Genomic DNA, 56,197 nt, shown 5'->3' with positions numbered 1-56,197 from the left:
CACGGCGAGGCGTTCGTTGATCCCGGCGAGGGCCTGCTCGCTCAGCCCGAGCCCCCGGTCGTCGATCTCCAGCGCGAAGCCGTGCGCCACCACCTCGCCCTGGACGGTGACCTGGGTGGCCGGCGGGGAGTAGACCGCCGCGTTCTCGACCAGTTCGGCGACCAGGTGGGTGACGTCCGCGACCGCGCTGCCGAGCAGCCCGGTGCCGGGGAACGGCCGGACGATCACCCGGGCGTAGTCCTCGACCTCGCCGACCGCCGCGCGCACCACGTCCACCATCCGCACCGGCTTGCGCCAGGCCCGGCCCGGCGAGCCGCCGGCCAGGATGATCAGGCCCTCGGCGTGCCGGCGCATGCGAGTGGTGAGGTGGTCGACCTTGAAGAGGTCCTCCAGCTCCGCCGGGTCCTCGGTGCGCCGCTCCATGGTGTCGAGCAGGGTCAGCTGGCGGTGCAGCAGCACCTGGCTGCGCCGGGCCAGGTTGACGAAGACCGCGGAGACGCCGCGCCGCAGCTCGGCCTGTTCGACGGCGGCCTCGACGGCGGCCCGCTGCACGGCGTTGATCGCCCGTCCGACCTGGCCGATCTCGGCCGGGCCGAACTCCAGCTCGGGGGCCTCGGCGGCGACGTCCACCGCCTCGCCCTTGCGCAGCCGCAGCATCACCGAGGGCAGGCGGGTCCCGGCCAGCTCGTTGGCGGCGTTGCGCAGGCCGATCAGCTCGCGGACCAGGCCGCGGCCGATCCGGTAGGAGATCAGGACCGAGAGCACCACGGCGACCAGGCCGATCACACCGGCGATCCCGCCGCGCCAGAGCAGTCCGACCGCGTACGAGTGGTCGCGGTCGTCGATGGTGCCGGCCAGCCGGGTGTTGATCGCCGCGAGGTCGCCGAGCGCGTGGTCGGCGGTCCGCCGCCAGTCGCTGCCGTTGATCGCCTGGACGACGCGTTCGGGGCCGCCCGCGCCGACGAAGTCCGCCTCGGCCCGGGCGAGCGAGGCCCAGGCCTCGCCGCCGCGCAGGGCGATGTAGTCGGCCTGGTCGACCGGGTCCAGTTCGGCGATGTAGACGGTGAACAGGGCCTGCTGGTTGTGCAGGGCGTCGAGCGCCACCTGGTACTGCTCGGCGGTCGGGCGGCCGGGCGCGGTGCGCAGCCCCTCCATGGCCGCGTCCTCCTGGGAGAGGTACTCGCGGGCGCGCACCAGCTCGGTCAGGATGGTGCCCTGCCGCGGCAGCTGGCCGCTCTGGCGGGCGACGAAGGCGGACCGGAAGCCGAAGGTGGGCTTGACCAGGTCGGTGTACTGGGCGAGCGCGAACTCCCAGTTGAGCGCGGCGCGGCCGACCTGGGCGCGCAGCGGGGGGAGCTGGTCGGCGGCGGCGAGGATCTGCAGCAGGCGGCCGCGCTGGGCCTCGTCGAGCCGGCCGCCGCCGGTGTCCTTCTTCTGCCGCAGCACGGCGAGGTCCCGGTCGGTGACGGCCTGGGCCTGTTCGAGGGCGTCCCGGGCGGCGCGCGAGGCCGGGTCGGCCAGCCGCATGACGGCGGCCCGGCGCTCGTTCTGCAGGTCGTGCGCGTACTGGTCGACCGGGGTGCCGAACTCCTTGTACGTCCTGCTGAGGTCCAGCCGGCTCCAGACGTCCCCGGCGGTGGTGAGCGTCGCGTACGCCCAGAGGGCGGCGAGGGCGACGATGGGCACCAGGAGCAGCGCGATGATCTTCGCGCGGATCGAGCTGCTGCGCAGACGCATGGAGTCCTCGGTCGGGAAGTGCCAGGCGCGGACGGGGTGCGGGCGGCGGGGTCGGTGGGGGCGTGGTTCGGCGCGGACGGGGTGCGGGCTGGTACGGACCAGGTGCCGGTCCGGGGGTGGTTCCGCAGGCCGGGCCGGGAGACCCGGCCGCGGGTCTGCGAGACTCTACTACGCCCTGACCACTCGTTCGAGGGTCGAACCCGGCCTCTCTTCGCCCCGGACCGGATCGTGTCCGGATCGGCACCAAGATCACCGGTTTGGCGCCGCCACCGCGTCGCCGCGAGGCCGCCGCCGGGCCGTCCCCGCGCCGTCTCCACGGGGCTTCCGTGCCGCTTCCGCACCGCTTCCGTGCCGCTGACCGGCGGCGGACGGCCGTTCCACGGCACTTTGCGCACGACCCGGTGCCGATCTCGTCGCGTCACGGTCACAACCCTGGGCAGTCGGCACGCCATCCGATAGTTTCGCTCCACATGCAGGACTGATCGGGGGGATCGTGCGCGAGTTCACCACCCCCGCCCCGGCCGGACCGCCGGCCGCCGGCGGACTGGCCGACTCGCTCTACGACACCGCCGAACGCTCACCCGGCCTGGTCCAGTTGACCCGCCCCGACGGGGGCGCCCGGCACAACGGCCGGCACCGCGCCGACGGGAGCGGGCGTCCGGACCCCGCCGGGGGCAGGTGGCAGGACGCCGCCGGGAGCGGCTGGCAGGACGTCACCGCGGCCGGCTTCCGCGACGAGGTGCTCGCCCTCGCCAAGGGCCTGCTCACCCGCGGCGTGCGCTACGGCGACCGGGTCGCGCTGATGTGCCGCACCCGCTACGAGTGGACGCTGTTCGACTACGCGCTCTGGTCGATCGGCGCGATCTCCGTCCCCGTCTACCCCACCGCCGCACCCGAGCAGGTCCGCTGGATCCTCGCCGAGACCCAGGCGACGGCCTGCCTGGTCGAGGACGAGGACCACGCGATGACGGTCGGCGCGGTCTGCGACGCGTTACCCGACCTGACCGGCATCTGGCAGCTGGACCGGGGCTGCGTCGCCGCGATCGTCGAGGACGGGCACGGGGTCCCCGACTCCCTGGTCCACCGCCAGCGGCTCGGCGTCACCGCCGACACCGTCGCCACCGTCGTCTACACCTCCGGCACCACCGGACGCCCCAAGGGCTGTCCGATCACCCACGGCGCCCTGGCCACCGCCGCCGACGCGCTGCTCGACTGCTGGGGCGAGGCGCTGCGCGACACCGGCGGCCACCAGCCCTCCACTGTGCTGTTCCTGCCGCTGGCGCACGTCTACGGGCGGATGGTGCAGATCGCGGCGGTGCGCGCCGGCTTCCGGCTCGGCCACGTCTCCGAGGTGTCCACCGACGCCCTGCTGCCCGCGCTCGCCGCGCTGCGCCCGACCTTCCTGCTCGTCGTCCCGTACGTGCTCGACAAGGTGTTCCAGCAGGCCCGGCGCTCCGCCGAGGAGGCCGGGCGCGGCGAACTGTTCGACCAGGCCCGGCAGGTGGCCGTGGACTGGGCCACCGCCCGCGAGCTGCGGGTGTTCGGGCGCGGCCCCGGCCCCGGCACCGCACTGCGGCTGCGCCACCTCGCCTACGAGCGGACCGTCTACCACCGGCTGCGCGCCGCGTTCGGCGGCCGGCTGCGGGCGCTGATGTGCGGGGGCTCGACGCTGGAGCGCGGCCTCGGCCTCTTCTTCACCGGGATCGGCTTCCAGCTGTACACGGGGTACGGGCTCACCGAGACCTCGGCCGCGATCACCGGCAACCCGCCCGGGCGGGCGAAGGCCGGGACGGTCGGCCGGCCGGTGCCCGGCGCCACGGTGGCGATCGCCGACGACGGCGAGGTGTGGGTGCGCGGCCCTGGCGTCTTCGGCGGCTACCTCAACCACCCGCGCTGCACCGAGGAGTCGCTGTTCGACGGCTGGTTCGGCACCGGCGACCTCGGCAGTCTGGACGAGGACGGCTACCTGACCATCACCGGCCGCAAGAAGGACCTCATCGTCACCAGCAGCGGCAAGAACCTCGCCCCGGCCGCCCTGGAGCTGCGGGTCGAGACGCACCCGCTGGTCTCGCAGTGCCTGGTGGTGGGCGACGACCGTCCTTACGTGGCCGCGCTGATCACCCTCGACCCGGCGGCGCTGGCGCACTGGCTGAAACGGCGCGGACGCGGGCAGGCGGACCCGTGGGCGGTGCTCACCGACGAGGAGCTCCACGCCGAGATCCAGCGGGCCGTGGCGGCCGCCAACACCGCCGTCTCGCGGGCCGAGTCGATCCGCGCGTTCCGGCTGCTGCCCCGGGAGTTCGGGGTGGAGCAGGGGCTCATGACGCCCTCGCTGAAGCTGCGGCGGGCGGCGGTCGCGGAGTACTACGCGGCGGACATCGAGGATCTCTACGCCCCCTGACGGAGCGTCTCGTCCCGCTTTCGGCGCGGACGGTGGCGCCGACCGGGCCGCCACTCCTTGACGATCGGAGTGGTCCAGTCCATTGTTTTGGTCCGGTCGGAGTGCGGCCCGCCGACGGCTCCCGCCCCCTCCGGGAGCACCCCCACGAACACCCCCACCTCCCCTTCGCCGCGCGTCCGCCCCAACGGCCGCGTCCCCACGCAGGAGTCCCCACGTGTCCATCTCCTCGCGCATGCCCGCACGCCTGTCCGCGTTCGCCGCGACCGCCGCGCTGCTGGTGGCCGGTCTCGCCGGGCCCGCCTCGGCGGCGTCCGCGTCCTCGTCCTCGTCGGTGTCCGGCGCCGTTCCGACCGTCAACCTGGCCACCAACCCCGGGTTCGAGATCCCCGCCTCCTCGCTCGCCGACTGGGGCAGCGTGCCCGGCTGGCGCTGCTCCGGCGGGCCCGCCGAGGCCTCCGTCACCACCGCCGCCCCGCACGCGGGCACCTCCGCCCTGGCCGTCACCCCGGCGGGCGACGACTCCACCGGCGAGTGCACGCAGACCGTCTCGGTCCAGCCCGGCACCACCTACACCGCCTCCGCCTGGGTCCGCGGGAAGTTCGTCTTCCTCGGCGCCACCGAGGGCACCGACCGCCCGACCGCCCCCGACTGGACCGAGGACACCCACGGCGGCTGGCAGAAGCTCACCACCCGCTTCACCGCCGGCGCCGGCGCGACCACCGTCCGCCTCACCGTCCACGGCTGGTACCAGCAGGGCCCGTTCGCGGTCGACGACGTCCGGGTGGACGGCCCGGCCCCGGCCCCGGCGACCGCCGCCGCCTCGGTGCCGACCAGCGACAAGGTGGTCTTCTTCACCGTCGACGACGGCTGGCAGACCACCCCGGAGGCGGAGCGGTTCATCGCCGACCACCGGCTGCCGATCACCGCCTTCCCGCTGCCGATGGCCGCCGCCAACAACCCCGGCTACTTCCAGCGGGTCACCGCGGTGCCCGGCTCCTCCGTGCAGAACCACAGCGTCTCCCACCCGGACCTCACCAAGCTCTCGCCCGCCGAACAGCAGGTGGAGATCTGCGACGCCCGGGACTCGCTGACCCGCCAGTTCGGCACCGCGCCGACCGTGTTCCGCCCGCCGTACTTCGCCTGGAACGCCGACACCCTGCAGGCCGCCGCCAACTGCGGCATGCGCACCGTGCTCACCGCCGACGCGGACTTCAGCTGGGGCGCCTCCAACATCTGGCACGAGGGCACCCTGTCACCCGGGGACGTCGTGCTGATGCACTGGACCGACACCCTGGCCGGCGACCTCCAGCGCGCCCTGGCCGCCGCCGAGGTCGCCGGCCTCAAGCCCGCCGGCCTGGCGTCGTACCTGCGCTGACCCCGCGCCGCACCACCGCGCACTGCCACACACCGTCCTGCGCCGTCTGCACCGTCCTGCACCGCCTTGCGCCGCCGGTCCCCGCACGGGGCCGGCGGCGCGCCCGTTGCGCTCCGCCGGCCCTCGGGGCGGGCCGCTGCGACCGGCGCTCGTTGACAGGGCGCGGGCCGGGTGTTGGGATGGGGCGCGTGCAGCGCGGCGCCGGCCACAGAGAAGTGGGCCGGCCGGCAGCCGAGCCGGCACCTGACACCGAGGGACGACGCGTGATGAGTAGCTGCTCCGCTCCCCTTTCCTGACCCCTTCCCCGCGGCCACGGCCGAGGCGGTGGCCGCTCTTCCTTGTCCGGAGATCCGTACAGACGCATGCCCATGTCCAACTTGTCATTCAATCAGGCTGTCATTGAGGAGTTTCGCGCCAACGGCGGGAGGGTCGGCGGGCCCTTCGAGGGCGGGGACCTCCTGCTGTTGACCACCACCGGCACGCGGACCGGCCGGGAGCACACCGTCCCGCTCGGCTTCGTGCGGGCCGAGGGCCTGCTGCTGGTCGTCGCCTCGGCGGCCGGGGCGGCCGAGGACCCGCAGTGGTACCGCAACCTGGCCGCCCGCCCGGCGGTGCGGGTGGAACTCGGCGAGGAGGTGTTCGACGCGACCGCCGTCCCGGTCGGGGGCGAGCGGCGGGACCGGCTCTTCGCCGCCGTCGTCCGGGCCGCTCCCGGGTACGGGGACTACCAGCGGCACACCCGGCGGGTGCTGCCGGTGGTCGCCCTGGAACGCCGCTGAACGAGAACGGGCCCGCCGGTCCCTCCCCCTGTGAGGGACCGGCGGGCCCGGGCCTGGTCAGGGCCTGAGGTCTGAGGCCCGACCGGAGCCTGAGGCCTGGTCGGGGCCTGAGGCCTGATCAAGGCCTGGGCCGTGCTCGGTCCGAACGGATCCGCCCGGGCCGGGGCCGTGTCGGGCCCGGGCGGACCCGCTCAGACCTGGGCGGAGAAGACCGGCAGGTAGCCGCCCGACTGGCCGGCGGCCTTGGGGTGGTAGCTCTCGTCGACCGGCAGGGTGGTGCTGTTCAGCCAGGTGGTGCTGGAGCCGCAGATCTCGTGCTCGCGGAAGACCGAGCGGACGTCGCCGAAGGCGAAGCCCGCGTTGGCCGCGCGCTTGGCGACGACGTCGTCGAGCGTGTCGGCGGCGCCGTTGATGGCGGCCCGCTTGGTGTCGCCGATGCCGAGGATGCAGCTGCCCCCGACCTTGTACATGTGCGGGTAGCCGAGCACGACGACGCGGGCGTTCGGCGCCTTGGCGCGGATCGCCGCGTAGACCTGGTCGAGCTGGCCGGGCAGCGTGCCGGTGGCGTAGTTCTTCGCGGTGGCGACGGCGTTGAGGCAGGCGCTCTCGGTGTCCAGGACACACGTCTGCATCGTGCTCGCGAAGCCCGCGTCGTTGCCGCCGATGCTGATGCTGACCAGCGTGGTGGTCGAACTCAGTGCGGAGATCTGACTGTTGAGCACGTCGCCGGTTCTCGCTCCGGAACAGGCGACGAACTTGAAGGACGACGGCGCGTGCGCGTTCTTCCACAGGTACGCGTACGCGTTGGTGCTGCGCTTGCAGCTCCCGCTCTCGCTCGTGTAGCTGCCGGCACCGACGCCGGCGGAGTACGAGTCGCCCAGGGCGACGTAGTTGACACCGGCGGCGTGGGCCGAGCCGGCGGAGGCCAGCGTGGTCAGGGAAACGAGGGCCGCGGTGACGGCGACGGACATGACTCGGGCAGGGCGCGACATGTGGTCTCCTGGTAGTGACGTGTGTCACGCAATTTGATACCAGGCGGTAGCTAACGTGTGAAGTTGTCATGCCAAGTCAATTGACGAACAGTCTGACAACGGGAGGAGAACACGCCCTTTTCTCACCCCTGGCGACCGGGCGGGCGCCGGTAGTGACCGGACGGGGCATCACCCGAGTGGTCCATCCCCCGGAAGGGGCATCAGACGGGCGAGTGGAGCGGAGTGCTGACGGACGGTCCATCCGACTGGCCGGAGCCGCCCCGCCCCCGGGCGCAGACCCGGAAGCGGACGCGGTCACCCGCCCGGGGTCACCCCGGGGAAGACCTCGCAGCCGTCGTCGGGCAGTTCCTCGATCGTCTCGTTGGCCGCCGCGGGCACGCCGAGCCACCGGACGGCGGTCGTCACCGCCGCCCGGGCCTGGCGCAGACCGGGCGCACCCCAGCCGAGCAGCTCGACGGCGAGGCCCGGCGCCACCAGCAGCCGCCGGTAGTGCCGCCCCGAGGCCGGGTCCGGCGCGCTCGGACCGACCGCCCGCAGCGCGGCGGCCATCCGGACCCGGGCGCACTCGTTCCCGCCATTGGCCGAGCCGACCCGGTCGTAGAGGTAGCCGAGGTAGTACGCAGGGCCGATCAGCGCCTGCGCCTCCTCGCCCGCCTCCCGGGCCAGCGCGCGGCCGGGATCGCCGGCGTCCTCCGGCTCCAGCGAACCACCGGGCAGCGAGACGATGCCGTCCTTGGGGTTGACCAGCGTCAGCACCCGTCCGTCGGGGGCGAACAGCCACCCCCACGACTGCTTGACCGGGAGCCCGGGGGGCACCGGCTCGTCCGGCCGCCACGGCCATCCCGCGGTGGGACGCCGACGCACCCGGCCGAGCAGTTCGGCGATCTCCGCGCTGAACTCGATCCGGCTCATGCGTCCCCCCTCTCGGTGTCGGGCTCGCCGGGCCGACAGTGCGCGGGGACGTTCACGGGGACGTTCTCGGTGCGCGGTTCGGGGCCGAGCGGGCGGGCACGGCGGCGTGGGGCACCGGCCGTTCCCACTGTTGATCTTCCCCGAAATCTTCCCCGAACAGGCGGTCGATGAACAGTCCCCAGCGCCGCTTGGTGGACACCGGGGCCCGAACGCCCTGGTCGGCCCGGCCGCTCCCGTCAGCCCAAGGGCCCACCCCCGTCCTGCGGCGAGGGCGGCGCCGGGAGGGGGAAGCCCGGCAGCGGGACCGCGGCCGGCGGGAAGGGCAGGCCGCGGCCGACGTCGTCGGCCAGCTCGTCCAGCACCTCCCGGGCCGTCATCGGCCACAGGCGCCCGCCGCGCAGCGCCCAGCCCCGCACCGCCCGGCCACCGGGCGCCGACGGGGCCCCGTGCAGCAGCATCGCCCCGGCGCCGCCGGCGGCCAGGCCCGCCGCCAGCGTGACGCAGAACGCCTCGTCGTCCCGTCCGCCCGCCGCGGACCGGCCCCGCTCCACCAGGAGGTCGGTCGCCGAGGTCAGCTCCTCGCCGTCCTCGGGGCCGTGGCAGCGCACGGTCAGCAGGTGGAACCCGTCACCGGCGCCCACGGCCACCGCCGCGCGGACCTCGACCGCGTGCCGCATCGCCTCCACCAGCCGCCGGTCCCCCGGCGGCCCCTCCCCGGCCGCGGCCAGCAGTGCCGCCGTCGCGATGGAGATCCGCACCCTGGCCCGGTGGTCCCCGGCCAGCTCCGGCAGCAGCACCGCCAGCCGCTGCCCGGCGTAGACGAACGGCTCCCCGGCCAGCTCGGGATCGGCCGCGTAGGCGACCCGGGCCGCCGCGTCCCCCGGGTCGAAGCCGAGCGCCGCGCAGTACTCCTCGTAGTCCGCCGGGTCCAGCATCCGCAGGTGGACCTCGAAACCGTGCCCGCCCAGCGCCCGGAGCTGGACGGCCACCCGCCGCAGGTAGGCCCGGAAGGAGAGCCCGCCGAACAGCCCGTGCCCGGCGAGGTCGGCGAAGTCCGCGGCGCGGACCACCACGGCGAGCGCCACCGGCTGCGGCGGCGGAGCCCCGCGCGGCCGCCCCCGCCGACGGCCCGGCGCCGCGGGCCCGCCCGACCCGGCGCCCGGCGGCCGCCCGTCGGGCCCCCGCGTCGTCGGCCCGGCCGGCCCCGGCCGCCGCCCGGCACACCCCTCACGCCTTCCGCCCCGCACCACCATGAGCCCTTCCTCCCCGTCGTCGACACCCGTCGCACCGGCCCCACGAGCCCTCGGCTCCCGGCGGACACGAACATACACACGGTCACTGACAATCCACGCACTGCGACGTCCGGCAGTCGTGGACGCACGCACGGTCGCCGACCATCGGCACCCGGCGACGGCCGGGCGATCGGCGGGATCCAGGCGGGATCCGCACCCCCGACCGGACCCCGCCCACACCTCCGCCACCACGAGCCCCCTTCCTCCCGCCCGCCGGCACCCGTCACGCCGAACCCGCGAACCCCTCGGCTCCCGGCGGACACGAACACGGTCACTGACAATTCACGTACAGCAACGGTGGGACGAGCCGGGAGGACCGGGCGGGATCCCCGTTCCGGGCCGGATTGTCGGTGGCTCCCGTTATGGTCGGGGACCATGCGACTGCTGCATACCTCCGACTGGCACCTCGGCCGATCGTTCCACCGGGAGAGCCTGCACGACGCCCAGCGCGCCTTCCTGGACCACCTCGTGGCGGTGGTCCGGGACGAGGGCGTGGACGCCGTGCTGGTCGCCGGCGACGTGTACGACCGCGCGCTGCCCGGGCTGGAGGCGGTGGCGCTGTTCGACGACGTGCTGCACCGGCTGGCCGGCCTCGGCGTGCCGACGGTGTTCATCAGCGGCAACCACGACTCCGCCCGCCGCCTCGGCGTGGGCGCGGGGCTCATCGGCCGGGCCGGCGTCCACCTGCGGACCGATCCGGGCGAGTGCGCCGAGCCGGTGCTGCTGGCCGACGAGCACGGCCCGGTCGCCGTCTACGGCCTGCCGTACCTGGAGCCGACGCTGGTGCGGGAGCGGTTCGGGCTGGCCCGCGGCGGCCACGCGGCGGTGCTCGGCGCGGCGATGGAGCAGGTCCGCGCCGACCTCGCGGCCCGGCCGGCCGGCACCCGCGCGGTGGTGCTGGCGCACGCCTTCGTCACCGGCGGCGAGCCCAGCGACAGCGAGCGCGACATCGCGGTGGGCGGGGTCGCGGCCGTCCCCGCCTCGGTCTTCGACGGCGTGCACTACGCCGCCCTCGGCCACCTGCACGGCTGCCAGACGCTCGCCCCGCACCTGCGCTACAGCGGCTCCCCGCTCGCCTACTCCTTCTCCGAGCACGAGCACCGCAAGAGCATGTGGCTGGTCGACCTCGCGGCGGACGGCGAGGTCACCGCCGAGCGGGTGTACTGCCCGGTGCCCCGCCCGCTGGCCCGGCTGCGCGGCCGCCTCGACGAACTGCTCACCGACGAGCGGTACACCGCCGACGAGCAGTCCTGGGTGCAGGCCACCCTCACCGACCCGAGCCGCCCGGCCGAGCCGATGGAACGGCTTCGCCGCCGCTTCCCGCACACCCTCCAGCTGCTCTTCGAACCCGAGGAGACGACCGCCGCCACCTCCGCGTCCTACGCCGCCCGGGTCGGCGGGCGGACGGACCTGGAGATCGCCGAGGGCTTCCTGCGGCACGTCCGCCCCGGCGCCGAGCCCGACGCCCGGGAGCTGGACTGGCTGCGCGAGGGCTTCGAGCGCGTCCGGGAGACCAGCGACCGGAAGGCGGAGCTGCCCCGATGAGACTCCACCGGCTGACCGTGACCGCATTCGGCCCGTTCGCGGGCACCGAGACGGTCGACTTCGACGCGCTGGCCGCCGGCGGGCTGTTCCTGCTGCGCGGCGCCACCGGCGCGGGCAAGAGCAGCGTGCTGGACGCGGTCTGCTACGCCCTCTACGGCGAGGTGCCCGGCACCCGGAAGGCCAACCGGCTGCGCAGCGACCACGCCGAGCCGGACCGGCTGACCAGCGTCCGGCTGGAGCTGACGCTGGGCGGGCGGCGGCTGGAGGTCACCCGCGTCCCGGAGCAGCCGCGGCCGAAGAAGGTCGGCCGCGGCATGACGACCGAGCGCGCCCAGACGCTGCTGCGCGAGTGGTCGGCGGACGGCACGGGCACCGGCGACGGCGCGCCGGGCTGGCGGGCGGTCAGCAAGTCGCACCAGGAGGCCGGGGAGGAGATCCACCGGCTGATCGGCATGAGCCGGGACCAGTTCTGCCAGGTGGTGCTGCTGCCGCAGGGCGACTTCGCGCGGTTCCTGCGGGCGGACTCGGAGGAACGCGGCAAGCTGCTGCGCCGGCTGTTCGACACCGAGCGCTTCCAGTCCGTGGAGGCCTGGCTGGCCGAGCAGCGCCGGACCCACGAGGCCGCCGTCCAGGCGGGGCGCCGCCGGCTGCGGGACCTCGCGAGCCGGGCGGAGCAGGCGGCCGGCCCGGGCGCCGAGCCGGGCGCGGGCCCGGTGCCCGGCGAGGAGGAGTCCGCTGCGGCGGACACCGACCTCACCACGGGCGTGCTGGGCTGGGCGGCCGTGCTGCGCGGCGGCGCGGCCGAGCAGCTGACGGTGGCCGACGCCGCGCTGGCGGGCGCGGAGGAGGCGCACCGGGCGGCCCAGCGGGCCCGGGAGGCCGCCGAGCAGCTGGCCGACCGGCAGGAGCGGCACCGGCAGGCGGTGCGGGAGGCAGCCCGGCTGGCCGAGGACGAGCCCGCCCGGGCGGCGGACCGGCGGCGGCTGGCGGCGGCGCAGGCGGCGGTCGGCGTCGAGTCGGTGCTGCACCTGCGCGAGCGCGCGGCGGAGGCGCACCGGCGGGCCGGGGAGGAGGAGCGCCGGCACCGCGCGGTGCTGGCCGGGCTCGCCGAGGGCCCGGCGGGCGCGGATCCGGCGGGCGGCGGCCGGGCCCTGGCCAACGCGCAGGCACGGGAGCTGGCGGAGGCCGAGCAGCGGCTGCGCGCGGAGATCGTCCGGCTGGAGACGGCCCGGGAGGACGAGCGGCAGTGCGCCGAGCTGGACGGCGCGCGGGCGGCAGTGGCCGCCGACCTGCGGCGTGCGGAGGACCTCGCCGAGGAGGCGGGCGACTGGCTGGCCGATTTCGAGCCCCGGCTGGCCGCCCTCCAGGCGGAGGAGTCCGCCGCCCGGGACGCCGCGGGGCGGGTCGAGCGGCTGGACGCCCGGCGCGCCGAGCTGGCCGCGCGACTGGCCGCCGCCCGCGAGCGGGACGGCCTGGACGTGGAGATCGACCACGCCCGACCGCGCGCTCTCACGCTGCGCGCGGAGGCCCTCGACGCCCGGCAGCACGGCCTGGACCTCCGGGAGCGCCGGCTGGCCGGGATGGCCGCCGAGCTGGCCGCGCAGCTGAGCGCCGGGGAGCCGTGCCGGGTCTGCGGCTCGGCGGAGCACCCGGCTCCCGCGCGTCCGGCCGGGGAGCCGGTCCGGGCGGAGGACGAGGAGCGTGCCCGGCGGGCCCAGAGCGCCGCCGAGCAGGCCGCGGACACCGCGGAGCGTGACCTCTCCGGCCTCCGGGTGCGCCGGGCGGCGGCCGCCGGAGCGGCCGGGGAGGAGCCCGCCGCGGCCCTGGCCGAGGCGCTCGCCGGGCTGGAGCGCGAGCACCGGGAGGCGCTCCGGGCCGCGGAGGGGCTCGCTCCGGCGGGCCGGGCGATCGAGCGGCTCACCGCGGAGCAGACGGTCCGCCGGACGGCGCTGGCCGGGGCCCGGGAGCGGAGCGCCGAACTGGCCGCCCAGGCCAGGACCCTGCACGCCGAGCAGGAGAAGCTGAGCGCCCGGGTGGCGGCGGCCCGGGGTGACGCGCCGTCGGTGGCGGCGCGCGCGGCCGCCCTGAACCGGCTCGCCTCGGCCGTGGCGGCGCTGGCGGGCGCGGCGCGGACCGCCGACGAGGCGGCGCACCAGCTCAAGCTGGCCGACGACGAACTGGCCGGCGCCGCGGTGGCGGCCGGGTTCGCGGACGCCCAGGACGCCGCCGCCGTGCTGCTGCCCCGCCCGGAGCGCGAGCGGCTGGAGCAGCGGCTGGACCGGCACCGCGCGGAGCTGGCGGCGGCCGAGCGCCGGCTCGCCGAACCCGAGCTGGCCACGGCCGCCGCGCTGCCGCCCGCCGACCTGCCGGGCACCCGCGCCGCGCTCGGCGCCGCCACCGACCGGCTGCGGGCCGCGCACGCGGCGCGGGACGCGGCCCGGGCGCGGTGCGAGGCGCTCGCCGGGATCGGGCGGCAGCTGGCCGAGCTGGCCCGCTCGCTCGCGCCCGAGCTGGACCGGTCCGCGCGGATCGGCCGGCTGGCCGCGCTGGCGGCGGGCACCTCGGCCGACAACCGGCTCCGGATGCGCCTGGAGTCGTACGTCCTGGCGGCGCGGTTGGAGCAGGTGGCGGCGGCGGCCAGCGACCGCCTGGTCCGGATGTCCGGCGGCCGCTACACCCTCGTCCACAGCGACGACCGGGGCACCGGCAACAAGCGCTCGGGGCTGGCGCTGCGGGTGGTGGACGCCTGGACCGGTACCGAGCGCGACACCGCGACGCTCTCCGGCGGCGAGAGCTTCTTCGCCTCGCTGGCCCTGGCGCTCGGCCTGGCCGACGTGGTCACCGACGAGGCCGGGGGGATGCCGCTGGACACCCTGTTCATCGACGAGGGCTTCGGCAGCCTCGACGAACACACCCTGGAGGAGGTGATGGACGTCCTCGACGGTCTGCGCGAGCGGGACCGGGCGGTCGGCATCGTCAGCCACGTCGCCGATCTGCGCAGCCGGATCCCGGCCCAGTTGCTGGTCCGCAAGGGGCGGCACGGCTCGACGCTGGCCCTGGCGGGGCGGGAGGACGCCTGACGCGGGCCGTGCCCGGGCGCTCCGGCGTGCCCGGCCGGAGCGGGCCCGTCAGCCGGAGCAGGCGATCCGCTGGGCCTGCTGCCAGGTGCAGACGGGGCACAGGGTGCTGCCCGGGTGGTCGGCGGGCAGTTCGGTCGGCTCGCCGCACAGCACGCAGTCCGCGCGGGGGCCGGTGAGGGCCGGGTCGGGCAGCAGGCCCGCCACCGCCTCGCCGTCGCCCGGGGCGAGGGCGCAGACCTGGTCGGCCGCCGCACCCTCGTCGTCCTCCGGGGTGCCGGAGAGGACCCTGCCGTTCACGGCTGTTTCGCTCATGGGGCCCTCTCTACTCCTCGGCCGGGCCCGGCGCAAGGTGCGATCCGGGGTGGCCGCTACGGTGGCCGCATGCCCGACTCCCCCGACATGGACACCGACCCGGACGGCACCGGCACGGACGGCACCGACACCCCGAGGGACACCGGCACCCCCAGGGACGCCGGTGCCGTCGCCCCCGGCGCGCGGCGCGGCGCCCGGCCGTCGTCCGCCCTGGAGCGGCGGCTGCTCGCCGCCCGGGCCGCCGCGCCCGGTTACCGCGAGGTGGGCGCCACCCGGAACGCCCGGCTGCCGGAGGGCTATGCGCACCTGCGGCGGCGGGTCCACCTCGGGCACGGTCCGGAGGTCCTGGCACGCGCCGGGCGGTTCGTCCTCGGCTGGGGCTGCCAGCTGGGCACCGGCTTCGCCGTGTACCCGGCCGCGCCGGCCGTGCCGGGGGCGACGGTGCTGCTGCGGCTCGCCCTCCCCGGCACCCGGTGGCCCCGGCTGGTGATCCCGTGCCGGGTGGTGTGGACGGTGGAGGAGCCGGAGCGGATCGGCTTCGCCTACGGGACGCTGCCGGGGCACCCGGAGTGCGGCGAGGAGTCCTTCGTGGTGTCCATGGACGCGGCGGGCGAGGTGTGGTTCGAGGTGAGCGCCTTCGCCCGGCTCGCCGCCTGGTACGCCCGGCTCGGCCGTCCGGTGGCCGTGCTCTGCCAGTACCTGGCGATCGAGCGGTACCTCACCGCCGTCCAGCGGGCCGCGGCCGCCGAGGAGGCCCCCGGGGGCGGGCGGCGCCGGCCCTAGCCCGCACCGGTCCGCCCCCCGGGGCCGCGGCGGTCAGCCCAGGAAGGAGAGCCGGACCGTGCGGCGCGGGTTGTCGCCGTTGGTGTCGACGAGGACCACCGACTGCCAGACGCCCAGCGCGAGCCGTCCGTCGATCACCGGCAGGGTGGCGTGCGGGGCGACGAGGCCGGGGACGACGTGGTCACGGCCGTGCCCCGGGCTGCCGTGCCGGTGGCGCCAGCGGTCGTCGGCCGGCAGCAGCTCGCGCAGGGCGGCGAGCAGGTCGTCGTCGCTGCCGGAGCCGGTCTCCAGGACGGCGATCCCGGCCGTCGCGTGCGGGACGAAGACGTTGAGCAGGCCGTCCCGCCCGACGGCGTGCTCGTCGAGGAACCGGGCGCAGCGGTCGGTGATGTCGAGTGCGACCTCACGGCTGCCGGTGGTGAGCTCGATGGTCCCGGTCCGGAAGGACGGGGAGTGGGGGGTGGTGTGGATGTGGTCCGCCATGGCGCCATCCTCGCCCACGTCCGGGGGCGGTCCGACCAGCCTCGCCGACTCCCCGTGCCGGTGGGGCAAGTCGTCGTACCCTGAGAGGTTCAGACCAATTCCGGCGCTCGGGAACCGCTCGGCCCCGGGGCATGCCGAAGACCCGACGGTCGCGTGGATCCGTCGGGTCGATGCGGTCGGGTGCGGTGCGCCCCGGGGCCGTTCGGCCCCTCAGCCGCGCCCGCGCCCGCCGAACAGGCCGCGGCGCAGCCGGCGCAGCGGCGCCAGCAGCCTGACCCGGGCGTGGCGGCGCGGCGGCGCGGTCGGGGCCCCGACGCCGCGCGGCGTCAGCTCCCTTATCAACCCGAGCGCCTCGGCGGTGTCCACCGCCGGGAGTGCGGGCGCGCCGAGCACGGCCAGGTGTCGGTCGATCCGGCGGCCGGTCGTGCCGACACCGCACTGGATCGCCGGCACGCGGGGCCGGTTCCGCACTTGCATGTGTTCCATCTGATTTCCCACCCCTACGAGGCGCCAGGGCCGTGAGGCGAAGACTATCCGCGACAGACGGTCTTCGCGCAACCGTCCCGGTGTCCTGCCACCGTACCGTGCGGCGCCAACTGACACCGCACCAGGGGCCGCCCGGGCGATCACGACTAGGCATCAATGATGGTGCACGACCGGGCAATCGTCAGCGGGTTCGCCGGGGCACTTTCCCGGCGCCCGCCGGGAAGGCGCGCGCCGGGAGCACGGAGTCACCGCACGGTCACGCCCCGCGCCCGCCCGGGCCCGGCCGGCACCCCGGAGGCGCCCCTCGGGAGCTGCGGCGCCCGTTCGAGGTCGATACGACTATCCGTTTAGGAAGTGAACACAGACGAGGGATTGACGCGGACCCTGACGCCAAGCAGTATTCGTAGCGACCACGCGGGCGCGAGCCGCGCCCACCGCCGTGTTCGACTGATGAAGATTCCGGCTCCCCCGTGCCTACTGCCAGGTCGCCTCGACGCTGCGGCGGCCAGGCTCGGGCGGTGCCCGGACGGGCGGCAGGCCGTAGAGGGTCGGCCGGGCCGCCACCAGGCTGCCGGTGCCACCCCGCACGGGGTCCGGCACCGGCGGCTCCTGCGCCGCGGACCTGCGGATTCCACCCTTGCGCCGTCTCGGTAGACTCGGCCAGCGTGCCAGTCCTCCTCAGCATCGTGCTCCCGGTCCACGGCGTGGAACGCTTCCTGCCGCGCTGCCTCGACTCCCTCCTGGCGGACACCCCCGCCGGCGAGTCCCGCTTCGAGGTGATCGCGGTCGACGACCGCTCCCCCGACCGCTGCGGCGCGATCCTGGACGAGTACGCGTCCCGCGACCCGCGCCTGCGCGTCCTGCACCTCGCCGAGAACCAGGGCCTCGGCGGCGCCCGCACCGCCGCCCTCCCCGAGGCCCGGGGCACGTACGTCTGGTTCGTCGACAGCGACGACTGGGTGCCCGAGGGCACGGTGGCCGCCCTGCTCGACGAGCTCACCGCGGAGACGGAGCGCGCCGAGCGCGGCGAGACCCCCGCCGACGTCCTGCTCACCGACTTCACCCACGTCTACCCCGACGGCGCCACCGAGCCCAACCCGTGGCGGCACGTGCTGACCGACTCCCCGCTGATCGCGGGCTGCACGCTGGCCGAGCACCCCGCGCTGTTCAAGACCGTGATGTCGGTCTGGAACAAGGTGTTCCGCCGGGAGTTCCTGCTCGGCCTCGGGGTCTCCTTCGGCCGCGGCTACTACGAGGACATCTCGGTCACCTACCCCGCGCTGCTCGCCGCCGAGCGGCTGCGCCACCTGGACCGCCCCTGCTACTTCTACCGGCGCGGCCGGGCCGGGGCGATCACCAGCACCGCCTCCGCCCGGCACGCCGACGCCTTCGCCCAGTACGACGCGATCTTCGCCTTCCTCGACCGGCCCGACCGTCCCGGCCGGCCCGTGCCGGAGGCGCTGCGCACGCTGGTCTTCGAGCGGACGGTGCAGCAGGCGCTCACCGTCTACGACACCCCGGGCCTGGTCCCGGTGGCACTGCGTCCCGAGTTCTTCCGCCGGATCGCCGGACACTTCGCCCGGCACCGCCCGGCCGGCTACCGCTTCCCCGGGGGCGTGCGCGGGGTGCAGTACCGGCTCGCGGCTCGCGGCGCCCGGCGCGCGTACGCGGAGCTGCGCCGCACGGGGCGGCTGCCGCGCGAACTCAAGCGCGGCGCCCGGGCGGTGGCACCGGCCCTGAGGAAGGGCGTGCGCAGCAGTGCCCGGTTCACCGCGTACAACGCCTTCCGGCGGTTGCCGCTGGACCCCGGCCTGGCGGTGTACGCCGCGTACTGGCACCGGGGTTACGCGTGCAGCCCGGCCGCGATCTACGAGAAGGCCAAGGAGCTGGCGCCCGGGATCCGCGGCGTCTGGGTGGTGGAGAACCGCACGCAGGCGGCGACGCTGCCGGAGGGCGTGCCGTACGTCATCGTCAACACCCCGGCGTACCTGAAGGCGATGGCCACGGCCACGTACTTCGTCAACAACGTCAACTTCCCGCGCACCATGGCCAAGCGGCCCGGCACGGTGCACGTCCAGACGCAGCACGGCACCCCGCTCAAGGCGATGGGCATGGACCTCAGGGACCACCCGGTGGCCGCCGACGGCATGGACTTCGACCGGCTCCAGGAGGCCATCGACCGCTGGGACTTCCTGGTCTCCCCCAACCCGCACACCAGCGAGCACTTCGCCCGCGCCTTCCCCGGGCGCTACGAGATGCTGGACACCGGCTACCCGCGCAACGACCGGCTGGCCAACGCGACGCCCGCCGAGACGGCGGCGATGCGCGAGCGGTTCGGGCTGGCGCCCGGCACCACCGCCGTGCTGTACGCGCCCACCCACCGGGAGGCGCGCGGCGGTTACGTGCCGCTGCTGGACGTGCGGGAGCTGGCGCGGCGGCTGGGACCGGACTTCACCCTGCTGGTGCGCACCCACTACTTCCACACCGGCGGCGCCGGCGACCTGACGGAGCAGCAGGGCGCGGCGCGGATCCTGGACGTCTCGGCGCACCCCACCGTGGAGGACCTCTACCTGGCGGCCGACGTGCTGGTCACGGACTACTCGTCGATGATGTTCGACTACGCCGTGCTGGACCGGCCGGTGGTGATCTTCGCGCCGGACTGGGAGGAGTACAAGCGGGACCGGGGCGTCTACTTCGACCTGTTCGAGCAGCCGCCGGGCGCGGTGACGACGGATCCGCAGGGGCTGGCGGCGGCGCTGCTGGCCGGGGACCCGGAGCCGGCCGCGCGGGCGGAGTTCCGCAAGCGGTTCTGCCCGTGGGACGACGGCGGGGCGGCGGAGCGGGTGGTCCGCCGGGTGTTCCCGACCACCGGCTGAAGCACCGGCTGAAGCATCGACCGAACCACCGGCCGAGGCACCGGCCGAGGCACCGGCCGAGGCCGGACGCGAGGACGGGGCCCGGGGTGTTCCCCGGGCCCCGTCCGACCCGTGTCAGCCCTGGCGCGCGGCCAGGAACTCGTCGAAGGTCAGCTCGCCGTCGTGGTTGGTGTCCATCGTCTTGATGACGGCCTCGGCCACGGCGATCGAGGTGGTCAGGTCACCGAGCTCACGCGCGACCAGCGCGTACTCGGTGGCGGTGATCCGGCCGTCGCCGTTCACGTCGTACTTGTCGAACGCCGCGCGGATGTCCTCGACGTCTGCCATGGGCCCTCCCAGGAATGATCAACTGCTGATGTGCATTTCCGACGGCCGTACCCTACCCGGCCGTGGTGAGCGCCACGGCCGCCGGGAGTGGACGGCGTCCGGGGTGGGTGTCGTAGTCTGCGGTTCTGTTCCCGGCCCGGCCGGGAGAACCGAACGCCGCTCGTCGTAACGCCAGGCCCGGGCACCTCCCGGGCGTGCTCGTCCAGGGAGGGACCATGCTCGATCTCGTCACCAGGCTGGTACTGAAACCGCTCGCCCGGGGGATCTGGCGGCCCGCCATCGAGGGCATGGAGAACGTGCCGCGCAAGGGCGGCGTGATCCTGGCCAGCAATCACCTCTCCTTCATCGACAGCGTGGTGATCCCGCTCACCGCGCCGCGCCGGGTGCACTTCCTGGCCAAGGCCGAGTACTTCACCGGAACCGGGCTCAAGGGCACGCTGTCCCGCGGCTTCTTCCAGGGGATCGGCGCGGTACCGGTCGAGCGCGGCACCTACCGCTCCGCGCAGGCCTCGCTGGAGCGGGCGCTGGAGATCCTGGAGGACGGCAAGGCGTTCGGCATCTACCCGGAGGGCACCCGCTCGCTGGACGGCCGGCTCTACCGCGGCAAGACCGGCGTGGCCTGGCTGGCCCTGACGGCCGGCGTCCCGGTGGTGCCGGTGGCCCTGGAGGGCCCGGAGGGGATCCTGCCGGTCGGCAAGCGGCTGCCGAGACTGAAGAAGGTGACGGTCCGTTTCGGCGAGCCGCTGCACTTCGACGAGCTGCACGGCCAGGCCCGTTCGCTCAAGGCCCGCCGCCAGGTCACCGACGAGGTGATGGCGGCGATCCAGCGGCTCTCCGGCCAGGAGGTCGCGGGGACGTACAACGAGGTCCCCAAGGCCGCCTGACCCCGGCCGGCCCGGCGGGCACCGGGGCCCCTGCGGCCCGGCCGGCGTCCGGACGCGGCGCGCCCGCGGGCGTCAGGGCGCGACGGCCACGGCGGCCGGGGCCTCCCGGCGCAGCAGCGCGGCGTAGCGGCCGTCCGCCGCCAGCAGTTCCTCGTGGGTGCCGAGTTCGGCGACCTCGCCGCGGTCCAGGACGGCGATCTGGTCCGCCGCGCGCACGGTGGAGAGCCGGTGCGCGATGGTGATGGTGGTGCGGCCCGCCGCGAGGGTGTCGATGGCCTCCTGGACGGCGCGTTCGGTGCTGTTGTCCAGCGCGCTGGTGGCCTCGTCGAGGATCAGCACCGGCGGGTTGCGCAGGATGGTGCGGGCGAGCGCGAGGCGCTGCTTCTCCCCTCCCGAGAAGCGGTAGCCGCGCTCCCCGACCAGGGTGTCGTAGCCGTCCGGCAGGGCGGCGACGGTGTCGTGGATCCGCGCGGCCCGGGCGGCGGCGACGAGTTCCTCGTCGGTGGCGTCCGGCTTGGCGAAGCGCAGGTTGTCGGCGACCGAGGCGTGGAAGAGGTAGGTCTCCTGGGAGACCACGCCCACCGCGCGGGCGAGGGTGTCGAAGGACAGCTCGCGCACGTCGACCCCGTCGAGGGTGACCCGGCCGCCGGTGACGTCGTAGAGCCGGGGCACCAGGTAGCTGAGCGTGGTCTTCCCCGAGCCGGTCTCGCCGACCACCGCGAGCGAGCCGCCGGCCGGGATCCGCAGGTCCACCCCGGCCAGGGTGGGCCGCTCCTGCTGCGGGTCGTAGCGGAACTCGACGCCCTCGAAGCGGACCTCGCCGCGCACGGCGTCCAGGGTGACGGGGCGCGCGGGTTCGTCGATCTCCACGGTCAGGTCGAGGTACTCGAAGATCCGCTGGAAGAGCGCCAGTGAGGTCTGCACCTGGACGCCGGTGGCGAGCAGGCTGACGGTCGGGCGGAACAGGCCCTGCTGGAGCGAGACGAAGGCGACCAGGGTGCCGACCGAGACGATCGGGGCGCCGCCGGCCGCGGTCATGCCGGCCGCCCAGTAGATCACCGCGGGCATCGCGGCCATCACGATCTGGATGGTGTTCATCCGCCAGCGCCCGGCCATCGAGGAGCGCACCTCCAGTTCGGCCAGCCGGTCGGACTGGGCGGTGAACTCGCGGGCGAGCGAGCCGGAGCGGCCCATGGTGCGGCCGAGCAGGATGCCGCTGACCGAGAGCGACTCCTGCACCGCGGCGCTCATCGCGGCGAGCTGCTTCTGCCGCTCACCGGTGATCTTCTTGCGCTCGTTGCCGACCCGGCGGCTGATCCACACGAACACCGGCAGGAGCAGCAGCGAGACCACGGTCAGCCGCCAGTCCAGCGCCGCCATGGCGACCACCGAGGCGGTCACGGCGGTGAAGTTGGAGACCAGCGAGGTGGCGGTGGAGGTCACGGTGGACTGCATGCCGCCGATGTCGTTGGCGATCCGGGACTGCACCTCGCCGGTGCGGGTGCGGGTGAAGAACGCCAGCGACATCCGCTGGAGGTGGCCGTAGACGGCGGTGCGCAGGTCGTGCATGACCCGCTGGCCGACGGTGGTGGAGATCAGCGTCTGCAGCACGCTGAAGATGCTGTTGACCACGGCGGCGCCGACCATGCCGAGCACCAGGGCGGTCAGCAGTCCGGTGCGGCCCTGCGGGATGGCGGTGTCGAGGACGGCGCGCAGCAGGAACGGCGTGGTCACCGAGACCACGGCGGACGCGGCGACCAGCAGGCCGACGACAGCGAGCCGGCCCGCGTAGGGGCGGAAGAGCGCGAGGATGCGGCGCCACTCGGTCGGCGGGCGGGGGTCGCCCTCGGCGCGGGCGGGCGGGGTCCACTGGATGCCTTCGGGGCGCACGGGCGGGCAGCCTCCCTCGGACGGCCGCGCGGACGCGGCGCCCGGGGGCGCGCGCCGACGGCGGGTGGGCGGTCGGGCGACCGCCAGCATAACGAGAGAGGCTCATAGTTAGCAAAGCTAATAGTGAGATGCCCTCTGCGATGTCGGCCGGACCATCCCCGCCCCGGCCGGGCCCCGCCCGCCCCCAGCCCCGCGCCCGCGCCCCCGCCCCTGCGCCGCGCCCGGGCCGGGGCGGGGCGGGGCGGGGACCCCGGCTCAGGTGGTGCGGTAGGTGCGGGCCGCCTTGGAGGAGAGCCCGCCGAGCTTCCCTGACGGCAGCACCCGCGCGAGCGCCACCGCCACCTTGTAGCGCTTGCTCGGCACCGAGAGCGAACGGCCCCGGGCCAGGTCGCGCATCGCCTCCTCGACCACGCGCTCCGCGGACAGCCACCCCCAGGCCGGGATGTTGCCGGTGCCCATGCCGGCCCGCTGGTGGAACTCGGTGCGGGTGAAGCCCGGGCAGAGCGCCATCAGCCGCACCCCGGTACCGCCGAGGTCGCGCAGCACGCCCTGGGTGAAGCTCACCACCCACGCCTTGCTGGCCCCGTAGGTGCCGCGCGGCAGGAACGCCGCCACCGAGGCCACGTTGACGACCGCACCGCGGCCGCGCTCGCGCATCCCCGGCAGGGCGGCCGTGGTCAGCCGCAGCACCGCCTCGACGTGCACCTTCAGCATGTCCAGCTCGTCCTGCAGCGGCACGGTGGAGAACGCGCCCCGGTTGCCGAAGCCGGCGTTGTTCACCAGGAGGTCCACCGGGCGGTCGGCGTCGGACAGCCGGGCCTCGACGTCCGCGATCCCCCGGTCGGTGGCGAGGTCCGCACCGAGCACCTCCACCTCCACCCCGAACCTCTCCCGCAACTCCGTGGCGGAACGTTCCAGCCGCTCGCCGTCCCGGGCCACCAGGACGAGCCGGTAGCCGCTCCGCGCGAGCCGGCGCGCGAACGCGGCTCCGATGCCGGCGGTCGCGCCGGTGATCAAGGCAGTGGTCATGCAGCGACCGTACCTACTCCCGGGTATCCGCGACAGCCCGGCGCTTCCGGTGTGCCGCGGCCCGGTGTCCCTCCGTGACCGTGGTGACGGAGCGTACAGGGGTGGCGCCGCTCGGTTCGTGCTCGTATCGTCGGTCGAGGGGGCATCGCCGGACCAGGCGGTGGAACTTCTATGAGGAGGCACTCGATGCTTGCTCAGACCACCCGTACCACGCGGGCCCCGCTCGCCACCCAGGCCGAGATCGACACCCTCGGTACGTTGATCACGGAGGACGAGGCGGCCGTCAGCGACGCGCCCACGTACCAGCCCGAAGCCGCAGGCCTGCTCCTGCTGCTCGGACTCCTCCTGCTCTCGCCGCAGAAGCAGCCCAAGGAGAAGACCCGGTAGATCCCCGGATCCGGTCGACCCGGTCGAACCATCGGCCGGGCCACCGGCCGGGCCCGGAGGTCCCTGAGCACGCTCCAGACAGGAGAATCCCACTCCATGCCGTTCGCCGACACCACACTCCGCGACGAGTACGCGGCGGCCGTCGAGCGAGTGGCGGGCCGGGTCCTCGACGCCCTCCGCGGCGCCGGGGACCCGGCCGCGCCCACCCGCCGGTCCGCCCCGGGCGCCGCCGGGCCCGCCCACGCGGTGCCCGAGGGCCCCCTCCCCGCCGACGGCCCGCTGCCCCGAGCAGAGTCGGCCGCGGTGCGGGTCCTGGGGCCCGACCTCTTCGCCGCCCAGCTGCTCGCCGGGCTGCCCCTGGACGGGCCGACCGCCGACGCCGCGGCCGAGGCCCTCGAAACCTTCCCGATGGGCGGGTCCTCCCCCGCATCCGGCAGCGCCGCCGCGGCGGGCCCGGACGCGACGGGCGCCGCGCTCGCCAACGCCTGGCGGGACCGGACCACCGTGCAGCTCGTCGCCCTGGCGGGCCGCCCCGTCCCGGCACCGGGGCCCGACCCGCTGCGCCTCCCGGAGCCGACACCGGCCGACTGGCCGCGGTGGTCCGTGGACATGGCCCGGCTCTCCGCCCTCGCCCTCCCCCGGCTCGACGGCCCCGTGCACGACCTGGCCCGCCGGCACTCGCTGACGCTGGCCCGCGGTGTGGTGCGCTCCATGCTCCGCCGCGACTACCGCACCGCCGCCCGGCTCGCCCGCTGGCTGGCCTGGACCGAGGCGGACGGCGCAGCCGCGCACCTGGAGCTCGGCCCCGTGCTGGACCGGATCCGCGCGGTCGGCGACGGCAGCACCCGCATGTGGCTCGAACTCGCCATCACCGAAGCCCTGGCGGGCCAGGGCACCGCGGCCCCCTCCAGCACGGCCCCGGCGCCGTCCGCCGGGGCACCCGGCCGGACCGCCGGACAGCCGGAGCGCGGACAGGGCGGCGATCACCCGGACGGAGCGTCGGCATGACGGACAGTCAGATCATCGGCGTCGCCCAGCAGGTCGGATCGCGATCACTGCGCTGGCTGCACTCCTTCTACGCCAACGGCCTCGGCGGCTTCCAGGAGGACGTCACCACCGACCTCGCCAACCCCAACGAGATCTACAAGCCGCTCGGCGAAGTCGCCCTGGCCACCGGCCTGCTGCTGCGCGAGGGGGTCGCCGGCGCCGACGACACGCGGATCGCCCGCCAGATCATCGACCTCGCCTGGGCCGAACTGCGCGAGGGGGACCTCCTCTACGACCGGCAGCTGCGCTACCCGCTGATGACCGACCCGCTGGAGGTCTACGTCCACTTCGCGCGGGCCGGCTTCCGCCACCGGGCCCTGGAGGAACAGCTGGCGACGCTGAACCGGCTGCACTCCGTCCGGGCCGCCGAGCAGCTTCCCAGCCGCCGGCTGGCCTCGGCCAACGCCCGGCGGGTGATCGGCCTGGACCAGCTGGAGGACTGGAACGAACTGGCCGCCGCCACCTGGCTGGGCGCCACTCCCGAGCCGTGGATCATCGACTGGCTGACCGCCTACTACGTCACCCACTCCGTCTTCCACCTCACCGACTGGGGCGCCCGTCCCGAGTGCCTGCCCGCGCACATCCGCGACTACCTGCGGGACTGGCTGCCGGCCTGGATCGACGTCTGGCAGGAGGTCGGCCACTGGGACCTCGTGGGCGAACTGCTCATCGTCGCGGCCTGCATCGGCGAGCTCGGCCAGGGCACGACGGGCTGGGCCGCCCTGGCCTCCGCCCAACTGCCCGACGGGCTCCTGCCGAAGGACGCCAACACGGCGACGGAGGGGGACCCCGTCCAGCTGCTCACCGACCACGGGCACACCGCCGTGGTGGCCGTGGTCGCCGCCACCACCACCCTGGCCCGCGCGCTCGGCGGCACCACCGGGGCGGCCGCGGGCGCGCCGGCGGTGACGCTCGGCACGCCGCCGGAGAACTAGGTGATCACCCTCGAAGAGCCCGCGCGATTGGACGACGGTCCGTGGGGTGAGAGGGAGTTGGCCGGCCTGGTCCGCGCCGCCGGACCGGGCGCCAGCGCCGTCACGCTCGCCGTGGCGCGGGGCGGACGGCAGGCGGTGCGGTGCGCCGGGCGGGTCGACCACGCCTCCGGCGAACCCTGCACGCCCGAGACCGTCTTCGAACTCGGCTCCATCAGCAAGACGTTCACCGCCCTGCTGCTCGCCGAACTCGCCGCACGCGGTGACGTCACCCTCGACGACCCGGTGGAACGCCACCTGCCGGCCGGCTGGCGGCCCCCCGAGGTCCGGCACGGCGGGCCCATCCGGCTGCTCCACCTGGCCACCCACACCTCCGGGCTGCCGAGGCTGCCGCCGGGACTGCTGGCCGGCGCCCTCGCGGCCTGGAACAGCAACCCGTACGCCGCCTTCGGCGACCGGGAGCTGCGGGCGGGCCTCGCCCGGACCACCGTGCGCCACCGGCCCGGGGAGCGGTTCGGGTACTCCAACTTCGGGGTCGGGCTGCTCGGACGGCTGCTCAGCGAGGCGGGCGGCGGCGCAGGCTACCCGGAGCTGCTCGCCGAGCGGGTCTGCCGACCGCTCGGGCTGCGGGGCACCACCTGCGCGCCCGACCCGCCCCACCGGGCGATCGGCCACCGGCACGGGCGTCCGCTGCCGCCGTGGCGCATCCCCGGCCTGCCCGGGGCAGGCGCCGTCCGGGCCGGCGGCACCGACCTGCTGCGGTACCTGCGGGCCCATCTGCGGCCGGGCGAGGGCGGGCCGGCGGACGGGTCCGCCGCCGGGGACGCCCTGCGCGACGCCCTGCGGGAGGTGCAGCGGCCGCGGCTGAGGCTGCCGCGCTCGGGCGACCAGCTCTGTCTGGTCTGGAACCACCGGCGCACCGAGGACGGCCGCGACCTGCTCTTCCACTCCGGCGGCACGCGCGGCTGCACGGCGCTCATCGCGTTCTGCCCGCAGACCGCCACCGCCGTGGCCGCGCTCTGCAACGCCGGCCCGAGCCGGTGGGAGAACTTCGCGCAGGCGGCCTACGACGTCTTCAAGGAGTTCGCCCGGGAGGCGGACGACGGGTGAGGGCGCAGCGGCCGGTGACCGGTGGCCGACGGCCGACGGCCGACCGGTGGCGACCTCCGCCGGTCACCGGCCGCCGTCCGTCGTCCGTCAGGGCCGCCCGGAGCGGGCGGCCGTGTCGGCGGCTCCCCCGGCACCGACCGCGCGGAGCCGGGTGGCGGCGGTGGCGGCCAGCTGCGGTGCGAGGCGGGCCACGTCCCGGGAGCCGGCCAGGGCGATCAGCGACGGCAGGACCCAGCGGACCGGCTGCATACCGCGCAGCCAGGCCTGGGCGTAGACGTGGGCGGAGCGCCGGGCGATCCCGGCGACCAGGCGGTCCACGGCCGGCTCCAGCGGGTACGTCTTGTTCGCCGGCCAGGGCAGCCGGGAGCGCATCTGCTTGAGCACGGCGTCCTCGTCGGCCCCGCGCACCATGTCGGTGTCGGTCCAGCTCAGGTAGCCCACGCCGACCTTGACGCCCTCGTGGGCGACCTCGGCACGGATCGCGTGGGCGAACGCCTCGACACCGGACTTGCTCGCGCAGTAGGCGCTCATCAGCGGCGCCGGGGTGAGCGCGGCCAGCGAGGCGATCTGCAACAGGTAGCCGTGGCTCTCGGCGAGGACCGGGAGGAACGCCCGGGCGGTCGCCACGCTGCCCAGCAGGTTGACCTCGATCACCCGGCTGAAGGCCCGGTGGTCGTTCTGCAGCAGCGGGCCGCCGATCGCGATGCCCGCGTTGGCGACGACGGTGTCGACCCGGCCGTAGTGCTCCGTGATCCGCCCGGCGAGCGCGGTGAGCGCCTCGACGTCGGTGACGTCGGCCTCCCAGGCGGTGGCGTCCGGGCCGCACTGGGCGGCCACGGCCTTGAGTTCCTCCGGCTCCAGGCCGAGGAGCGCGACCTTGGCGCCGCGGCGGGCGAGGGCGCGGGCCAGCGAGGCGCCGACGCCGCGCGCGGCTCCGGTGACGACGACGACCTGGGCGGAGAGCGGTGGGGTGGCGGTCATGCGACGGCGGTCCTCTCGGGGTCGGTGCCGGTCGTGGCGTCGGTACCGGTCGTGGCGTCGGCAGCGGCCGGGGCAGCGGCGGTGGCGTCGGCGGCGCGAGTGCCCGGCAGATGGGCGGTGGCCATCCGGTGGATCTCGGCGGCGACCTCGGCCGGCCGCTCGATCGGCGCCATGTGGCCGACCCCCGGCAGCAGGAGCAGCCCCTGCGGATCGGCCAGCGCCTCGACGATCCGGTGCGCGTGCACCGGCGGGGTGAGCCGGTCCTCGGCGCCGACCACGACGGAGGTCGGCACGGCGAGCCGGGCCAGCCCGGCGCGGACGTCCAGCCGGCCCAGCACCCGGGCCCAGTTGGCCCGCACGGCGGTCGGGCAGGCGTGCACCATCCGGACCGCCACCTCGGTCCGGGCGGCGGTGGCGCTCGTCCCCATGATCGCGTAGCCGAGTCCGGCCCGGGTGAGCGGATTGACCGGCCCCAGCGGCAGCCGGGAGCGCATGAGCTCCCGGTGCAGGAGGAGCCGCAGGCCGGAGTGCACGGCCCGCGGCACCACGTTCAACTCCCGGACCAGGTCGAACGGTCCGGTGGAGACCAGGACCGCCGCCGCCGTGCGCTCGGCGACCTCGGCCCGGGCGGCGCCCGCCATGATGGTCATCCCGCCCATGCTGTGGCCGGCCAGCACGGCCCGCTCACCCGGCGGCACGACCCGGGTGAGCACCGCCGCGAGGTCCTCGCCCAGCGCCCGGGTGGAGTAGCGCACCCGGCTCGGCGGGACCTCGCTGCGTCCGTGGCCGCGCTGGTCGTAGGCCACCACCCGGTACCGGTCCGCGAGCTGGTGGATCACCGGCGCCCAGAAGGCGGTGGAGCAGGTCCAGCCGTGCGCGAGCACGACCGTCGGGGCGCCGGGCTGCCCGTGGACCTCGACGTGCAGCCTGGTCCCGTCGGCCGACCGCACGGCCGACTCCTCGGCGGGAACGGGCGGCAGACAGTCGGCGGGGATCGACGGGCGGCTCATACCAGGACCTCCCCGGTCTCGGCGGTGGTCGCCGGAAGGCCCGGCCGGCCCTCCTGGCGAAGGATCAGTTCGTATTCGGCGAGGTCGACCTTGCGGGTGGCCCGGCGGAAGGAGGTGGTCGATCCCGGCCAGAGCACGGTGTTCTTGCCGCTCTTGTCCAGGTACCAGCTGCGGCAGCCGCCGTTGGTCCAGACGGTGCGGTCCATCCGGTGCTGGAGTTCGAGGTTCCAGCGGCGCTGCGCCCGGGCGGTGGGCTGCATGGCGCTCGCGCCGATCTCGTCCAGCGTGGTCAAGGCGTCGATCAGGTAGTTGAGCTGGGACTCGATCATCAGGATCATCGAGCTGTTGCCGAGGCCGGTGTTGGGGCCGATGACGAAGAAGAAGTTCGGGAAGCCGTGCACGGTGGAGCCGCGCAGCGCCTCCATCCCCTCCTTCCACTCCTCGGCGAAGCTGGTGCCGTTGATCCCGAACACCTTGGAGCCCATGGGCATGTCGGTGACGTGGAAGCCGGTGCCGAAGACGATCGCGTCCGCCTCGTGCTCGCTGCCGTCGGCGCCGACCAGCGTCGAGCCGCGCACCTCGCGCAGACCGCCGGGCACCACCTCGGTGTTGGCGGCGGCGAGCGCCGGGTAGTAGGTGTTGCTGAGCAGGATGCGCTTGCAGCCGATCCGGTAGTCGGGCGTGAGCCGGGCGCGCAGGGCCGGGTCGGCGACGCCGTCCGCGAGGTGCCGCTCGGCGAGCCGCTGGACCGCCCTGAGCAGGCCGGGCCGCCGCACGAAGGCGTCCACCTGGAGCTCGCGCAGCGCGAACAGGGCGCCGCGGCGGATCTTGGCGGTGAGCGGGAACCGGCCGTGCAGCCACTTCTCCAGCTCGGTGACCGTCCGGTCGCGGCGCGGCAGGACCCAGGCGGGGGTGCGCTGGAAGACCGTCAGCCGCCCCACCCTCGGCTGGATGGCCGGGATGATCTGGGCCGCGGACGCGCCGGTGCCGACCATCGCGACCCGCTTGCCCGCGAGGTCGAAGTCGTGGTCCCAGCGGGAGGAGTGGAACACCTTGCCGGGGAAGGAGTCCAGGCCGGGCAGGTCGGGGATCTGCGGGTCCGCGAGCGGGCCGGCGGCGGAGACGACGGCGTCGGCGGTCCAGCGGCCGGCCGTGGTGGTGATCCGCCAGTGGGTCCGCGCGACGTCCCAGCGGGCCTCGGTGACCTCGGTGCCGAGCCGCAGGTGGGGGCGGAGGCCGAAGACGTCGGTGACCTTCTCCAGGTAGGCGCGGATGTCCGGCTGGCCGGAGAAGCTGCGCGGCCAGTCCGGGTTGGGGGCGAAGGAGAAGGAGTAGAGGTGCGAGGGGACGTCGCAGGCGCAGCCGGGGTAGCTGTTGTCGCGCCAGGTGCCGCCGACCGAGTCGGCGCGCTCCAGGATGACGAAGTCGGTGATGCCGGCGCGGCGCAGCCGGACGCCCGCGCCGAGGCCGCCGAAGCCGGAGCCGATGACGGCGACCCGCACGTGCGGGACGGGCTGCTCCTCGGCGGGCCGCTCGTCGGCAGGCTGCGGCCCGGTGGTCCGCTCGCCCGTGGACGCGGCCGGGTCGGGGGCGGTCGCGGTGAGGTCGGTGGCGGTGCCGGCGTCCGCGTCGGACGCGCGGGGGCGGGGGCGCTTGCTGCTGGATGCCATGCGGCGTCCTCCTGGGGGGCTGGGGGCCGAGGGGCGCGCGTCGCCGTCGTCCGGCGCGGCGCGGATCACGCCAACCGCGCCAGCAATCACTGGCACGGTTGGCAGGGTAGCCCTTGCCGACAGTCGAGGGAAGAAGCCCGACCGACCCGATCGGGGGACGCCCCTGCGGTCCTATGCTGAGCGCCGTGGACAAGGGAGCAGCCGGCGGCGAGGACGGACCACGCGAGTTCCGGGTGGAGGAACTGGCCGAAGCGGCCGGGATCACCACCCGCACCCTGCGTTTCTACCGGGAGCGCAAGCTGCTCCAGCCGCCCCGCAGGGAGGGCCGGATCGCCTGGTACGGCGAGGCCCACCTCGCGCGGCTGCGGATGATCGCCGAACTGCTGGAACGCGGCCACACCCTGGGCGGCATCGCCGAGCTGATCGGCGCGGGCGAGAGCGGGCGGGACGTCGCCGAGCTGATCGGCCTGGAGGCGGCGATCGTCGCACCGTGGTCCGACGAGACGCCGGTCCACCTCCGCTGGGACGAGCTCAGGGCGGCCCTCGGCGACGAGCTCACCGAGGAGAACACCGCCGAGTCCCTCGCCCAGGGCTTCATCACGGTCGAGGAGGACGGCATCACCCACGTCAGCCGGCGGCTGATGGACGCCACCACGGCCCTGGTCGCGGAGGGCGTGCCGCTCTCGGTGGTGCTGGAGGCCAGTCGGCAGACCCTGGAGCACGTGACGGCGATCGCCGAGATCTTCACCTCGCTGGCCCGCGAGCACCTGCTCGGCGCGCTCGCCTCCGACGGCCCGCTGCCGCCCGGCGAGGCGGCCCGGCTGACCGAGCAGGTCCTGCGGATCCGCCCCCTCGCCCGGACGGTCACCGACGCCCAGTTCGCCCTGGCGATGGACCGCCGGGTGCACGCCGAGTACGACCGGCTGCTCCGTCAGCGCAGGGAGCACCGGGAGGACGACGACGGACAGCCGGCGGCCGGCAGCTGACGGGGCCGCGGGCTGCTCCGGCGACCGGCGAGCGGAATCCGCCGTTCACCTCAGAGACGAACGGGCACCCGTCCTATCATCCGTTCATGATCGAAGGTAAGACAGTACGACTTCGCGCCATGCGTGCCGGGGACGCGGAGCACCAGCTCCGCTGGCGCAACGACCCCGAGGTGGTCCGGCTGGCGGCGGCCGGGGATCCCCGCTTCGGACCGCTCACCGCCGAGGCACTGGCGGAGCGGTTCGAGCGGATCCTGCGCCTGGACCCGTACGAAGCCGCGATGCTGACCGTCGAGGAGACCGCCGGCGGCCGTCCGATCGGGCTGGTCGACTACCGGGGCCTCGACCCGTACGAGGGCGTCGCCGAGGTCGGGATCGCCATCGGCGAGCAGAAGTTCTGGGACCGCGGCTACGGCACCGAGGCGCTCGGCCTGCTGGTGGACCACCTGTTCGGCACCTTCCCGCTGCACCGCCTGGAGCTGGACACCTGGAGCGGCAACGCCCGCGCCGCCCGCGCGTTCACCCGGCTCGGCTTCCGCGAGGAGGGCCGTCGGCGGGAGGCCGTGCTGCTGGCCGGCGTCCGCTACGACCGCCTGCTGTTCGGCATGCTCCGCGCGGAGTGGGAGGAGCGGCGGCGCCACCCGGGCCCCGCCGGAGCCGACGGACCTGACCGCGCCGAGGGCACCGGACGGCCTGCCGAGCCTGTTGGATCCGCCGGACCTGCCGAGCCTGTCGGACCTGCCGGACCTGCCCGAGCCGACGGTGTTCACGACGCCTCCGGCGGCCGCCCCGTCGGACCGTCCGGCACCCCCGCCGCACCCGGGACGCCCGGCACGGCCCCGGCGGTCCGTGCTCGCAGCGCCGAGAGCGCCTCCCGGGCGCTGTCCGACGTCGGGTGGGGCTCCGTGAGCACGATCCTCGCCTCCGAATAGGCCTCGCCCGGCAGCCGGGGCGGCGTCCACGACGGGTCCGCGAAGGTGTGCAGCCGTCCCTCGGTGAGCGCGAACCGGGGCAGCGCCACCCCGAACTCGGCGGCGAGCGCGGTCAGCAGACCGTGCTCGCCCTGCCGGCCGTGGGCGTGCGGACCGAAGTGACGGTCCGGGTCGAGCGCGGGCGGGACCGGCGCCGCACCGCTGCGGTCGCGCTCCGCTCCGCGCACCGTGAACCCGTACCGCTCCTCCCCCGCCTCGGCCACCGACAGGTGGAAGAAGCCCTCCTCCGGCGCGACGGCCACGGCGAGGGCCCGCCCGCCCGTCCGTCCGGACGCGGTCACGGCCGGCGTGGCGAGGCGCTGCCCCGCCGACAACGGCCACGTCCGCGCCTCGAAGGCGAAGCTCCAGCCGGCCCCAACGTCCCCGCCCCCGTGGCCGACGAGGGCGGGCGCCGGGTCCTCGGAGGAGGAGACCGTCCGGTCCCGGTACCGGTCCCGGTCGGCCTCCCAGCGGGTCGCGGGCCGGTCCAGCACCGCCCCCTCCCCGGCGAGGACGGCCGGCAGCCCGTCCGGCGCCACCCCCTCCACCAGCACGAAGCGGTACGGCTCGGGCCGGCCCGAACGCGGCTCCAGGGCGAGCCAGGCGAGCCCGTCGCCCGCGGCCCCCGGCTCCTCCCGCGCCGGCTCCCCCGCCGCGCCGCCGGACGGGCCGCGCGGCGTGGCCAGCAGCTCCCGCCCGCGCTCCGCCGTGAGCAGCGGCCCGAGCAGGGTGTCCGCGAGCAGGCCGACGGGCGCGAGGTGGTCTGGCCCCACCGGCGTCCACTGCGGCAGCGCGGCGCGCAGCGTCCGCCAGGCGGCGTCCGTGGCGCCCCAGCGGGCCTGCTCCCGCGCCCGGTCGACGGCCTCGCCGAACGGGCCGGCCGCCCGGTAGCGGTACGCGCGCTCGCGCACCTGCCGGAGCACCTCGTCGGCCGCGGTCCGCCGGCCCCCGGCGTCCCCCCGCAGCTTGTGGCCCCACGCCGCGGCGTCGTGCCCGTTCCGCACGTGGTGGGCGGCGAGCACCGGCACCACCTCCCCGAGGTAGGCGGGATCGCCCGGCAGTTCCCCGAACGTCGGCTCGGGCCACTGCCGCTCGAACCGGCGCAGCTGGTCGAGCAGGCCGGCCGCGCGCGGCCGGCCGAACGCGACGGCCTCGGCCAGCGCCGCCCCCGCCCGTTCGTGCGCGCCCGCCAGGGCGTCCAGCCGGGCGGCTTCGACGCGCGCGTCCAGCGCACGGGTGGTGGCGTTGACGAACGGCGCGGCGGGCCGGTGGGCGGCGAGCCGGTGGAACTCCTGGTACATGGCCAGCATGAACGCCCGGAAGGACGGGTACCGCTCCGGCGGCGCGGCCCGCCACGAGGCGTGGCAGTACACCGCCCACTCCCCGTCGGCGTCGACGTCGCCCGGGTCGAGCAGGACGAGCGTCGCGTCGGACTCGGCGTCGAGTTGCAGGGCCCGCTGCCACATGCCCTGCGTCCCGTCCTCGTCGTCGTCGTACTCGCTGAGCCCGTAGGCGTCCCGGTGCCACCGCGCGCCGTCCGCCCCGGCCAGCCGGTACACGAAGCCCCCGGCGTGCCGCCACCCGTCGCTCACCGCGAGGAACTGCCGGTAGGACGGCGGCAGCGCGCACCCCAGCTGCGTCTCCGCGGCCGCGACCCGCTCGGCCGGAGCCCCGTCGAACCCCAGCCAGCGCGCCCGCCACGCCTCCTCGTCGCCGTCCCGGAGCTCCTCCGGACCGGTGCACGCCCCGGCCCACTCCTCGCTCCACCGCACGAGGAAGGACCGCCAGTCGAACGTCTGCTCCGTCATGCCGGTGATCCTTGCACGCACCACCGACAACTCCCGTCCGCCCGTCGGACGGGCGCCCGCGGCCGGGCGTCCACCGCGGAGCCGCGCCCTCCCGCGGGGCGCGGCGGCCGGCGCATGATGGGAGGCGGGGTGAGACGCGGCCACGGGTACGGACCCGGGGCCCGGAGGTGTGCGCCGCCGAGGGGGGACGATGGAGTCCGGGGAGTCGATCGGCGAGCACGGGGTGCGCGCGGCACCGGAGGAGAACGGCAGCACGGGGTTCGCGCTCCGCGTCCTGACACCCGCCGATCCGGCCGACTGGCCGCTGTGGCGGGACGCCCGGACGGCGGCGCTGGCGGACGCGCCGTACGCGTTCACGGTGCGACTGGCGGACTGGTCCGCGGGGGGGGGGGCGAGCAGAAGTGGCGGGCCCGGTTCGCCCGGACGGACGCCCTGCACGTGGTGGCCGTCGGAGCGGACGGGCGGCCGGCCGGGCTGGCGGGCGGGGTGCCCTGGGCCGGGCCGGGCGGAGGGCCGCCGGGCGGGAGCGCGGTGAGCGAGCTGCGCTCGGTGTGGGTGGGGCCGCGGGCCCGGGGGCGCGGGGTCGGGGACGGGCTGCTGGGCGCCGTCGAGGAGTGGGCGCGCCGCCGGGGCAGCGCGTGGTTGCGGCTCGGGGTGCTGCCGGGCAACACGGCCGCCGTCGCGCTGTACCGGCGGCACGGGTTCGTCGACGCGGACGGCGCCGGCGGGCCGGAGCGGGTGATGGTCAAACGCCTGACGGCGTGAGCGGCCCGGCCGGCGGTCCGGCGCCGCCGGGCGCACCGGGGCCCAACTCGCCCCCGTGGTGCGGGACGACGCCGACCACCCGTGGATGCCCCCGGCCGGCGGCCGCCGCGGTCCCGGGGTCGACATCTGACCGGAAGCGTCCGATTCGCCGTCAACCAGGGGTAAAGTCAGCGGGCATGGTCGAATCGACGGTCCCGATCCTGCCCTGCCAGGCCCTCCCGCCAGTGCTTGAGTTCTACACCGCGCTCGGCTTCGAGGTGACCCTCCATCAGAAGAGCCCCAATCCCTACGCCGTCGTCCAGCGCGGCGCCATCCAACTGCACTTCTTCGGCATGAAGCAGTACGACCCCGGCACCTCCTACAGCACCTGCCTGGTGCGTACGGACGACGTGGACGCACTGCACGCCGCCTTCCAGGAGGGCCTGCGGTCCGCCTACGGGCGCGTGCCGACCCGCGGGCTGCCGCGGATCGGCCCGGTCGGCGACACCTCGCACGGCGTACGGCAGTTCCTGGTGACCGACCCCGGCGGCAACTGCCTGCGGATCGGCCAGCCGATCCGCGCCGACCAGCGCCACCGGCCCTCCCCCGAGGAGCCGTTCGCCAAGGCGCTGCACCACGCGGCCCTGTTCGCCGACTCCAAGGAGGACCCGGCCGCGGCCGCCCGGGTGCTGGACCGCGCGCTCGCACGGCCGGACGGTCCGCCCGCGCCGGTGCTGCTGTTCCGCATCCTGGCCCTGCGCGCCGACCTGGCGCACCGCCTCGCGGACGGCGCGAGCGCCGAGGCGTTCACCCGGCGGGCCGAGGAGGTCGCGTCCGAACTCACCGACGGGGAGCGCGAGTCGGTCCGCGACGACCTCAAGCGGCTGGCCGACATCCTGCTCTGACTCGACGTCAGGCGAGGGTCGCGCTCCGGCGCCCGAGGGTCCGTGAGCAGCGCGAGCGGCATGAACGGCACGCATCGAAGTGACGGTGCGTCCGGTGCGCCGGCGCGCTGCTCAAGGGCCCTGCGCGCGGTCAGGAGCGCACGGTCGGGAGTGCACGGCCGGGAGCGCGCGGTCAGGAGCTCCAGGTGCGGGCGCAGAGCACCAGCCGGTAGCCGTCCGGGTCGGCCACCGTGACGCCGTGCTCGTCCCAGTACGGGTTGTGGGCGGGCACCCGGGTGCCCCCGGCGTCCTCCAGGCGACGCACCAGGGCCTCGTCGACGGGGGCGCCGAGGTAGACGACGAAGAGGTCGTCGACGGTGGGCGACGGTTCGACCGGGTGGTCCGGGTCACGGGTGAGCTCGAAGTGCCAGCCTCCGCCGGAGGGGCCGACCATCAGCAGGTCGTGCTCGCCGGGGCGGTGCGCGGCGCCGCGCCACAGGACGGCGAGGCCGAGACCGCCGGCGTAGAAGCGCTCGGCCGCGGCGAGGTCCCGGCTGGGGCGCGCGATCCGGACATGGGCGGTGGAGTCGATCACAGGCGCCGAGCCTACCCGCCGCGCCCCGGCGCACGCCGCCACGCTCCGGCGCACGCCGGGCCTCCCCGACCGGCCGGACGGGCCGTCAGAGCCGGCGCAACCGCTCCTCGTCCCCGGTGCGCGGACAGGTGACGCAGGACCGGGCGGGTTCGACGGCGTAGTACAGGCAGCAGCCGAGACGGGTCCGGGTGTGGTGGATGCGGCCGTCCTCGCCGCGCAGCCGCCGGAAGCCGGCCGCTCCGAGCAGCGGATCGGTGCGCCCGGGCAGGACGGCACCGGCGGCCTCGACCGCGGCGGACTCCCGGTCGGTGCCGGGGGCCGGGGCGCAGGCGTCGAGCCGCTTGCCGAGGTACCAGATCGCTGCGGCGAGGTCGTCGGTGACCATGCCCCACAGCGCGCGGGCGCCGCGCCGGGTGGGCGCGGCGAAGGCGGTGACCAGCGGTTCGACGTGGGCGACGACGGCGGCGCGCAGTTCCGCCCGGAGCTCGTCCTCGCCGGGGCGGGTGACGCAGGCGCCCGGACGGAGCACGAGGTCACCGGTGGGAGCGTGCAGCCACAGGTCCGCGCCGTCGATCGAGGGCACCCGCCGGGACCGCCACCAGGGCCCGGCGATCAGCAGGCAGACCGACCAGAGGTAGTGGTGCAGCAGCCGGGAGGCGGCCACGTGCGGGCGGGGGTCGGTGCCGTGCGCGGCGGCGAGCGGGGCGATCCGGGCGGCCTCACCGGCCAGCGCCTGCGCCAACACCTCCGGGTCCCCGGCCAGTTCGGTGGCGCAGTACCAGCCCTGCGCCCGGTCGGGGGCGGGTTCGTCCGCCGTGAGCAACCGCACCCGGAGCACCGGACAGAGGTCCAGCAGCCACCGGTAGTCGGCGTCCAGCGGATTGGCCGCACGCGGCGCGGCGGGCACGGCGACCGGCGCGGCGCCGGGCACAGCGCCAGGCAGGGGCGGCCCCGAGAAGATCATCGGCACTCCCGAGATCGCGTTAGGTGAGGCTCACCTTATAGGTATTCGGCGCCCGGGTCGCGCCGTACCGGCCGATCGGGTCCCGACCTCCCCGGTACGGACCAATCCGGCCGGGGCTCGGCGCGAGGAGGCGTGCCCGACCTGACAGCTCGCCCCGCGCTGTCCACCGGCCCGCCGGACGCGGTGATGGCCGGACGCGGTGGTGCACGTGCTGCGGCGGGTCAGCCTGCCGGTCGGCGCGGGAACCCCGGACGCGGTGGTCCTGGCGAGGGGCGGGTGGGCGGCGCCGTTCGGGCTGGAGGAGGTCAACGTGGGCGGCGGCATGGCCGTCGCCTACGGCGGCCCGGCCGCCCGCTTCGACCGGGCGGCGTTGGGCGCGGGCCTCGGCAGGCGGCTGGAGCGCCACCCGGGGACGCTCCTGCGGACCGAGCCGGGCGGGCCGGGCGCTCACCGCGTACTGCGGCTGGTGCGCCACGGAGGTGCTGGACGTGCAGCGCAGCCACGGCGAGGACATCGCGGTCGTCCGCGGTGGCGACGAGCTTGCCACCTACGCGCTGGGCAGCATCATCACCCCGGGCCTGCGCCTGGACGCCCAAGCCCGCGGGGCTGAGCCGTTCCCGCTCGGCGAGGTCACGGTGGATGCCTGGAACGTCAGCCGTCCACGCTGAACACGACAGGCCGGGCCCCGGTCGTTCGACGGGCGGGGCCCGGCCTGTCTGCGCCTGGGGGAGGCTCAGTCGCCGTTCTGCTGGCTCAGCTGCTCGCGGTTGGTGTCGGGGCCGGTGGTGACGTGGTCGCCGGCGGAGAACACGTCCAGCAGCTCGGAGGGGTTGTCGGGCTGGAGCTGCTGGCCGGTAGAGAGGTCCTGGAGGATCTCGGGCTCGGACACGGGGTCTCCTTCTTCGAGGACGTTCGGTCGGGTCGGTACCGGGCACATGGGACCGCCTCGCCCATCGAACGGGCGAGGCGGTAGGGGTGGCGTCAGAAGGCCTCGGTCTTGAGTCCATGGCGGATGTAGTAGAGGAACGGGGTCTTGCCGTCCTCGCTGAACTTCATGAGGACGACCATCGCTTCGGGGTCGTTGGATTCCCCGGTGTAGCACTGGTAGCTGTCGAAGTCGGCCAGCACGGTCTTCGCCCACTCGTTGGCCTGCTGCTGCCAGGTTGCCCGCTCGTCCGCAGGCACCTTCTCCGACAGCCTCTTCACGTACGCGCGGATGTGGCCGGTGTAGGTCTTCTTGTCGTACGACGCCGCAACGAGACGATGGCGGTCGACGACGTTGAGCACCCTGCGGTAGGTCGACTCGGTATCCTCCTCCTCAGCCGCGGCACCGATGTCGACCGTGTTGTGGGGGCGGTCGATGTACTGGCCCTCGACCACGTAACAGACACCGTCCTCCTTGATGGGGAACGTGTCGGACAACAGCTCGTCGCCGCTGAAGACGTCCTTGTAGAGCTTCATGGGCTTCTCTTGCGCCATCGCGGCTTCTCCCGGGCGAGTCGGCGAGACGCCCGTGCGCCTCGCTCCCCTGCATCCTCCAGCGCCCAGGAATCCGGCCCTCCGCCTAATCTCGATCTTCACTCGAATGAGTGAGGCGGGTCGTCGGGAAGTTACCTGCTGCCCTGTCGCCCAGTCGCGAGTGTCTTCGCAGGGTTGGCGCCTGGCCCCTGCGGCGATCTTGGTGGCAGCCAGCCCGCTGAAGAGACAGTCAGCGTGCTGTGGCACATGACGGCGGGCGGCCCCGCACCCGCCCTGCCGCACGCCGAATCCGCACTGACGTGCGAAAGTGGTAGCCGGCGAAGGGAGCGGGCACGTGCTGATGGAGAAGGTGGCGGAGATCATCGCCGAGGCCTCGGCCGAGGTGGTGGAGCCCCGGTTCCGCGCGCTGGCGGCCGGCGAGGTGATGGAGAAGGCCCCGGGCGAGGTGGTCACCGTCGCCGACCGGGAGGCCGAGGTGATCATCGCCCGGCGACTGCGCGAGCTGCTGCCCGTCCCGGTGGTGGGCGAGGAGGCCGTCGCCGCCGATCCGGCACTCGCCCGGGCGCTGCACGCCGAACCCGCCGCCTGGCTCGTCGACCCCGTCGACGGCACCTCCAACTTCATCGCGGGCCGTCCCGAGTACGCCGTGATGGTCTCCCTGGTGCGCGACGGCCGGACGGTCGCCGCCTGGATCCGGCACCCCGTCACCGCCACCACCTACACCGCCGAACTCGGCGCCGGCGCCTGGCGCGACGGCCACCGCCTCACCCGCGCCCCGGCCGTCGCCGACCCGGCCACGTGGCGCGGCTCGGTGAAGAGCCGCTTCCTCGACCCGTCCCGCCGCCGCCTGGTCGAGGCCAACACCACCGCCTTCGGCGAGGTGACCCCGGGCCGCCACGCCGCCGGCATCGAGTACCCGGACATCGCCGAGGGCGCCATGGACTTCATCCTCTACTGGCGCACCCTGCCCTGGGACCACGCACCCGGTTCCCTCCTCCTCACCGAGGCGGGCGGCCGCTCCGCCCGCCTCGACGGCACCCCGTACCACCCCGAGGCCCCCGGCGGCGAGGACGGCCTGCTCGCCGCCGCCGACCCGGCCACCTGGGAGCGCTGCCGCGAGATCCTGCTCTCGCCGTAGACCCCCGGGCACCCGGCACCCGATGCTCGGCAGGACCGTCGGCCGCCAGGCAATCCGGTCCCACGGCCCGGGCGCGGGGCCGGCCACGAGCACGAGCCGTCGATCCGCAGCTGCCGTTCCCGCCGGTGACGCTCTTCGAAGGAACCGCCCCCGCCCGACCCGGCCACCCACCCGCAAGGCAGCCCCCGGCCCCCGGCCCGCAAGCGCGGCCGACCACGAGCCGACGGCCCCGGGCGAACCGCTCGGCCGGAGCCCGCCGGCCTCCCGCACGACGGGCCACGCCGGTGACCTCCTCGGGCATGGTGCGCGGATTGACCAGGGTGAGCTTCAGCCGCACCCGTCCCGCGCCCGCACCGGGCAGTCCGGTACGGCCGACCACCATCCGCACCCACCGCCCCACCGATGACGATGCTCGGCGAGACCATCTTCGTGCACGCCACCTCAGGACACCCCCGATCCCACCGCCCTCCGGCGCCCGGCGGCCACGAGCCGGCGGCCCCGGGAGGACCGCTCAGCCTGAGCCAGCAGGCCTCCCGCACCACGGGCCACGCCGGTGACCTCCTCGGGCATGGTGCGCGGATTGACCAGGGTGAGCCTGAGCTGCATTCGGCCTGCGCCCGCACCGGGCAGTTCGGTACGGCCGACCACCATCCGCACCCACCGCCCCACCGATGACGATGCTCGGCGAGACCACCTCCACGAACGCCACCGCAGGACGACGCTCCCCCCGGGCGGTCCGCTCGGCCGGAGCCCTCCGCCCTCCCGCACGGCGGGCCACGCATCCCGGCCCGCCCGGGCGACCTCGCCGAGCAAGCCAGTGACCTCCTCGGGCATGGTGTGCGCGTTGAGCAAGGTGAGCTACAGCCGCACCCGGCCCGGGCAGCTCGGTACGGCCGACCACCACCCCACCCATGAACGCCATCACACGCCCCGCTCCCGCCGACGAGGCCACCAAGAACACGAGGCAACACCCGCTCCCACGGCCGACCACCACCCGACGATCCGCACCCACCGCACGCGGGCGGGCCGCCCGGCCCGAGCCGGCCGCCCTACCGCACGGCGGGCCACGCCTCCCGGCCCGCCCGGGCGACCTCGCCGAGCAGGCCGGTGACCTCCTCAGGAGTGGTGTGCGGGTTGAGCAGGGTGAGCTTCAGCCGCACCCGGCCCGGGCCCGCGCCGGGCAGTTCGGTGCGGCCGACCACGGCGCGGCCGGTGCGCAGCAGTTCGCGGCGCAGTGCGGCGTTGACCCGGTCGACGGCGGCGTCGTCCCGGGCGTCCGCCGGGCGGTAGCGGAACAGCAGCGCGGTCAGCACGGGTTCGGCGTGCAGTTCGAGTTCCGGCTCCGCGCGGACGGCGTCGGCGGCGGCGAGGGCGAGGTCGTGGCAGGCGTCGACGAGGCGGCCGAGTCCGGCGCGGCCGAGGGTGCGCAGGGTGACGGCGAGCTTGAAGGCGTCGGGGCGCCGGGTGGTGCGCAGCGAGAGGCCCAGCAGACTGGGATAGCCGGCCTCTTCGTCGTCGGCCGGGTTGAGGTACGCGGCGCGGCGGGCGAGCGACAGGTAGGTCTCGGCGCGGCGGACGAGGAAGACCCCGGCGGCGGCGGGCTGCCAGCCCAGTTTGTGCCAGTCGAGCGAGACGGAGTCGGCCCGTCCGATGCCCGCCAGCAGCGGGGCGAGGCGGTCGGAGAGCAGCGCTCCGCCGCCGTACGCGGCGTCGACGTGCAGCCAGGCGCCGTAGCGGACGGCGAGGTCGGCGGCGGCGGGCAGCGGGTCGACGGCCCCGGTGTCGGTGGTGCCGGCGGTGGCGACGACGGCGAGCGGGGTGGCGCCGGCCCAGCCGGCCTCGGCCAGGGCGCGTTCGAGGGCGGCGGGGTCCATCCGCAGCTCGCGGTCGACGTCGACGGGCACGACGGCCCGTTCACCGAGGCCGAGCAGGGCGGCCGCCCGTTGGACGGAGAAGTGGGCGGCCCGGGAGGCGAAGATCCGGGGCCGGGTGCCCGCGGCCTGGCCGAGGAGGCCGTCGAGTTCGACGATGCCGTCGAGCTTCTGGTCGCGGGCGAGCATCAGGCCCATGAGGTTGGACTCGGTGCCGCCGGAGGTGAGCACGCCGGTGGCGTGGGCCGGGTCGTAGCCGACGAGGGCGGCGAGTTCGGCGAGCAGCGCGGTCTCCAGCGCGGTCGCGGCGGGGGCCTGGTCCCAGGAGTCCTGGGAGGGGTTGAGCGCGCTGACGGCGAGGTCGGCGGCGGTGGCGACGGCGAGCGGCGGGCAGTGCAGGTGGGCGGCGCAGTAGGGGTCGGCCGGGTCGGCGGCGCCGTGGGCGAGGAGTTCGGTGAGCCGGGCGAGGGCGTCGGGGCCGTGGGCGGCGGCGAGCGCCTCGGCGGTCCGGGCGGCGAGGTCCTCGGGGCGGCCCTCGGGCAGCGGGCCGCCGCGCCGGGTGGCGCCGGTCTCCAGTGCGTCGAGGACGGTGGCGAGCAGCGGGCCGAGGGCGGCGGGCCCTCCGACGCCGCCGGACAGCGCGTCCAACCGCCCCTCGCCCTCCGGAGCGTCCGGACCGTCCCGACCGTCCGCGCTCACGCGGAGGCCGCCGCGTCCGGGGCCGCCGGGTCCGAGGCCGCCGCGATGGCGTCGGCGAGCCGGTCCAGCACCGCGGCGGCCTGCTCGTCGGTGATGATGAGCGGCGGCAGCAGCCGCAGGACGGCGTCGTGCCGGCCGCCGAGTTCGACGATCAGCCCGCGTTCCAGGCACGCCTCGCGCACCCGGACGGCGAGTGCGGGGTCGGCCGGCCGCGCCCCGCAGGCGTCCGGTTCCGCCGCCGGGTCGACGAGTTCGACGCCGATCATCAGCCCGCGCCCGCGGACGTCGCCGATCACGGGCAGTTCGCCGGCGAGCGCCCGCAGCCGTCCGGTCATCCGCGCGCCGACCACGGCCGCCCGTTCGGCGAGCCCGTGGGCGGCGACGTGGCGCAGGGTGGCGGCGCCGGCCGCCATGGCGAGCGTGTTGCCGCGGAAGGTGCCGGTGTGCGCGCCGGGCCGCCAGCCGTCGTACTCCTCGCGGTAGACGACGACGGCGAGCGGCAGGCTGCCGCCGATCGCCTTGGAGAGCACCATCGCGTCCGGCACGATCCCGCTGTGTTCGACCGCCCACATCACGCCGGTGCGGCCCACCCCGGTCTGCACCTCGTCGACGATCAGCGGGATGCGGCGTTCGGCGGTGATCCGGCGCATCGCGCGCAGCCAGTCGTCGGGGGCGGGGACGACGCCGCCCTCGCCCTGGACGGCCTCCAGGATCATCGCGGCGGGCGGGACGACGCCGCCGGACGGGTCGTCGAGCAGCCGCTCGACGTAGGTGGCGGACAGGGCGGCGCCCGCCCGCCCGCCGGTCCCGAACGGGCAGCGGTAGCCGTAGGGGTAGGGCAGCCGGACCACCTCGCCGCCGCCGGGCAGCGGTTCCTTGACGGCGACGTTGCCGGTGAGCGCGAGGGCGCCGGCGGTCATCCCGTGGTAGGCGCCGGTGAAGGCGAGGGCGCCGGAGCGGCCGGTGGCGGTCTGCATCAGCTTGAGCGCGGCCTCGACGGCGTCCGTACCCGCGGGGCCGCAGAAGTGCACCCGCGCGCCGTCGGCGAAGGCGGGCGGCAGGCTCTCGAACAGGGCGGTGGTGAAGTCGTCCTTCTCCGCCGTGGCGAGGTCGAGCAGGTGGAGCGGGGCGCCGCTGTCGAGGGTGCGGCGGATCGCCTCCAGGACGACGGGGTGGTTGTGGCCGAGCGCGAGGGTGCCGGCGCCGGAGAGGCAGTCGAGGTAGCGGCGGCCGTCGGCACCCTCGACGGTCATGCCGTGGGCGCGCACGGGGACGATCGGGAACGAGCGCGCGTAGGTGCGGGCGGCGGACTCGCGCACGCGCTGGCGCCGCAGGACGGCGGCGGGGTCCTGGGCAGCGGGGTCCTGGGCGGCGGGGGCGGGGGCCGGCGCGGGGACGGCCGGACCGGTGGCGGGCTCAGCGGCGAGCGTCAAGACGGACTCCCAAGAAGTTAGGTGAGGCTTACCTTACTTCTCCGGTCCGTCCGGATCCGCCCCCGGGCCGCCCGAACCACCCGTGCGGGTGACATCGGGCCCGTTTCCCCAACGAGCGAACCACCCGGAGGTCACGCGCGGCCCGCCGCCCTCCCCGCCGACGGCCGCCACCCCGCCCTCGCCGGGCGCTCCCCGGCCGCGCGGCCGGCCGGGGAGCGCCGCGACGGACGGTCCGTCAGGTGATCGAGCCCTGCCGGGTGTACATGCCCCAGACGTTGTCATCGAAGTAGGGGGTGTCGATCTCCTGGCCGTCGTGCGCCCTGGTGACGCCGTTGACCGCCGTCTGCAGGGTGTCCGGATCCACCCACAGCCACGGCCCGCCACTGGAGCCGGGGCCCAGGGTCCGGCAGGGCAGATCCAGCAGGATGGGGTAGAGGATCAGCCGCTCCAGGGTCCCCGCACAGCTGACCTGGGTGGTGCCGTCGTCGACGTTCCCCGGGTACCCGACGGCGGTCACGAAGGTCTCCTCGCGCCGGTTCACCACCAGACCGTTGCCGCCGGTCGCCTCGACGACCTTCCGCCCGTCGGCATTGGGGTTGAGGGTGACCATCGCGACGTCCCACTCGGGGGCGTCCGACTCGTCCAGCCAGTTGTTGAACACCCTGGCCTGCTTCCAGCTGAACGTCCCGTACGGGTGCGGGAGGGCGCCGTTGTAGGCGGGCACGTAGATCCAGTCGGTCTTGAACCACTTCGCCTCGCCGCCGTTCATCCGGCTGCCCTTGCCCGCGACGCAGTGCGCCGCCGTGATCACCATCATCTTCGAGGGGCTGTTGAGGGCGCTGGCCGTGCAGGTCTTGTTCACCAGGTCGACCGTGTCGAAGTAGAACACCCGCCCCACCGTCCGGTCGACCGACCGGTTGGCCGTGAGGCGGGCGGCCGCGGCGTCGACCTCGGCCCGGTCCTGGGCGTCGCCTCCAGCGGCCTGCGCCTCCTCGGCGACGGTGGCCGCCATTCGCTCCGGTGTCCAGTACGCGCGGGCCGCCGCGTCGTCCGCGGCGCTCGCCTCCGAGGTCGACGTGCCGGCGGTCCGGTCGGACCCGGGCGCCGCCGCGTCGGCGGCGCCGACCGTCCCCAGTCCCAGGGCGAGCGCCAGCGCGGCGCCGCCAAGACTCCTCAGCAATCTCACTACGGTCCCCACTTCCGTGTCCGTCGGGCGGCCGGGTGACCGCCGTGACGGCAGCGTGGCACCGGGCCCGGGCGCGCCGCCTGAGTACGGGTACTCAAAGCACGCACGCGAACTGGCTTGAGTAGCAGGCGAGTTCACCCGTTCAGCCGGTATCCCGGCCGTTCCCGCCCCCGGTCCAGCGGTATGCCCGGTGGACGGCCCCGTGGCCCTGCTGACCGGCTTCGCCCTGCAGGCGATGGGCCCGGCCGGCGCGCCCGTGCCACCGTGCTGATCGGGCGGTGGACCGGGGAAGCCGTCGGCCGTCCCGGCCGTCCCAGTCCCCCCGACTCCCCCGGTCCGGCGCCCCGCCCAACCTCCCGGACACGGCGCCGGACCGGGGGTTCCCCGTACCCGCCGCCGCCGCGCTCGGTCTCCTCAGACCTCCTCGGACCCGCTGAGCGCCCAGCTCAGACCGCTCGCCGGGTCCTCCAGCGCGAGGTGCAGGTGCCGCAGCCGGTCCCCCGGGTCCTCCCAGGTGAAGCAGCGCATCCGGGCCACCAGGGCGCCCACCTCCGCCCGGTCCACCCGGTCCACCCGGTCCTCCCGCCCCGCCGGCCCCGGCCGCCGGACGCCGGTCATCGCCGCCAGCGCCCGCCACAGCGCCAGCCGCCCGTGCGCCGCGCCGTGCGCCCGGCCCGTGACGCCCGCCTGCACCAGCGCCGGCCAGGCGAGCACGAACGGCAGGTACCCGCCGGTGACCAGCCGCCCCGGCGCGAGCTGCGCGGCGGCCTCGGCGGCCGGTCCCCGGACGCAGACCGCCCGCGCCCACGCCGCCAGTTCGGCGAGCGCCCGGGTGGCCGGCTGTCCGGGCAGCCGGGCGCCGGGACCGGGCAGCTCCACCGGGGCCAGCCCCTCGCGGCTGGCCGGCAGCGTCAGCAGCGCACTGCGCGCACCGCCGTCGCGCAGGTACTCGCGCACCGGCGCGCCCTCGGTGCGGCCCGCCGCCTCCCACGGCTCCAGCCGCAGCGGGACGCCCTCCCGGTCCGGCTCGGCGTCCCGGGAGAGGTCTTCGCCGAGCAGCACCCGGGTCTGCGCAACCAGCCGCCGCACCGGGGGCGGGCCGAGCAGCGGGGCGAGCCGCCGCCAGGAGTGCCGGGTCGCCAGCACCTCCCAGAGCGGTCCCGCGTCGTGGTCGGTGACGTCGGCGGCGGTGCCGGGCCCGCCATCCGGGTCGAACAGCCGGGCCGCCACCTCGGGCGGCGCGGCGTACGCGATCAGATGGCCGAGCGGGGCGGTCGCGGCGGCGGCCCGGCCCTGCGCGGGACGGCCCGGGGCGCGGAACGCACCGCCGGCCGCACCACCGGCCGCACCGCCGGCCGCCGGGTCGAGCGCGACGGCGGCGGCCCGGGCCTGCCGGTAGGCGCCCAGCAGTTCGATCCACCGGCCCTGGTCCGCCAGGGAGCGGAGCCGGTGCTCCTCGTAGGTGATCACGGTTCAGCGTACGGGCGGGAGCCGGGCGGCAGCTGACAGACCGTCAGCCCGGCGCGTCGGGGCCCCGCCCGGAGCCGGAGCCGTCGGCCGTCTCGCGCTCCCGTTCGAGGACGGTCCGCAGCCGCTCCAGCGCCCGCCGCCGGGTGAGGGCCAGGGTGGAGCGGTGGACCCCGAGCAGGGCCGCGGCCTCCTCCAGGCCGTACCCGTCGAGGTCGACCAGCAGGACGGCACGGGCCTGCTTGGCCGTCAGGCAGCCCAGCAGCCGCACGACCTCCCAGTGCGCCTGGAGTTCGGCCTGCCCGCCGGCCTCGCCGCCGAGCGCCTCGACGTCCTCCAGCGCCTCGAACGGCACCAGCCGGCGACGGTCGCGGCGCCACTCGTCGCGCACCACGTTCACCATGGCGGTGAACGCGTAGGCGTAGGGCCGTGGATGGCCGAGGAAGCGGGCGGGGCGCCGGGCGATGCGCAGATACGTCTCGTGCACGACGTCCCCCGCGCCGAACGGATGTCCGAGCAGGCGCGCGGCCGCCCGGTGGAGCCTCGGCAGCAGTTCCGTGAACACCCGGTCGAATTCCGCCGACTCGGCCCCGGAAAAGCCGTCCGGCCGCTGATCCCCCCGGCAATCCGGCGCGCCCGCCATGCCGCCCCCTCGGACATCGGCATTCCGAAGCCCGGCCGGCGACCACCGGCCGGAGCAGCCATGACGCACCCGTGCGCAACGACTGCTCCGTCCTCCTGCCCGCTGCGAATCCCGGCGATGCATCGCTCGGTGGTTCGTCCGCGAATTCGTGCACGCGTGCGCTTTTCTTCGCGCGTCCACATTCCCGTGCGCACGTTCTTGCGAATGCTCTTCGCGCACGCTTTCGTGCGCGACTTCGCGTGCGGTTCCGTGCGCGCTTTCGCGCACGCATTCGCGCACGCATTCGCGCACGCATTCGCGCACGCATTAGCCGGGGCTAGCCGCGCGGCGTCAGCCGGACCCGCATCGGGCTCTTCACCTGGAGCGTGATGCCCTGGCCGAGCCGCACCCCGCGGTCGACCGCCTCCAGGTCGAAGTCCCGCAGCAGCGCCCCCAGCGCCAGCACCGACTCCAGCATCGAGAAGTGCTGCCCGATGCACGCCCGCGGCCCGCCGCCGAAGGGGTACCAGGCGTAGCGGTGCCGGGCCTTCTCCCGCTCGGGCAGGAAGCGGTCCGGGTCGAAGCGGTCGGGCTCCTCCCAGTGGGCGGGGTGCCGGTGGGTCACCCAGGGCGCCAGGATCACCTGGGCGCCGGCCGGGATGACGTGCCCGTCGACCACCGACTCCTCCACCGAGCGGCGCCCCATCTGCGAGGCGGGCGGGTAGAGCCGCATGGCCTCCTTCAGCACCCGGGTCAGGTACGGCAGCGCCTCCAGGTCGGCGGCCTGCGGCTCGCGCCCGCCGAGCACCGCGTCCGCCTCCCGCTGCGCCAGGCGGCGCTGCTCGGGGTGTTTGGCGAGCAGGAACAGCGCGAAGGCGAGCGAGGTCGCGGTGGTCTCGTGCCCGGCGAGCAGGAAGATCAGCACCTGGTCGCGCAGTTCGTCCGGGTCCAGCCGCTCGCCGCCCTCGCCCCGGGCCCGGGTCAGCAGCTCCAGCAGGTCCTCCGCCCCGCCGGATCCGCCCGGGCCGTGCGCCCCGCCGGTGCCGTCCGGACCGCCGGGGGCCCCGCCGAACCGTTCCGCCCGCCGGGCCCGCTCCGCGATGATCCGGTCGCAGACCGCGTACAGGTCGCGGCGCGCCGCACCGCCACGCCGGTTGGACGGCGTCGGCCAGGAGAGCGGCAGCCGGACCGGCGCGAACCCGCGTTCGAGGACGAACTCCCCCAGCACCGGGAAGCTGCGGTGCACCACGTCCACCGCCGCCTCCACGTCCGATCCGAACAGGATCCGGGAGACCGTGCGCAGCGCGAAGCGCGACATCTCCCCGGCGACGTCCACCACACCGTCGGGCGCCGCCCGCCACCGGTCGGCGAGCGCCCGGCACTCCAGGCCGACGGCCCGCGCGTAGCCGTCCACCCGGCGGCGGGTGAACAGCGGCTGGATCAGCCGGCGCTGGCGCTGGTAGTCGCCGTCCTGGCTGGTCAGCAGGCCGTTGCCGAGGCTGGTCCGCAGTTCGTCGTAGAAGCTGTTGTCCTTGCGGAAGTTGGCGGCCTGGCCGGCGAGCACCTGGTGCGCGCCCTCCGGGGAGAAGACGGCGTGGAACTCCGCGCGCAGCCCGGGCGGGCCGGCCACGAAGCGCACGACGTCGCCGTAGTCGCGGCGGGCGTCGAGGTACGTCCGCAGGGGGCGGCGGGTCAGGTCGAACAGCGAACCCACCAGGGGCAGCCCGGGCGGCCCCGGTATCCGCTTCGAGCCGCCGGCTCCGGTGGCCGCAGCCACGGTGACGGCGGCGAAGGTCTGCGCCATGTCCCCTCCTCGGTCGTTCCCCGCGTCCCACTTCGATCCACGTCCAACGTAACTGAGGGGTCATCACGGCAGAAGGAGCGTATGGAGCGGCTCGGCGGACGCCTCACGGCGCGCGCCGAGCCGTTCGCGCCCCTACTCGTACTCGGTGCCGCCCTTGCGGGTCAGGTAGGCGTCGCCGACCGCCTTGGCGATGGCGCGACCGCCCAGCACCGGGCTGTACCGCTCGGCCAGCGGCCGGACCACCACGCCCTCGCGCATGTGCAGCCCGCGCCCGGAGACCGTCTCGCGCCCCTCGGCGAGCGCCAGCACGGTCTCCGCCGCGAACGGCCCGCGCCACAGCTCGGGAACCAACGGCAGCTCGCCGTCCAGCAGTTCGGCGGCGGGCAGCCAGCGCAGCCGTCCGCCGACCAGCGCCGAGACGTCGAACGCCGCGTAGCCCGGCTCCGCGCCGCGCCCGGACCCGCCGTAGGTGAGGTCCTGCACGCCCGCGCCGTAGACCTCGCCGAAGACGCCGACCCGCTGCGCGCCCAGGCGCTCGGCCAGCCGCGCCGCGACCCGCGCGACGCCGTGTGCCCGCACCGCCCGCCAGTACAGGTTGCGCTCGTCCTCGGCGAGCGCCAGCCCGCGCGCGCCGACGCCCTTGGAGGAGACCCACACCTCGCCGGTGGCGGCGTCGTAGGTGACCAGGCAGCAGCTGCCGTGCAGCTTCTCGGTCACCACGACGGGCTCGCCGGGCTCGAAGACGTCCGGGAACCGCTTGAGGTTCTCGATCTCCACCCAGGGCAGCAGGTCCGGGGCGGGCACGACGTCGCCGCTCATCGTGGTGGGCACCGGCGGCTGCCACTTGGTGACGCCCAGCAGCGCGGCGAAGTCCTCGCCCCGCGCGGCGGCCGCCCGGAGGTCGGTGCCGGCCAGGGCGGCGGGCCGGCAGACGATGCCCTGCGACAGCTCGCCGCGCAGCCGCACCGCCCTGACCCGGTCCGCCCCGCTCCCGGCGAGCCGCCCGGTCAGGCCGAGCTCGGCGATCAGCGGGGCCGGCAGCACGGCCTGCTCCGGGATGTACACGGCCCAGTCGCCGGTGCGGAACGCCCCCTTGGCGACCACCGCGCGGTAGAGGCCGACCTGGGCCAGTTCGAGGGCGTCGGCGTTCGGGTGCTCCAGAACGGTCAGCCGCTCGGCGGTGACCCGCAGCGTGGACATGGGCGCACTCCTCCCCGGCCCGGCCGGTCGGCCGGTGCGCGTACGGGCTGGTGGACGGACGGGGCCACTCTCCCGCCACGGCGCGGCCGCGCGCGAAGGGTTTTCCGGCGGCCCGGGGGGCGCACCCGCGGCGGGACGGGTGCGCGCACCGCCGGTCCTGGCCCCGGCTCCTGCGAGGGAAGGGGGGATCATAGGCCCGCATCTGCGGCATTATGATCGGCATGGAGGCCGCAGATGCGGTCATGGCTCCGCGCCCCCGTGGCGCGCCCGGGAGGGGAAGCACGACAATGACCATCCGCAGACTCACCGCCGCCGGCGCCGCGGCCCTCGTCCTCGTGCTCGGCGCCACCGCCTGCGGCGGTGACGGCGGTTCGGGCACCGCGGGGAACGCGGCCACGGACCCGGCCGCGGCCGGCGGCACGGCCGGCGTCCCCGCGCCCTCCGGGACGATCACCGTGTTCGCGGCCGCTTCGCTCAAGGAGACCTTCACCGATCTCGGCAAGAAGTTCGAGGCCGCCCATCCCGGCACCAAGGTCGGCTTCAACTTCGGCGGCAGCTCGGCCCTCGCGGCCAGCATCACCTCCGGCGCCCCCGCCGACGTCTTCGCCGCCGCCAGCACGGCCACCATGAAGACCGTCGCCGACGCCGGCGGGGCCGCCGGCGCCCCGGCGACCTTCGCGCGCAACACCCTCGCCATCGCCGTCCCCAAGGGCAACCCCAAGCACCTCGCCGCTCTCGCCGACCTGGCCGCCCCCGGCGTGAAGGTCGCGCTCTGCGCCAAGGAGGTGCCCTGCGGCGCCGCCGCGCTGACCGCCCTCAAGGCCGCGCACGTGGGCCTCACCCCGGTCACCCTGGAGCAGGACGTCAAGGGCGCGCTGACCAAGGTCGAACTGGGCGAGGTCGACGCGTCGCTGGTGTACCGCACCGATGTGCGGGCCGATTCCGGGAAGATCGACGGCGTGGACTTCCCCGAGGCCGCCGAGGCCGTGAACGACTACCCGATCGCCGCGCTGGCCAAGGCCCCGAACAAGGCCGGCGCCGCCGCCTTCGTCGCCTACGTCCGGTCGCCCGAGGCGCAGCAGGTGCTGACCGCGGCGGGCTTCCAGGCACCGTGATCCGCCGCCCCGGCCGTCCCGGCCACCCCGACCGCGCCGGCCACCCCCGCCGCCACGACCGCGCCGACGGCCCGCCGCACCGACGGCGCCGGCGGGCGCACCGGGTGCCGGTCGCCCTGCTGCTCCCGGCACTGCTCGGGCTGGCGTTCCTCGTCCTGCCGCTGGCCGGGCTGCTGGTCAGGGCGCCGTGGAGCACGCTGTCCGACCAGCTCACCAGCCCGCAGGTGTGGGAGGCGCTGCGGCTGTCGCTGGTCTGCGCGACGGCGGCCACGGGCGTGTCGCTGGTCCTGGGGGTGCCGCTGGCCTGGCTGCTGGCCCGCACCGAACTGCCGGGCCGGCGGCTGGTCCGGGCCCTGGTGACGCTGCCGCTGGTGCTGCCGCCGGTGGTCGGCGGCGTGGCGCTGCTGCTGGTGCTCGGCCGGCGCGGCATCGTCGGCTCCTGGCTGGACTCCGCCTTCGGCCTGACCCTGCCGTTCACCACCACCGGTGTGGTGATCGCCGAGGCGTTCGTCGCGATGCCGTTCCTGGTGATCAGCGTCGAGGGCGCGCTGCGCGCCGCCGACCCGCGCTACGAGGAGGCCGCCGCGACACTGGGCGCCTCCCGGCTGACGGCGTTCCGCCGGGTGACACTGCCGCTGATCGCCCCGGGGATCGGGGCGGGCGCGGTGCTCGCGTGGGCGCGGGCGCTCGGCGAGTTCGGCGCGACGATCACCTTCGCGGGCAACTTCCCCGGCCGCACCCAGACCATGCCGCTCGCCGTCTACCTGGCGATGGAGTCGGACCCGGAGGCGGCGATCGCGCTGTCGCTGGTGCTGCTGGTGGTCTCGATCGCCGTCCTGGCCGGGCTGCGCGAGCGCTGGCTGACCACGCCGTGACGCCCTCCGCACCCCGCCCCGCCCCTGCCCCCGGAGGCTGCCGCCGATGACCGCCCCGACCGCCCGCACCGCCACCGGCCGCGGCCCCGCCACGGGGCTGGACGCCCGGCTGCGGGTCGAGCGCGCCGCCTTCACCCTGGACCTCGCGCTGACCGCCGCCCCCGGCGAGGTGGTCGCGCTGCTCGGCCCGAACGGCGCCGGCAAGTCCACCGCCCTGCGCGCGCTGGCCGGTCTGCTGCCGCTCGGCGACGGCCACCTGCGGCTGGACGGGCGCGTCCTGGAGGACCCGGCCCGGCGGCTGCACACCCCCGCCGAGGAGCGCCCGGTCGGCGTGGTCTTCCAGGACTACCTGCTCTTCCCCCACCTGAGCGCGCTGGACAACGTGGCGTTCGGCCCGCGCTGCCGGGGCCGCTCCCGGCGCGAGGCGCGCGCCGAGGCGGCGGGCTGGCTGGAGCGGATGGGCCTGGCCGAGCACGCGGACGCCCGGCCGGGCCGGCTCTCCGGCGGCCAGGCGCAGCGGGTGGCGCTGGCCCGGGCGCTGGCCGTCCGGCCGCGGCTGCTGCTGCTGGACGAGCCGCTGGCCGCCCTGGACGCCCGCACCCGGCTCGACGTCCGGGCCCAGCTGCGCCGCCACCTGGCGGAGTTCGAGGCGGTCGCGGTGCTGGTCACGCACGACCCGCTGGACGCGATGGTGCTGGCCGACCGGCTGGTCGTGATCGAGGAGGGCCGCCAGGTGCAGTCCGGCGTCCCGGCGGAGATCGCGCGCCGGCCGCGCACCGACTACATCGCCCGGCTGGTCGGCCTCAACCTCTACCGGGGCACGGCGGAGGGGCACCGGGTGACGCTGCCGCAGGGCGCCGTGCTGACGACGGACGAGGAGCTGTCCGGGCCCGCGTTCGTGGCGTTCCCGCCCTCCGCCGTGACCCTGCACCCGGCCCGGCCGGAGGGCAGCGCACGCAACGTGTGGGAGCTGACGGTCGCCGGCCTGGACCTGCACGGCGACCAGGTGCGGGCCGACCTGGCGGGGGCCGTCCCGATGGCCGCCGACCTGACCCCGGCGGCGGCCGCGGAACTCGGCCTCGCGCCCGGCTCGACGGTCTGGGCCGCCGTCAAGGCCGCCCAGACGCACGCATACCCGGCCTGAGGGAGGGGAAAGCGGCGCGTGGACGGGCGCCGCCAGGGGCAACGCGCAACCCCCAGGTTGCACGTGACGGCCGGGACGTGCGACCCTCGGGCAACGGATCGAGGAGGTTCACGGCATGGTCGCCGACAGCATCCAGCGTGAGATCACCATCGCGGCGCCGCGCGAGCGGGTCTGGGAGGAGCTCACCCGGCCGGAGTTCCTGGCAGCCTGGCTCGGCGGCACCCAGGGGCCCGTCGAGCGGGTGGAGCCGCCCGCCGTCCTCGCGTTCCGCCGCCCGTGGGGCGACGGCGCCGCCACCCCGGCCGGCCCCGCCCCGGCCGCCTCCACCCTGGTCGTCCTCACCCTGACCACCGAGCCCGGCGACCACACCCGGCTGCGCATGACGGAGAGCGGCTTCGCCGCCCCCGGCTTTCCCGGGGAGGCGGCCCGGGCCGGCACCGGACGCAGCGGCACCGGCTGGACCCGCAGGCTCACCGACCTCGCCTGCCACACGGAGCGCCTCACGCCGCGCCTCACGCTCCGCCGCTGACGACCGCCGGCCGTCAGCCGCGCAGCGCCGGGTGGTCGGCGACCACGGTGCAGCTGCCCGGGGCGATCTCGGTGAAGCCCGCGTCCTGGACCAGGGGCAGACCACCGGCCACCAGCTCCGCCCAGGCCTCCGGGGTCGCGGTGCGCACGGCGAGCGCGAAGCCGCTGTCCGCCCACTCCTTGCGGTGCGCCTCGTCCAGGCGCCACCAGGCGAGCTGGGCGGCGTGACCGGTCTGCGCCATGGTCTTGCCGGCGCTCATCTCCAGCTCCGGGTTCAGCCACAGCACCGGCACCCCCGGCGCCGGGGCGTCCACCGGAGCGCCCTCCTCCAGGTCGGTGCCCGACACCTGGAGCTTGGCGAGGTCCTTCGGCCAGCCGTCCAGCGGCACCGGCGGGAAGACCCGCACCTCCGCCTCCCGGCCCGTCACCGTGATCCCGGGCAGTTCCCCGGCCCGGCGCCACTCGCCGCCGCGCGCGCGCCGGACCACCTTGCGGATCCGGGCGTCCTCCCAGGCCGCGACCCGCTCCGCCCACTCCCCCTCGGCCCCGGCGACGCGCGGGTCGGCGAGCAGCGTCAGCACCGCGCGCGCCGAGGTCTCCAGCGCGTCGGTCCGCCCGGGGGGCGTCGCACGCTCCAGCCGGACCACCAGCGGCAGCACGTACTGCGGCCGGGCGTCGCGGTCCTCGGGCGTCGGGTCGGGAACGGGGGTGTCGAACGGAGAAGTCACCCGACCAGCATGCCAGCCCCCGCGGCCGCGCTCAGCGGCGGTAGCCGCGCTGCGGGTCCCGCTCCTCCGCGTCGTCGTAGGTCAGGAACCAGCCCTCCGGGTGGGTGGCGGTCAGCAGCAGCTCGGCGCGCTGCTCCGCGGTCAGCTCCGGATCGCCGTCGTCCGGCCCGTAGACGCCGAACAGCTCGTCGTGGCAGCCGTCCCAGTCGTAGTCGTAGAGGTCCGCCGGGAGGTCGCCCATCATGTCGGCGACCGACTCGGGCTGCGCGCCGAGCAGCGCCCGGGCGTCGACCAGCGCCATCCGCAGCGCGATCTCCTCCGCCAGGCAGCGCGGCAGCGGCCACTCGCCGAGCGCCAGGTCGTCGGCGAGGTCGTCGAAGGTGCGGGCCATCGCGCGGCGCCAGCCCCGGTGGAGGCGCCAGGTGCGCTGCGGCAGCCGCCCGAACACCGTCCAGTCGGCCTCCTCGCCGTCGGCGACCGGCTCGTCCTCGTGCTCGTCGAGGTCGTCGTAGGCGGCGTCGGCCAGCCCGAGCAGCTGGGCGTGCAGCAGACAGGCCGTGCGCGGGGTGAGCGTCCAGTCGCCGGCCGCGCCGCCGCCGTCCTCCTCGTCTCCGCCGTCCAGCGGGAACAGCTCGGCGAAGTCGGGCGCGAAGTCCTCGGTGAGGCTGATCTCCAGCGTGCCGCCGATCGCCTCCACCCCCGGGATCGCCGCCACCAGCCGGTCCGGGTGCAGCAGCGCGCCGAGCGCCGCGTTGGCGTCCTCGGCCACCTCGCGCAGCAGCTCACGGCGCTGCCCGGCCGGATCGATGCCCTCGAAGTCCAGCTCCTCCACGGCCGCGATGGCCGCGGCGCGCAACGCCGGCCAGTTCGTGATCCGCAGGCCGAGGACCACCGTCGCCTCGATCTCCTGCGCACCGGAGTCCTCCGCCGCGCCCGGCCCCTGTGGATGATCGCTTCGCTCGCCCATGGGGCTACGGTACGGCCTTTCGGCTCTCCGATCACCGGTCTGTTCCGGCTACCCTACGCGTTCTCGCCGTTACCGCCCCGTGCGTTCCCGTGCGCGCCCCGCGCGCCTCTGTTCGACGACGTCCGAATTCCCGGCAGGATGGGTCCCATGGCAAACATCGACGAGTACGGCGGCGGGCAGCGCCCGGACGCCCAGGTCCTGGTGGTGACCACCAACGACATCCCCGGCTACCGGGTCGACCACGTGATCGGCGAGGTCTTCGGCCTGACCGTGCGCAGCCGGCACCTCGGCAGCCAGATCGGCGCCTCGCTGAAGTCGCTGGTCGGCGGCGAGCTGCGCGGACTGACGAAGACCCTGGTGGAGAGCCGGAACGAGGCGATGGAGCGGCTGGTCGAGCAGACCAGGGCGCGCGGCGGGAACGCGGTGCTGATGTTCCGGTTCGACGTCACGGAGGCGGCGGACGTCGGCACGGAGGTCTGCGCCTACGGCACGGCGGTGGTGATCTCCCCGGCCACGGCCTGACCCCCCGGCGGGGCGCCCCACCACGGGCGGGGGGGGGGGGACCCCCCCCCCCCCCCCCCCCCGTGAAACCCGGGGGGGTGTTTAGGGGGAACCACCCCCGCGGGCCCCCCGGGGGGGGGGGGGGGGGCGGGCCGCCCGGGGGCCGGCCAG

48 protein-coding genes and 3 pseudogenes (1 of these 51 only partly in view) are annotated in these 56,197 nt (G+C 75.8%); 23 read left to right on the top strand and 28 right to left on the bottom strand.

Features of this window, described 5'->3' with window-relative positions; genetic code table 11:
• Positions 1-1,737 carry the 5' portion of a nitrate- and nitrite sensing domain-containing protein gene (locus tag ACF1AK_RS13070; protein WP_391498860.1) on the bottom strand. 1,188 nt of this gene lie to the left of the window's left edge, so only the first 1,737 of its 2,925 coding nucleotides appear in the window; the start codon lies at positions 1,735-1,737; the stop codon falls past the left edge of the window.
• 493 nt (positions 1,738-2,230) lie between these two features.
• Between ACF1AK_RS13070 and ACF1AK_RS13065 the strand changes: the two genes are divergently transcribed.
• The 3 genes and pseudogenes from ACF1AK_RS13065 to ACF1AK_RS13055 form a co-directional block, all read left to right on the top strand.
• Complete coding sequence (locus tag ACF1AK_RS13065; protein ID WP_391498859.1) at positions 2,231-4,138, top strand: AMP-dependent synthetase/ligase; 1,908 nt, start codon at positions 2,231-2,233, stop codon at positions 4,136-4,138.
• A gap of 214 nt (positions 4,139-4,352) precedes the next feature.
• Positions 4,353-5,513, top strand: coding sequence for a polysaccharide deacetylase family protein (locus ACF1AK_RS13060; RefSeq protein ID WP_391498858.1), 1,161 nt, complete (start codon positions 4,353-4,355; stop codon positions 5,511-5,513).
• Between the two features lie 362 nt (positions 5,514-5,875).
• Positions 5,876-6,286, top strand: a pseudogene (locus ACF1AK_RS13055) (nitroreductase/quinone reductase family protein); the annotation flags it as partial.
• A 197-nt stretch (positions 6,287-6,483) separates the two neighbouring features.
• Here ACF1AK_RS13055 and ACF1AK_RS13050 read toward each other — a convergent pair.
• The 3 genes from ACF1AK_RS13050 to ACF1AK_RS13040 all read right to left on the bottom strand — a co-directional run bounded on the left by ACF1AK_RS13050 (position 6,484) and on the right by ACF1AK_RS13040 (position 9,281).
• Entirely contained in the window at positions 6,484-7,284 is an 801-nt protein-coding gene (locus ACF1AK_RS13050; protein WP_391498857.1) for an SGNH/GDSL hydrolase family protein, read from the bottom strand.
• A 294-nt stretch (positions 7,285-7,578) separates the two neighbouring features.
• Positions 7,579-8,196, bottom strand: coding sequence for a hypothetical protein (locus ACF1AK_RS13045; RefSeq protein ID WP_391498856.1), 618 nt, complete (start codon positions 8,194-8,196; stop codon positions 7,579-7,581).
• 236 nt (positions 8,197-8,432) lie between these two features.
• A complete protein-coding gene (locus tag ACF1AK_RS13040) occupies positions 8,433-9,281 on the bottom strand; it encodes a hypothetical protein (RefSeq protein ID WP_391498855.1) in 849 nt (282 codons plus the stop codon).
• A gap of 582 nt (positions 9,282-9,863) precedes the next feature.
• Between ACF1AK_RS13040 and ACF1AK_RS13035 the strand changes: the two genes are divergently transcribed.
• The gene (locus ACF1AK_RS13035) at positions 9,864-11,033 is read left to right on the top strand and encodes an exonuclease SbcCD subunit D (RefSeq protein WP_391498854.1); all 1,170 of its coding nucleotides are present in this window, start codon (positions 9,864-9,866) and stop codon (positions 11,031-11,033) included.
• Complete coding sequence (locus ACF1AK_RS13030; RefSeq protein ID WP_391498853.1) at positions 11,030-14,113, top strand: AAA family ATPase; 3,084 nt, start codon at positions 11,030-11,032, stop codon at positions 14,111-14,113. The genes ACF1AK_RS13035 and ACF1AK_RS13030 overlap by 4 nt, the downstream gene beginning before the upstream one ends.
• 48 nt (positions 14,114-14,161) lie before the next feature.
• On the opposite strand, the gene ACF1AK_RS13025 is transcribed toward ACF1AK_RS13030, so the two are convergent.
• Positions 14,162-14,425, bottom strand: a complete 264-nt coding sequence (locus tag ACF1AK_RS13025; RefSeq protein WP_391498852.1) for a hypothetical protein — start codon at positions 14,423-14,425, stop codon at positions 14,162-14,164.
• A 69-nt stretch (positions 14,426-14,494) separates the two neighbouring features.
• Here ACF1AK_RS13025 and ACF1AK_RS13020 point away from each other — a divergent pair, with 69 nt between their 5' ends.
• Positions 14,495-15,208, top strand: a complete 714-nt coding sequence (locus ACF1AK_RS13020; RefSeq protein ID WP_391498851.1) for a DUF1990 family protein — start codon at positions 14,495-14,497, stop codon at positions 15,206-15,208.
• A gap of 33 nt (positions 15,209-15,241) precedes the next feature.
• Here ACF1AK_RS13020 and ACF1AK_RS13015 read toward each other — a convergent pair whose 3' ends face one another.
• From ACF1AK_RS13015 to ACF1AK_RS13005, 3 genes are all read right to left on the bottom strand, one after another.
• Positions 15,242-15,691, bottom strand: a complete 450-nt coding sequence (locus ACF1AK_RS13015; protein WP_391498850.1) for a secondary thiamine-phosphate synthase enzyme YjbQ — start codon at positions 15,689-15,691, stop codon at positions 15,242-15,244.
• Between the two features lie 210 nt (positions 15,692-15,901).
• A complete protein-coding gene (locus ACF1AK_RS13010) occupies positions 15,902-16,177 on the bottom strand; it encodes a hypothetical protein (protein ID WP_380294680.1) in 276 nt (91 codons plus the stop codon).
• A gap of 474 nt (positions 16,178-16,651) precedes the next feature.
• Complete coding sequence (locus tag ACF1AK_RS13005) at positions 16,652-16,777, bottom strand: hypothetical protein (protein WP_391498849.1); 126 nt, start codon at positions 16,775-16,777, stop codon at positions 16,652-16,654.
• 65 nt (positions 16,778-16,842) lie between these two features.
• On the opposite strand from ACF1AK_RS13005, the gene ACF1AK_RS13000 reads away from it, so the two are divergent.
• Positions 16,843-19,053 (top strand): CDP-glycerol glycerophosphotransferase family protein, encoded by a 2,211-nt coding sequence (locus tag ACF1AK_RS13000; protein WP_391498848.1) that lies wholly within the window; start codon positions 16,843-16,845, stop codon positions 19,051-19,053.
• A 114-nt stretch (positions 19,054-19,167) separates the two neighbouring features.
• Here ACF1AK_RS13000 and ACF1AK_RS12995 read toward each other — a convergent pair whose 3' ends face one another.
• Positions 19,168-19,380, bottom strand: coding sequence for an EF-hand domain-containing protein (locus ACF1AK_RS12995; RefSeq protein WP_380294678.1), 213 nt, complete (start codon positions 19,378-19,380; stop codon positions 19,168-19,170).
• Between the two features lie 215 nt (positions 19,381-19,595).
• On the opposite strand from ACF1AK_RS12995, the gene ACF1AK_RS12990 reads away from it, so the two are divergent.
• Positions 19,596-20,264: a lysophospholipid acyltransferase family protein gene (locus ACF1AK_RS12990; protein ID WP_391498847.1), complete on the top strand. Its 669-nt coding sequence runs from the start codon at positions 19,596-19,598 to the stop codon at positions 20,262-20,264.
• 72 nt (positions 20,265-20,336) lie between these two features.
• Here ACF1AK_RS12990 and ACF1AK_RS12985 read toward each other — a convergent pair whose 3' ends face one another.
• Positions 20,337-22,154 (bottom strand): ABC transporter ATP-binding protein, encoded by a 1,818-nt coding sequence (locus ACF1AK_RS12985; protein WP_391498846.1) that lies wholly within the window; start codon positions 22,152-22,154, stop codon positions 20,337-20,339.
• Positions 22,155-22,409: 255 nt separating this feature from the next.
• Positions 22,410-23,183, bottom strand: a complete 774-nt coding sequence (locus tag ACF1AK_RS12980; RefSeq protein ID WP_391498845.1) for an SDR family NAD(P)-dependent oxidoreductase — start codon at positions 23,181-23,183, stop codon at positions 22,410-22,412.
• Between the two features lie 186 nt (positions 23,184-23,369).
• On the opposite strand from ACF1AK_RS12980, the gene ACF1AK_RS12975 reads away from it, so the two are divergent.
• From ACF1AK_RS12975 to ACF1AK_RS12960, 4 genes are all read left to right on the top strand, one after another.
• A complete protein-coding gene (locus tag ACF1AK_RS12975) occupies positions 23,370-23,570 on the top strand; it encodes a hypothetical protein (protein ID WP_355365744.1) in 201 nt (66 codons plus the stop codon).
• Between the two features lie 96 nt (positions 23,571-23,666).
• Positions 23,667-24,578: a hypothetical protein gene (locus ACF1AK_RS12970; protein WP_391498844.1), complete on the top strand. Its 912-nt coding sequence runs from the start codon at positions 23,667-23,669 to the stop codon at positions 24,576-24,578.
• On the top strand, positions 24,575-25,552 hold the full coding sequence (locus ACF1AK_RS12965) for a DUF6895 family protein (RefSeq protein WP_391498843.1): 978 nt from the start codon (positions 24,575-24,577) through the stop codon (positions 25,550-25,552). Before ACF1AK_RS12970 ends, ACF1AK_RS12965 begins: the two co-directional genes overlap by 4 nt.
• Positions 25,553-26,659, top strand: a complete 1,107-nt coding sequence (locus ACF1AK_RS12960) for a serine hydrolase domain-containing protein (RefSeq protein ID WP_391498842.1) — start codon at positions 25,553-25,555, stop codon at positions 26,657-26,659.
• 87 nt (positions 26,660-26,746) lie between these two features.
• Here ACF1AK_RS12960 and ACF1AK_RS12955 read toward each other — a convergent pair whose 3' ends face one another.
• The 3 genes from ACF1AK_RS12955 to ACF1AK_RS12945 are packed head-to-tail and all read right to left on the bottom strand — an operon-like array spanning position 26,747 to position 30,320.
• Positions 26,747-27,640 carry an SDR family oxidoreductase gene (locus ACF1AK_RS12955; protein ID WP_391498841.1) on the bottom strand — a complete coding sequence of 298 codons (894 nt, stop codon included), beginning with the start codon at positions 27,638-27,640 and terminating at the stop codon, positions 26,747-26,749.
• Entirely contained in the window at positions 27,637-28,650 is a 1,014-nt protein-coding gene (locus tag ACF1AK_RS12950) for an alpha/beta fold hydrolase (RefSeq protein ID WP_391498840.1), read from the bottom strand. Before ACF1AK_RS12950 ends, ACF1AK_RS12955 begins: the two co-directional genes overlap by 4 nt.
• Positions 28,647-30,320 carry a flavin-containing monooxygenase gene (locus ACF1AK_RS12945; protein WP_391498839.1) on the bottom strand — a complete coding sequence of 558 codons (1,674 nt, stop codon included), beginning with the start codon at positions 30,318-30,320 and terminating at the stop codon, positions 28,647-28,649. Before ACF1AK_RS12945 ends, ACF1AK_RS12950 begins: the two co-directional genes overlap by 4 nt.
• A 173-nt stretch (positions 30,321-30,493) precedes the next feature.
• Between ACF1AK_RS12945 and ACF1AK_RS12940 the strand changes: the two genes are divergently transcribed.
• Together ACF1AK_RS12940 and ACF1AK_RS12935 are read left to right on the top strand one after the other, a co-directional pair.
• Positions 30,494-31,306: a MerR family transcriptional regulator gene (locus tag ACF1AK_RS12940; protein ID WP_391498838.1), complete on the top strand. Its 813-nt coding sequence runs from the start codon at positions 30,494-30,496 to the stop codon at positions 31,304-31,306.
• Between the two features lie 86 nt (positions 31,307-31,392).
• Positions 31,393-31,830 (top strand): annotated as a pseudogene (locus tag ACF1AK_RS12935) (GNAT family N-acetyltransferase); the annotation flags it as partial.
• A gap of 239 nt (positions 31,831-32,069) precedes the next feature.
• Here the strand turns inward: ACF1AK_RS12935 and ACF1AK_RS12930 are convergent.
• Complete coding sequence (locus tag ACF1AK_RS12930) at positions 32,070-34,082, bottom strand: SMI1/KNR4 family protein (RefSeq protein WP_391498837.1); 2,013 nt, start codon at positions 34,080-34,082, stop codon at positions 32,070-32,072.
• A 274-nt stretch (positions 34,083-34,356) separates the two neighbouring features.
• On the opposite strand from ACF1AK_RS12930, the pseudogene ACF1AK_RS12925 reads away from it, so the two are divergent.
• Positions 34,357-34,847 (top strand): annotated as a pseudogene (locus ACF1AK_RS12925) (GNAT family N-acetyltransferase).
• Between the two features lie 176 nt (positions 34,848-35,023).
• Positions 35,024-35,731, top strand: coding sequence for a bleomycin resistance protein (locus ACF1AK_RS12920; protein ID WP_391498836.1), 708 nt, complete (start codon positions 35,024-35,026; stop codon positions 35,729-35,731).
• A gap of 172 nt (positions 35,732-35,903) precedes the next feature.
• Here ACF1AK_RS12920 and ACF1AK_RS12915 read toward each other — a convergent pair whose 3' ends face one another.
• Together ACF1AK_RS12915 and ACF1AK_RS12910 are read right to left on the bottom strand one after the other, a co-directional pair.
• Entirely contained in the window at positions 35,904-36,305 is a 402-nt protein-coding gene (locus tag ACF1AK_RS12915) for a VOC family protein (RefSeq protein ID WP_391498835.1), read from the bottom strand.
• 85 nt (positions 36,306-36,390) lie between these two features.
• Positions 36,391-37,236, bottom strand: coding sequence for an iron-sulfur protein (locus ACF1AK_RS12910; protein WP_391498834.1), 846 nt, complete (start codon positions 37,234-37,236; stop codon positions 36,391-36,393).
• Positions 37,237-37,748: 512 nt separating this feature from the next.
• On the opposite strand from ACF1AK_RS12910, the gene ACF1AK_RS12905 reads away from it, so the two are divergent.
• On the top strand, positions 37,749-37,937 hold the full coding sequence (locus tag ACF1AK_RS12905) for a hypothetical protein (protein WP_391498833.1): 189 nt from the start codon (positions 37,749-37,751) through the stop codon (positions 37,935-37,937).
• Between the two features lie 65 nt (positions 37,938-38,002).
• Here the strand turns inward: ACF1AK_RS12905 and ACF1AK_RS12900 are convergent, their stop codons facing one another.
• Complete coding sequence (locus tag ACF1AK_RS12900) at positions 38,003-38,158, bottom strand: hypothetical protein (protein ID WP_391498832.1); 156 nt, start codon at positions 38,156-38,158, stop codon at positions 38,003-38,005.
• A gap of 92 nt (positions 38,159-38,250) precedes the next feature.
• Positions 38,251-38,850, bottom strand: coding sequence for a translationally-controlled tumor protein (locus ACF1AK_RS12895; protein ID WP_391498831.1), 600 nt, complete (start codon positions 38,848-38,850; stop codon positions 38,251-38,253).
• Positions 38,851-39,088: 238 nt separating this feature from the next.
• Here ACF1AK_RS12895 and ACF1AK_RS12890 point away from each other — a divergent pair, with 238 nt between their 5' ends.
• Positions 39,089-39,886, top strand: a complete 798-nt coding sequence (locus tag ACF1AK_RS12890; protein ID WP_391499058.1) for an inositol monophosphatase family protein — start codon at positions 39,089-39,091, stop codon at positions 39,884-39,886.
• Positions 39,887-40,935: 1,049 nt separating this feature from the next.
• Here the strand turns inward: ACF1AK_RS12890 and ACF1AK_RS12885 are convergent.
• The 7 genes from ACF1AK_RS12885 to ACF1AK_RS12855 form a co-directional block, all read right to left on the bottom strand.
• Entirely contained in the window at positions 40,936-42,456 is a 1,521-nt protein-coding gene (locus ACF1AK_RS12885; protein ID WP_391498830.1) for a pyridoxal phosphate-dependent decarboxylase family protein, read from the bottom strand.
• Positions 42,453-43,889, bottom strand: a complete 1,437-nt coding sequence (locus tag ACF1AK_RS12880) for a diaminobutyrate--2-oxoglutarate transaminase (protein ID WP_391498829.1) — start codon at positions 43,887-43,889, stop codon at positions 42,453-42,455. Before ACF1AK_RS12880 ends, ACF1AK_RS12885 begins: the two co-directional genes overlap by 4 nt.
• A gap of 235 nt (positions 43,890-44,124) precedes the next feature.
• Positions 44,125-45,069 (bottom strand): trypsin-like serine peptidase, encoded by a 945-nt coding sequence (locus tag ACF1AK_RS12875; RefSeq protein ID WP_391498828.1) that lies wholly within the window; start codon positions 45,067-45,069, stop codon positions 44,125-44,127.
• Between the two features lie 420 nt (positions 45,070-45,489).
• The gene (locus ACF1AK_RS12870; protein WP_391498827.1) at positions 45,490-46,545 is read right to left on the bottom strand and encodes a hypothetical protein; all 1,056 of its coding nucleotides are present in this window, start codon (positions 46,543-46,545) and stop codon (positions 45,490-45,492) included.
• 43 nt (positions 46,546-46,588) lie between these two features.
• A complete protein-coding gene (locus ACF1AK_RS12865; protein WP_391498826.1) occupies positions 46,589-47,107 on the bottom strand; it encodes an RNA polymerase sigma factor in 519 nt (172 codons plus the stop codon).
• Between the two features lie 394 nt (positions 47,108-47,501).
• A complete protein-coding gene (locus ACF1AK_RS12860; RefSeq protein ID WP_391498825.1) occupies positions 47,502-48,968 on the bottom strand; it encodes a cytochrome P450 in 1,467 nt (488 codons plus the stop codon).
• A gap of 132 nt (positions 48,969-49,100) precedes the next feature.
• On the bottom strand, positions 49,101-50,168 hold the full coding sequence (locus ACF1AK_RS12855; protein ID WP_391498824.1) for an RNA ligase (ATP): 1,068 nt from the start codon (positions 50,166-50,168) through the stop codon (positions 49,101-49,103).
• 287 nt (positions 50,169-50,455) lie between these two features.
• Here ACF1AK_RS12855 and modA point away from each other — a divergent pair, with 287 nt between their 5' ends.
• The 4 genes from modA to ACF1AK_RS12835 all read left to right on the top strand — a co-directional run bounded on the left by modA (position 50,456) and on the right by ACF1AK_RS12835 (position 53,831).
• Positions 50,456-51,283, top strand: coding sequence for a molybdate ABC transporter substrate-binding protein (gene modA, locus ACF1AK_RS12850; RefSeq protein ID WP_391498823.1), 828 nt, complete (start codon positions 50,456-50,458; stop codon positions 51,281-51,283).
• Positions 51,283-52,158 (top strand): ABC transporter permease, encoded by an 876-nt coding sequence (locus ACF1AK_RS12845; RefSeq protein ID WP_391499057.1) that lies wholly within the window; start codon positions 51,283-51,285, stop codon positions 52,156-52,158. The genes modA and ACF1AK_RS12845 overlap by 1 nt, the downstream gene beginning before the upstream one ends.
• 46 nt (positions 52,159-52,204) lie before the next feature.
• Entirely contained in the window at positions 52,205-53,302 is a 1,098-nt protein-coding gene (locus tag ACF1AK_RS12840; protein ID WP_391498822.1) for an ABC transporter ATP-binding protein, read from the top strand.
• Positions 53,303-53,417: 115 nt separating this feature from the next.
• Positions 53,418-53,831, top strand: a complete 414-nt coding sequence (locus ACF1AK_RS12835) for a hypothetical protein (protein ID WP_391498821.1) — start codon at positions 53,418-53,420, stop codon at positions 53,829-53,831.
• Between the two features lie 13 nt (positions 53,832-53,844).
• Here ACF1AK_RS12835 and ACF1AK_RS12830 read toward each other — a convergent pair whose 3' ends face one another.
• Together ACF1AK_RS12830 and ACF1AK_RS12825 are read right to left on the bottom strand one after the other, a co-directional pair.
• On the bottom strand, positions 53,845-54,558 hold the full coding sequence (locus ACF1AK_RS12830) for an aminoacyl-tRNA hydrolase (protein WP_391498820.1): 714 nt from the start codon (positions 54,556-54,558) through the stop codon (positions 53,845-53,847).
• A 31-nt stretch (positions 54,559-54,589) separates the two neighbouring features.
• Positions 54,590-55,525, bottom strand: coding sequence for a hypothetical protein (locus ACF1AK_RS12825; protein ID WP_391498819.1), 936 nt, complete (start codon positions 55,523-55,525; stop codon positions 54,590-54,592).
• A 147-nt stretch (positions 55,526-55,672) separates the two neighbouring features.
• On the opposite strand from ACF1AK_RS12825, the gene ACF1AK_RS12820 reads away from it, so the two are divergent.
• Positions 55,673-56,047, top strand: a complete 375-nt coding sequence (locus tag ACF1AK_RS12820) for a YbjQ family protein (protein WP_391498818.1) — start codon at positions 55,673-55,675, stop codon at positions 56,045-56,047.
• Positions 56,048-56,197 lie beyond the last annotated feature (150 nt).

Origin of the sequence: Kitasatospora sp. NPDC015120, from assembly GCF_043080305.1 — a bacterium.
Classification (GTDB): Bacteria; Actinomycetota; Actinomycetes; order Streptomycetales; family Streptomycetaceae; genus Kitasatospora.
The sequence above is the reverse complement of the archived record's forward strand: the minus strand, read 5'-3'. Positions and strand labels throughout refer to the sequence as shown.

What these genes read in the sequence shown, in the direction of transcription:
- ACF1AK_RS12970 (WP_391498844.1), top strand. Translation starts at nt 23,667, where the DNA reads ATGCCGTTCGCCGACACCACACTCCGCGACGAGTACGCGGCGGCCGTC.
- ACF1AK_RS12930 (WP_391498837.1), bottom strand. Translation starts at nt 34,082, where the DNA reads ATGACGGAGCAGACGTTCGACTGGCGGTCCTTCCTCGTGCGGTGGAGC.
- ACF1AK_RS12835 (WP_391498821.1), top strand. Translation starts at nt 53,418, where the DNA reads ATGGTCGCCGACAGCATCCAGCGTGAGATCACCATCGCGGCGCCGCGC.
- ACF1AK_RS12990 (WP_391498847.1), top strand. Translation starts at nt 19,596, where the DNA reads ATGCTCGATCTCGTCACCAGGCTGGTACTGAAACCGCTCGCCCGGGGG.
- ACF1AK_RS12855 (WP_391498824.1), bottom strand. Translation starts at nt 50,168, where the DNA reads ATGTCCACGCTGCGGGTCACCGCCGAGCGGCTGACCGTTCTGGAGCAC.
- ACF1AK_RS12920 (WP_391498836.1), top strand. Translation starts at nt 35,024, where the DNA reads ATGGTCGAATCGACGGTCCCGATCCTGCCCTGCCAGGCCCTCCCGCCA.
- ACF1AK_RS12860 (WP_391498825.1), bottom strand. Translation starts at nt 48,968, where the DNA reads ATGGCGCAGACCTTCGCCGCCGTCACCGTGGCTGCGGCCACCGGAGCC.
- ACF1AK_RS12955 (WP_391498841.1), bottom strand. Translation starts at nt 27,640, where the DNA reads ATGACCGCCACCCCACCGCTCTCCGCCCAGGTCGTCGTCGTCACCGGA.
- ACF1AK_RS12945 (WP_391498839.1), bottom strand. Translation starts at nt 30,320, where the DNA reads ATGGCATCCAGCAGCAAGCGCCCCCGCCCCCGCGCGTCCGACGCGGAC.
- ACF1AK_RS12950 (WP_391498840.1), bottom strand. Translation starts at nt 28,650, where the DNA reads ATGAGCCGCCCGTCGATCCCCGCCGACTGTCTGCCGCCCGTTCCCGCC.
- ACF1AK_RS13015 (WP_391498850.1), bottom strand. Translation starts at nt 15,691, where the DNA reads ATGGCGGACCACATCCACACCACCCCCCACTCCCCGTCCTTCCGGACC.
- ACF1AK_RS12940 (WP_391498838.1), top strand. Translation starts at nt 30,494, where the DNA reads ATGCTGAGCGCCGTGGACAAGGGAGCAGCCGGCGGCGAGGACGGACCA.
- ACF1AK_RS12965 (WP_391498843.1), top strand. Translation starts at nt 24,575, where the DNA reads ATGACGGACAGTCAGATCATCGGCGTCGCCCAGCAGGTCGGATCGCGA.
- ACF1AK_RS12840 (WP_391498822.1), top strand. Translation starts at nt 52,205, where the DNA reads ATGACCGCCCCGACCGCCCGCACCGCCACCGGCCGCGGCCCCGCCACG.
- modA (WP_391498823.1), top strand. Translation starts at nt 50,456, where the DNA reads ATGACCATCCGCAGACTCACCGCCGCCGGCGCCGCGGCCCTCGTCCTC.
- ACF1AK_RS12825 (WP_391498819.1), bottom strand. Translation starts at nt 55,525, where the DNA reads ATGGGCGAGCGAAGCGATCATCCACAGGGGCCGGGCGCGGCGGAGGAC.
- ACF1AK_RS13050 (WP_391498857.1), bottom strand. Translation starts at nt 7,284, where the DNA reads ATGTCGCGCCCTGCCCGAGTCATGTCCGTCGCCGTCACCGCGGCCCTC.
- ACF1AK_RS13010 (WP_380294680.1), bottom strand. Translation starts at nt 16,177, where the DNA reads ATGGAACACATGCAAGTGCGGAACCGGCCCCGCGTGCCGGCGATCCAG.
- ACF1AK_RS13025 (WP_391498852.1), bottom strand. Translation starts at nt 14,425, where the DNA reads ATGAGCGAAACAGCCGTGAACGGCAGGGTCCTCTCCGGCACCCCGGAG.
- ACF1AK_RS12995 (WP_380294678.1), bottom strand. Translation starts at nt 19,380, where the DNA reads ATGGCAGACGTCGAGGACATCCGCGCGGCGTTCGACAAGTACGACGTG.
- ACF1AK_RS13020 (WP_391498851.1), top strand. Translation starts at nt 14,495, where the DNA reads ATGCCCGACTCCCCCGACATGGACACCGACCCGGACGGCACCGGCACG.
- ACF1AK_RS12890 (WP_391499058.1), top strand. Translation starts at nt 39,089, where the DNA reads ATGGAGAAGGTGGCGGAGATCATCGCCGAGGCCTCGGCCGAGGTGGTG.
- ACF1AK_RS12975 (WP_355365744.1), top strand. Translation starts at nt 23,370, where the DNA reads ATGCTTGCTCAGACCACCCGTACCACGCGGGCCCCGCTCGCCACCCAG.
- ACF1AK_RS13035 (WP_391498854.1), top strand. Translation starts at nt 9,864, where the DNA reads ATGCGACTGCTGCATACCTCCGACTGGCACCTCGGCCGATCGTTCCAC.
- ACF1AK_RS12820 (WP_391498818.1), top strand. Translation starts at nt 55,673, where the DNA reads ATGGCAAACATCGACGAGTACGGCGGCGGGCAGCGCCCGGACGCCCAG.
- ACF1AK_RS12980 (WP_391498845.1), bottom strand. Translation starts at nt 23,183, where the DNA reads ATGACCACTGCCTTGATCACCGGCGCGACCGCCGGCATCGGAGCCGCG.
- ACF1AK_RS13030 (WP_391498853.1), top strand. Translation starts at nt 11,030, where the DNA reads ATGAGACTCCACCGGCTGACCGTGACCGCATTCGGCCCGTTCGCGGGC.
- ACF1AK_RS13045 (WP_391498856.1), bottom strand. Translation starts at nt 8,196, where the DNA reads ATGAGCCGGATCGAGTTCAGCGCGGAGATCGCCGAACTGCTCGGCCGG.